Raw genomic sequence first — 55621 nt, 5'->3', positions numbered from 1 at the left:
TTCGGACTGGCCGCGTTCCTCGGCGTCGATGCCGGGGTAGGCGCCGGGCGTATCCACAAAGGTGAACACGGGCAGCTTGAACTTCTCGGCCGTCTTCATCAGGCGCAGGGCTTTGCGGTAGCCCTCGGGCTTGCTCATGCCAAAGTTGCGCATGGCGCGCTCCTTCGTGTCACGGCCCTTCTGGTGGCCGATGACCATGCAGGCGTGCCCGTTGAAGCGGGCCAGGCCGCCCACGATGGACAGGTCATCCGCATAGTGGCGGTCGCCGTGCAGCTCGACGAAGTCGGTGAAGATGTCGTGCACGTAGTCGAGCGTGTAGGGGCGCTCGGGGTGGCGGGCGATCTTGGTGATCTGCCAGGGCGACAGTTCGCTGTAGATGTCTTTGGTGAGCTGCTGGCTCTTCTTGCTCAGCTGGTCGATCTCTTCCGAGATATCGACGGCACTCTCGGTCTGCACGTAGCGCAGTTCTTCAATTTTGGACTCCAGCTCGGCGATGGGCTGCTCGAAATCCAGAAAGGTCTTTTTCGCCAACGTTTTTCTCCTTGGGGATCGCACCCGGCGGGGTTGCCACGAATGGCACGCACTGTAACCGGCGTGCCTGCAGTGGTGTCAATAGGTTACAGGCAGGGGGTCCAGAGACCGCCAAATATACCAAGTCGCGACGCTGCACCAGGGCTTCCAGGCCTCGGCCACCTCGCGGGCGTCGCTGCGGCTCACCGGGTCGCCAGAGAAGTAATTCTGGCTGATCCCGCTGATCAACCCCGGGTCGTCCAGGGGCAAAACATTGGGCCGCATCAAATAGAAGATCAAAAACATCTCGGCCGTCCAGCGGCCAATGCCCCGGATGGCCACCAGCTCGGCAATGATGGCCTCGTCGTCCATGGCGGCCCAGTCCCTGACGTGCAGCTTGCCACCCTCAAAGTGCATGGCCAGGTCCACCAGGTAGTCCACCTTGCGGGCAGACAGGCCTGCGGCCCGCATGTCATCGATCTTGAGCTTGAGCACGCTGGCGGGCTTCAGGCCGCGCGGCAGCAGCGCCACAAAACGCTCCCACACGGCCTGCGCTGAAGCCACGGACACCTGCTGGCCCACGATGGAACGCGCCAGGGTGATGAAGGGGTCGCCCTTGGTTTGCAGCGCGGCGTCGCCAAACTGCGGGATCAGGCGCTTCATCACCCGGTCTTTTTTCACCAGGTGCTTACAGGCCTCGGCCCAGTAGTCGGGCGTGGCCAGCACCAGTGGCGGCGCCGCGGCGTCGCTTGCTATCTTTTTAGAAGCTGCCACCGCTCATTCCACCTGCACCACTGGCATATTTGGCTTCAAAACCATGCTCATTGGGCGGCTTCCCAGGTGGTACCGACGGCAGAGTCCTTGAGCACGATGCCCTGGGCCAGCAAGTGGTTGCGGATGCGGTCGGCCTCGGCAAAGTTCTTGGCCGCCTTGGCTGCGGCCCGGGCGGCAATCTGCGCCTGAATCTCGGCCTCATCCACTCCCGCCGCACCGGACTGAAGAAACGCTTGCGGGTCGCCCTGCAAAATACCCAGGCAACCACCCAACGCCTTCAGCAGCCCGGCCAGCTCGGCAGAACGGGTCTTGTTGACTTCGCTCGCCAGGTCAAACAGCACGGCCACCGCCTCGGGCGTGCCAAAGTCCTCGTCCATCGCGGCCTTGAAGCGGGTGGCGTAGGGGCTGGTCCAGTCGATGGACGCCACCTGCGCCGGGGTCACCAGGCTGAGGGCCGTGTACAGACGCTTGAGCGCCTGGCGTGCGTCGTCCAGGTGGGCATCGCTGTAGTTCAGCGCGCTGCGGTAGTGGGCCCGCACGATGAAAAAGCGCACCGTCTCGGCGTCATAGTTCTTGAGCACGTCGCGGATGGTGAAGAAGTTGCCCAGGCTCTTGGACATCTTCTCGTTGTCCACCCGCACAAAGCCGTTGTGCACCCAGAATTTGGCCAGCGGCTTGCCCGTGGCGCCTTCGCTCTGGGCGATTTCGTTCTCGTGGTGGGGGAATTGCAGATCCGCGCCGCCACCGTGGATGTCGAAGGTTTCGCCCAGCGTGGCGCAGCTCATGGCCGAGCATTCGATGTGCCAGCCGGGGCGGCCCGCACCAAAAGCGCTGTCCCACTTGGCCTCGGGCGGCTCCTCGGGCTTGGCGGACTTCCACAGCACAAAGTCGAGCGGGTCTTCCTTGCCGTCCAGCACGGCCACCCGCTCGCCAGCGCGCAGCTCGTCCAGCGACTTGCCCGAGAGCTTGCCGTAGCCATCGAACTTGCGTACCGAGTAGTTCACATCCCCGTTGCTCGCGCGGTAGGCCAGGCCTTTGCCTTCGAGCTGACCGATCAGCGAGAGCATCTGCGGCACGTATTCAGTGGCACGCGGCTCCACCGAGGGTGGCTCGATGCCCAAAAGGCCGATGTCCTGGTGCATCGCAGCAATCATCTCGTCGGTGAGCTGGCGGATGGTGATGCCCCGCTCCAGCGCGCGCTTGATGATCTTGTCGTCGATGTCGGTGATATTGCGCACGTAGGTCACGCGCAGGCCGCTGGCCTTGAGCCAGCGCTGCACCACGTCAAACGCCATCATCATGCGGGCGTGGCCGATGTGGCACAGGTCGTAAATGGTCATGCCGCACACATACATGCGCACATGGCCAGGTTCGAGCGGGGAAAAGTCCTCCAATGCACGCGACAGCGTGTTGTAGATGCGCAAACTCATGGGATTTCAGTAACGGGAGACTTGATGGGGGTGGGTGAGCGCCTGAGACTCACCCGGCAGCAGCGGAACTCAGCCCTGGGAAGGGGGTGGCCCGGCAAGGGGCGTCCAGCAAAATCACCAGCGGCAACAGCGTACCGTCATGACAACCCCCTCAGCTACAATCCGCCGCAGTATAAGCCCCCGCCCGGGCTGGCTGCCGCCCAACTCCTTTGTACCCCCATGAAGCAAGTCCGACGCACACTCCCACGCCTCCTGCGCCTTCTGGCACTGACCGCCCTGATGGGCACGGGTGTGGTCCACGCGGACGACTATGCCGACATCACCCAGCTGCTCAAGGCGGGCAAGGCGTCCGAGGCGCTGGCCAAGGCCGACCAGCGCCTGGCGGCCAACCCGCGTGACCCCCAGCTGCGCTTCTTGCGCGGCGTGGCCCAGACGGACTCGGGCAAGCAGGCCGACGCCATTGCCACCTTCACCAAGCTCACCGAAGAGTACCCAGAGCTGCCCGAGCCCTACAACAACCTGGCTGTGCTGTACGCCAACCAGAACCAGCTGGACAAGGCCCGCACGGCGCTGGAAATGGCGATCCGCACCAACCCCAGCTATGCCACCGCACAGGAAAACCTGGGCGACATCTACGCCAAGCTCGCCAGCCAGGCCTACAACAAGGCGCTGCAGCTGGATGCCAACAACGCCAACTCCGTCAAACCCAAGCTGGCGCTGATCCGCGAGCTGTTCTCCAACGAGCCCGGTAGCAAGGCCGGCCGCCCTGCCGCTGCCGCACCGGCTCCCGCCGTGGTAGTGACCCAGCGTCCCGCAGCCGCTCCTGCGCCCACGCCAGCCCCTGCAGCGGCTGCACCAGCGCCGGCCACCCCGGCTCCTGCACCTGCCCCGACTCCAGCGCCTGCGGCCGCCCCCGCACCAGCGGCCAGCCCTGCTGCGGCACCCGCGCCGGCACCTGCCGCAGCAGCGGCGGCTGACGCGTCCACCCAGGCGGTGACCGCCGCCGTTCAGGCTTGGGCTGCAGCCTGGGCCGCCAAGGACATGAAGGCTTATCTGGGCGCCTACGACAAGTCGTTCGACCCACCAGGCCGCCAGGGCCGCGCCGCATGGGAGAAGGAGCGCGAAGCGCGCATCGTCGGCAAGTCCAAGATCAGCGTGAAGCTGTCCGATATCAACGTGTCGGTGCAAGGCGACAAAGCCACCGCCCGTTTCCGCCAGGCCTACAGCGCTGATTCGCTCAACGTCAGCAGCCGCAAGACCCTGGACCTGGTGCACAACAACGGTCGCTGGACCATCGTCCGCGAATCCACGGGCGGTTGACCATGCTCCCCGAGGCGGCGCCTGCGCCTTCCGCGCGGGCTTTTTTTTTGCCCCAGCGCACAGCTGATTGATGTTTCGCATGTTCGTGCCCCTGACCTCCCCGGGCCGCCGGGCCGCATCGGCGATGCTGTTGCTGCTGGGCACCTCGCTGGCCACGCCCGCCCTGCCGCAGGGCGCCAAGGCACGGCGTGCGGCCGCTGCGCACGCAGCATCCACCACGCCCCCTGTCGCCCCCGCGCCGGCAGAGTTGCGTGACGGCCAGGCAGAGGCCCGCCTCATGGCGGTCTACAAGCTGGTGGCCGAAGGGCGCGGGCGGGAAGCCCTGGCACAGGCAGAAAGCCTAGCGCGCGACTACCCCAACTTCCAGCTGGCCCAGCTGGCGGTGGGCGACCTGCTGATGTCGCGCACGCGCCCTCTGCGGCACCTGGGCGATGTAGCCCCCGAGCCAGACTCGGCCCGCAGCATCCAGGCAGCAGCGGCGCTGGCCGAGCTGCGCACCGAATCGCGCCAGCGCGTGGATGCGCAACGCGGTCGCCCCCCCGCCAACGCCATCCCCGCGCAGTTCCTGGAGCTGTCGCCCCGCTCGCGTCACGCGATTGCGGTAGACACCTCGCGCTCGCGGCTGTACCTCTTTGAAAACACCGCGCAGGGCCTGCGGCTGGTGGCCGACTATTACGCCTCCGTGGGCAAGCTCGGTATCGAAAAAGAGGTGGAAGGCGACCAGCGCACGCCGCTGGGGGTTTACTTCATCACCAGCCGCCTGGACCCGGCTAAGCTCAAGGACTTCTACGGCGCGGGCGCCCTGCCCATCAACTACCCCAACCCCCTGGACCAGAGCCGGGGCAAGACCGGCAGCGGCATCTGGCTGCATGGCACGCCGCCCGACCAGTTCTCGCGCGCGCCCTTGGCCACCGACGGCTGCCTGGTGCTGGCCAACCCCGACCTCGAACGCATCCTGCGCACGGTGGAGCCCCGCTCCACCCCCGTGGTCATTGCGCGGCAGCTGCAATGGGTACAACCCCACAGCGTGGCCGCCGACCGCAAATCGTTCGACGCGGTGCTCAATGCCTGGCGCACCGCCAAGACGGAAGGGGACATGAAGCGCCTGCTGGGCTTTTATGCGCCCGACTTCCAGAGCTACCGCAAGAAGCCGCTGGAAGAATGGACCCAGGTGCTGCAGGCCGAGGCCCGCGCCCTCAAGGGACGGGAACTCCAGCTCAAGGACAAGTCTTACCTGCGGTGGACAGACTCGGCCGACACCATGGTGGTAACGTTCGGCGAAGTCGCCGAAGGCGCACGCACGGGGCCGGTCAAGCGCCAGTACTGGACGCGCCGCGGCCAACAATGGCAGATCTTTTTCGAAGGAGTGATTGGATGATTTCCAGAAGAAATTCGACGGTAGCGCTGGCAAGTATCGCCCTGGCTGCTATGTTTACAGTAGCACCCGCCCAGGCGCAAGACGCTCCCAAGGTCAAGCTGGCCACGTCGATGGGTGACATCGTGGTGCAGCTCGATGCCGCCAAGGCTCCCAAGACGGTCGAGAACTTCCTGGCCTATGTGAACAGCAAGCACTACGACGGCACGATCTTCCACCGTGTGATCGACGGCTTCATGATCCAGGGCGGCGGCTTCACCCCCGACATGCAGCAAAAGCCCACCAAGGCTCCCATTCCGCTCGAAGCCAAGAACGGCCTCAAGAACGACACCTACACCATCGCCATGGCGCGCACCGGTGATCCCAACTCGGCCACTTCGCAGTTCTTCATCAATGTGAAGGACAACGCCATGCTCAACGCCCCCAGCCCCGACGGACACGGCTATGCCGTGTTCGGCAAGGTGGTCGAAGGCACCGCCGTGGTGGACAAGATCAAGGCTGTGGCCACCGGCAACAAGGGCCCGCACCAGAACGTGCCCAACACCCCCATCACCATCAACTCCGCCACCGTGGTGAAGTAATTTTTTTGAAGAAAGCACTGCAATGAGCAATCCACAAGTTGAACTCCACGTGACCATCAACGTGGCCGAGACCGCCACCCAGGGCGTGATCACCCTGGAACTGGACGCCGAGAAAGCCCCCAAGTCCACCGCCAACTTCCTGAGCTATGTGAACAGCGGTTTCTACAACGGCACCGTGTTCCACCGCGTGATCAAGAACTTCATGATCCAGGGCGGCGGCATGACGGCCGACATGAAGCAAAAGGAAACCCAGGCCCCCATCGAGAACGAAGCCAAGAACGGCCTGAAGAACGACAAGTACACCGTGGCCATGGCCCGCACTGGCGACCCCCACAGCGCCACCGCGCAGTTCTTCATCAACACGGTGGACAACGCCTTCCTGAACCACAGCTCGCCCACCGCACAAGGCTGGGGCTACGCCGTGTTCGGCAAGGTCGTGAAGGGCCAGGACGTGGTGGACGCCATCAAGGCCGTGCGCACCACCCGCAAGGGCTTCCATGACGACGTGCCTTTTGACGCCGTCGTGATCGACAAGGCCGTGGCCCTGTAAATCCGCCGCCTGATCCGGGCCTTGACTGCCGACCCGTTGACGACCGTGCCCCCGTTCGAGGAGCTTGCCGCTCCACCGCACTGGCGCACGGTCGATTTCATTTCAGACCTGCACCTGCAGGCCAGCGAGCCCGCCACCGTGGCCGCATTCCAGCACTATCTGGAAAGCACCCCGGCAGACGCCCTCTTCATCCTGGGCGACCTGTTCGAGGTGTGGGTGGGCGACGATGCCCTGCGCGAGCCCGGCAGCTTCGAGGCCCAGGGTTGCGGGCTCCTGCGGGCTACGATGCAGCGCCTGCCGGTGTACTTCATGCACGGCAATCGCGATTTTCTGGCGGGCCCTGACTTCCTGGCTGCGTGCGGCATCACCGGCCTGGCAGATCCCACGGTCTTGACCTTTGGCGGCCAGCGGTATGTGCTGAGCCACGGCGACCTGCTGTGCCTGGACGATGTGGACTACCAGCGCTTTCGCCTGCAGGCGCGCAGCGCCGCTTGGCAGCAGCAGTTTCTGGCCCAGCCCCTGGCCACGCGCCGCGCACAGGCGCGCGGCATCCGCCAGGAGAGCGAGGCCAAAAAACAATCCGGCGCCAGCTATGCCGATGTGGACGGCCCCGCCGCCATCGCCTGGCTGCAGGCCGCTGGCGCACACACCCTCATCCACGGCCACACCCACCGGCCTGCCCAGCATGTGCTGGCCCCGGGGCTGCAGCGCGTGGTGCTGAGCGACTGGGATGCTGCGGCATTGCCCCCCCGTCTGGAAACACTGCGTTTGTCCAGCGCGGGCTTGGAACGGCTGTCCCTGGCCCCCAAGTAACAGCGGTCATGAACTGAGCGGGCCCACCTCCCGCAGCCCGATCGCCATGCCCCCCTTGCTCAACCGCCTCTGGCGCCGCGTGCGCGCCACCGTGGCCCCGGTGCCGGACATCTCGGCCACGCTGTGGCTGCAGACCGTGCAGCGCTACCCGTTTCTGGCCGCGCTGTCGCTGCACGACCAGGCCAAGCTGCGCGTACTGAGCGCCCTCTTCTTGCACCACAAGGAATTCCACGGTGCCCATGGCCTCGTGGTGACCGACGCCATGGCCATCGACATTGCCGCGCAGGCCTGCTTGCCCCTGCTGCACTGGGGCGACCCTGCGAAGGCACTCGACTGGTACGACGATTTTGTGGGCATCGTGCTGCACCCCGGCGAAGCCGTGGCCCGCCGCCAGACGATGGACGAAGCGGGCGTGGTGCACGAGCACACCCAGGTGCTGCTGGGCGAGGCCATGGAGCGCGGCCCCATCATGCTCAGCTGGCAGCATGTGAGCAACGCCACCGAGAACACCGCGCGCGGCCATAACGTGGTGGTGCACGAGTTCGTGCACAAGCTCGACATGAAGAACGGCCAACCCAACGGCTGCCCGCCCTTGCCCGCAGGATTCATGGGCGCACGCACCGGCCGTGCGGCGTATGAAGCGTGGTGGGCAGCCTGGGAGCCCGCCTACGAACAGTTTCGCGAGCGCGTGATCATGGCCGAGCGCTTTGGCGCAGAACGGCCCTGGCTGGACGCGTACGGCGCCACCTCGCAGTCCGAATTCTTTGCCGTGGCCTGCGAGGCGTACTTTGTAAACCGCGAACGGTTTTCCCAGGAGTTTCCGGGATTGATGCCAGTGCTGGATGCGTTCTTCCAGCGCCCTGCGGGCTGAGCTTGGCCGCATGCGTAGGGGCCCACGCCGGTCATAGACTGATTGGAGTCGCAGCGCCTGCCGCCGCCGGTACATGCAAGCGCAGTCACTCAGACTGCAGCCGTGCTCCAGGGCGCCGCCTCAAGCGCCCAGAGCGCTTTCCACCGCCTGCTTGGCTTCTTCCAGACTGCTGAAAAACTGGGTGGGCTGCGGCATGGCCTTGGGCAGATGGGCGGGCGGCGGCCACAGGCGGTCGTCTGTCCAGGCGGCGGTCCACCCGCCAATGTCTTTGCGCTTGATGGAGCAAAGTGCTTGCCCGTCCACGTTGGCTATCCAGGTGGTCGGCGGGTTATGGTCCCAGATGACATGTGCCATGGCGCCCTCTCACGGTTGCTGAACCATTGTAGGAAGCCTGAGCAAAATTGGGCAATGGCGTTCACCCCACCCCCGCAGCCATCCGGCCACAGAGCGGGAGGCAAGGCAAAACGACGGCAGGCGCTCGTGCAGCACCCGGCCCGTCATCAGCCAGCAGCCAGCGCGCGCCGCGCGGCCTGGGCCACGCTCGCAGCATCCACCCCAAAAAACTGCCTCAGCGCCGCTCGCGTATCACTGCGGCCAAAGCCGTCGGTGCCCAAGGTGATGTACTTGCGGCCTTCGGGGATGAACGCGCGCACCGTCTCGGGCACGGCACGTACGTAGTCGGTGGCGGCGATCACCGGTCCACGGGTTGCGGCCAGTTGCTGGGTCAGCCATGCGGGGGCAGGCTGGGCATCGCCCGCCAGCCAGCGCTGCTCGCAGGCCACGCCGTCGCGGGCCAGTTCGCTCCAGCTGGTGACGCTGAGTACGGTCACATCCACCCCTTCGCTGGCGATTTGCTCGGCGGCCTTGACCACCTCGGTCAGGATGGCGCCAGAGCCAATCAGGGTGACGCTTTGGGACGAAATCGCGCTGTCGCGCTGGTGCATATTTCCTGAGTAGCTCCTGAAAAAATAGCAACCACGCAGCACACCCTCTGCCGCATCGGCAGGCAAGTCGGGCTGGGCGTAGTTCTCGTTCATCAGCGTGACGTAGTAGAAAACGTCGCGCTGCTCGGTCACCATCTCGCGCATGCCGGCGTCGATGATGACGGCCATCTCGCCCGCATAGGCCGGGTCGTAGGCCTTGCAGTTGGGGATGGTGGCCGCTACCAGGTGGCTGGTGCCGTCCTGGTGCTGCAGGCCCTCGCCGCCCAGCGTGGTGCGGCCCGAGGTGGCGCCCAGCAAAAAGCCGCGCGCACGCTGGTCCGCAGCGGCCCAGATGGCGTCGCCCACGCGCTGGAAGCCGAACATGGAGTAGTAGATGTAGAAAGGCAGCATGGCCAAGCCATGCACGCTGTAACTGGTGGCGGCCGCCGTCCAGCTGGCGATGGCGCCCGCCTCGCTGATGCCTTCTTCTAAAATCTGGCCGTCCAGCGCCTCGCGGTAGCTGAGCACCGAGCCGATGTCCTCGGGCGCGTAGCGCTGACCCACGCTGCTGTAGATGCCCACCTGTTTGAACAGGTTGGCCATGCCGAAGGTGCGCGCCTCGTCGGCCACGATGGGCACGATGCGCGGGCCCAGCGTGGCGTCTTTGAGCAGGCTACCCAGCATGCGCACAAAGGCCATGGTGGTGCTCATTTCCTTGCCATCGGCCTGCAGCGCGAACTGCGCGTAGCTTTCGATGGCGGGCACAGGCAGCGCCTCGCAGGTCGTGTCGCGGCGGGGCAGATAGCCGCCCAGGGCCTGGCGGTGGCTGCGCAGGTAGCGCATCTCGGCGCTGTCCTCGGCGGGCTTGTAGAACGCCAGACTGGTCGCCTGCTCGTCACTCAAGGGCAGGTTGAAGCGGTTGCGGAATTCGATGAGGTCGGTCTCGTCCAGCTTCTTCTGGCTGTGCGTGGTCATCTTGCCTTGCCCTGCTGTGCCCATGCCATAGCCCTTCTTGGTGTGCGCCAGGATCACGGTGGGCTGGCCCTTGTGGGCGCTAGCTGCAGCATAGGCGGCGTGGATCTTGACGAGGTCGTGCCCGCCGCGTTTCAGGCGGTCGATCTGCTCGTCCGTCATGCCCTGGGCCAGGGCGGCCAGCTCGGGGTTTTGGCCGAAGAAGTTGTCGCGGTTGAAGCGGCCGTCCTTGGCGGCGAAGGTCTGCATCTGACCATCGACCGTGCCTTCGAGCGTGCGCACCAGCGCGCCGGTCAGGTCGCGGGCGAACAGGCCGTCCCAGTCGCTGCCCCAGACCAGCTTGACCACGTTCCAGCCCGCGCCCGCAAACAGGCGCTCCAGCTCGTCGATGATGCGGCCGTTGCCGCGCACCGGGCCGTCCAGGCGCTGCAGGTTGCAGTTGACCACCCAGACCAGGTTGTCCAGGCCCTCGCGCGCGGCAAGGGTCAGGGCGCTCATGCTCTCGGGCTCGTCCATCTCGCCATCACCGAACACGCCCCACACCTTGCGGCCCTCGCAGTTGAGCAGGTTCCGGTGCGTGAGGTAGCGCATGAAGCGCGCGTGGTAAATGCTGCTGATGGGGCCGATGCCCATGGAGCCGGTGGGGAACTGCCAGAAATCCGGCATCAGCAAGGGGTGCGGATAGCTCGACAGCCCCTGCGCGCCTGCGCCCGGCGCTGTCAGCTCCTGGCGATAGTGCTGCAGGTCCAGCTCGGACAGGCGCCCTTCCAGAAAAGCCCGCGCATACACACCCGGCGCGCTGTGCGGCTGGAAGAACACCAGATCCCCACGGTGCTGTCCATCGCCCAGCCCCTCGCGGGCGCGGAAGAAGTGATTGAACCCGCTTTCGAAAAGATCCGCCGCACTGGCGTAGCTCGCGATGTGACCGCCCAGCTCGCCATACGCCTGGTTGGCCCGCACCACCATGGCCAGCGCGTTCCAGCGCACGATGGAGGCCACGCGCTCCTCGATGGCCAGGTCGCCGGGGAACACGGGCTGGTCCTGCACCGCCACGGTGTTCACGTACGGCGTGTTCAGGTCGGGCTGCCAGCCAATGCGCTGCGCGCGTGCCACCCGCACCAGCTCTTGCAGCATGTGCCGCGCGCGCTCGGGGCCTTCGGTGGCGACCAGCGCCAGGAAGGCATCGCGCCACTCGGCGGTTTCTTCGGGGTCGGCGTCCAGCGGGGCGCCGGGGGCTTGTTGCAGCAGGGCGTGGGATGTGAGGGCGTTCATGGCAGCCACTGTAGCGAGGCTGGCTCCAAATGAGTTGCCGTTTTGCCTTTTGCGCCATGCCGCCATAGCACTTTATGCCGCCAAAGCCATAAACTGCAGCACATGAAACTGGACACCCTCGATTTGCGCATCCTGGCCGAGCTGCAGGCTGACGGCTCTCTGTCCAACGTGGAGCTGGCGCGGCGCGTGCACCTGTCGCCCTCGCCCTGCCTGGCGCGGGTAAAGGCGCTGGAGGCGGCAGGCGTCATCAGCCGCTATGTGGCGCTGGCCAATGCGGCGGCGCTGGGGCTGGGCCTGAATGTATTCATCAGCATCAGCCTCAAGACGCAAAGCAAAGAAGCCCTGGCCGACTTTGAACGCCGCATTGCCGAGCACGACGAGGTGATGGAGTGCTACCTGATGAGCGGCGACAGCGACTACCTGATTCGCGTAGCGCTGGCCGACATCGGGGCGCTGGAGCGGTTCATTCTGGAGCAGCTGTCGCCCATTCCGGGCGTGGAGAAGATCCGGTCCAGCTTTGCACTCAAGCAGGTGCGCTACAAGACCGCCCTGCCCTTACCCAGCGCCTGAGCACGCTCCTTGCGGCGATCATCGCGGCGACCCCTATTTACGCGCCACGTCGCTCGTCGCCACCCGCTTGCGCAGCTCGCGGACCAGCGCCTTGGCACGCGCCTCGTTGGCAGGGCCCATGCGCAGCAGGATCTTCTGGCCGCTGGGCAGCGCCTCCAGCGCGGGGTCCAAAAACTCGTAGCGCACCCAGGGGCGCAGGTTGGGCACGTCGGTATTCACGGGCGTGAGCTTGACCTGCAGCGGGCCTGCGGGCTCGGGCGCCTGCAGCAGCTGGTCCAGCACCGCCACCAGGCGGTCGTTAAAGTAGCGCCGGGGGTAGCCCAGCTCTTCATACGCTTGTTGAAACAGCGGGTACAGCCGCGCGTACAGCGCCACGGCGGGCTCCATCGGTACCGCTTCGGCAAACGCCAAGAAGGCGCTGTAGCGTGCGGCATTGGCCGCCGCGACGGTGGTGGGCGCGTCACCAGTGCCATCCACCACAAACCGCTGCGCCGTGGGCTGCACCGGCCACATGCGCGATGGCGCGTGGGCACGCCCCAGGTTGTCCACCGTGGCCACCACGCGGCGCACAAAACCGTCGGTCTGCAGAAACATCGCCAGCTTGTCACGGCCCAGCAGCCCGGCCAACAGCTCTGCCACCCGGGGGTCGGACTCGGCCAGCGCGGGCAAGGCTGCGTCGGGCGGCGCCAGCGCATCCACCGGGTTCTGCGGCCCCGACGCCTCGGGGGCGGGCGGGGGCGCTGCCGGTGCGGCTGGAGCGGCGACCACAGGGGGTGGAGCTGCCGCTGGCTCCACCGGGCGCAGCCAGAACCACCAGGCAGCACCAGCCGCCACGGCGCACACCAGCGTGGCCAGCACGGCCGAGAGGGCGCGGGAGGTGCGCTCTGGCGCGGGGCGAAATTCTGCGGTGTCTTGATCGGGCATGGGCTCTCCTTCAACACGGGAACAACCCTTGTCCGAGCCTACGCAGCGTCAGGCGTTCCCTCTCGGTCCCACATGGGGCGTGCACGATTGGACAGCCGCACACCCAGGCCCCAGTAACGCGATGTAGCCCGCCCCGGGCCGGCCCGCGAATAGGCCCTGCTTAAAACGCCGTCGGTGTGGTGGACAGCGACTCCAGCCAGGCCACCGTGGCTGCCAGCTCGGACGGGCGAATTTCGTGCGCGCTGGGGAACTCGCGGTACGTCACCGTCACCGGCAGCGGCGCCATGTGGTGGGCAATGGCCTGGGCGTTGGCCAGCGGGATCACGTTGTCGTGGGTGCCGTGGCTCAGCCACAGCTGCTTGCCGCGCAGCGCATCGGCAGGTGCGGTGAGCGGCACCACCTGCGGCAGCAGGCGGCTGTGCCACACCAGGCCTGCATGCATCAACGCGGGCCGGGTGAGCAACAGCGACAGCGCCATGATGCCGCCCTGGCTGAAGCCGCCCACCACCACCCGCTCGGGCGGAATGCCCAGCTGCTCGGCGGCAGACTCGACCGCCTGGGCCACCACGGCGCGGCTTTGCGCCTCCTGCTCTTCGTTGATGGTGCGCTCGCCGCTGGGCTCGATGGAGAAATCAAACCACGCGTGCGAGCCCGGCCCCATACGAAACGGCGCCCGCAGGCTCAACACATGGAACCGGTCCGGGATCTGCGGGGCCAGGCTGAACAGGTCCTGCTCGTTGCTGCCCACGCCATGCATCAGCACCAGCAGCCAGGGCCGGGGTGTCGTGGCGGCAGCGGGGCGCTGCAAAAAGGAGAGCGGCAAGGTAAGCATAAATGTGCGCCTCGAACGGTTTAGGGCCAAAAACGGGTGGAGTGCGAGGATTTCCGTGTCAGTGCACCGGCTCCAGCGCAAACGCGTCCATCGACAGCATGCTGTACATCACCTCGCGGCTCAAGTAGTTTGCGTGCAGGTCTTCGCCTGCAGCGCCCAGGGCAAAGAAGATGGGCAGGAAGTGGTCTTCGGTCGGATGCGCGCGGTGGGCATGGGGGGCCTGGCTGCGGTAGTTGAGCAACGCGGCCATATCCCCACGGGCCAGAGCATCCTCGATCCAGCGGCTGAACTCCAGCACATAGGGCGCAGGTTCGCGCTCTCCGCCAAAAAACTCGGCCAGGTTGTGCGTCATGCTGCCCGACCCCACCACCAGCACGCCCTGGCTGCGCAGGCTGCGCAAAGCGGCGCCCAGTGCATACACCTCGGCCGGGCCAGCGCCCACGGGCAGGGCCACCTGCACGACGGGTACGTCGGCCTGCGGGAACAGATGCATCAGCGGCACCCAGGCGCCATGGTCAAAGGGGCGTGCGGCGTCACCTTGGGCGGCCACGCCAGCGGCCTGCAGCAGGCCCAGCACCTCCTGCGCCAGCGCGGGTGAGCCGGGGGCCGGGTATTGCAGCTGATACAGCGCAGGGGGAAACCCTCCAAAGTCGTGCCAGGTGGCGGGCTGCGGCCCGGTCATCACCTGCGCAGACCGCGCCATCCAGTGCGGCGACATGACCACCACGCCCCGCAAGCCCGGGTACTGCGACTTCAGGCTCTGGCCCCATTGCGTCAGCGCCGGGCCGGTGGTGCCCGCATCCAGCGCAAACAAGGGCGCGCCGTGCGACACAAACAGGGCGGGAATTGCAGCAGAAACTGGAACGGGGGCTTGGACAGAGGCAGACATGACAACTCCAACAAGGGATGCCATGAATGTAGGACTGATAGCCTGCGATACCAAGCCCTGCAGGGCAGACAGATTGTTCTACGGGTGATGCCAATCAACCATTGACAGGCCGATGGCGCACGGTGGGCAACACCTGCACATCCCTCCTGACGCGCAAGCCTCAGGACCCGTCGCGCACCCTGCCCCGCAGCGCCTTGGTCTCGCCCCGCTGCGTTTTGCTTTGCAAGCGCCGCTGTTGCGAGCCATAGGTGGGTTTGGTGGCCCTGCGCACGCGGGGCGGCACGGCCACGCTGTTGACCAGCGCGTTCAGGCGCTCCAGGGCGTCGGCGCGGTTCAACTCTTGGCTGCGGTATTGCTGGGCCTTGATGACCACCACACCGTCTTGGGTGATGCGGGTGTCGCGCAGGGCCAGCAGGCGCTCCTTCACGCCTTCGGGCAGCGACGATGCCGCCACGTCAAACCGCAGGTGGACCGCGCTGGATACCTTGTTGACGTTCTGCCCGCCCGCGCCCTGGGCGCGCATGGCGGTAATGTCAACCTCGCCTTCTGAGACCTGCAGGGGCAGCGGGGCCACGGTCGTGAAACTCCCCGAGCCCAGCCATCAGGCCGCTGGCTGCTGGGCCAGCAACTGCGCCAGCCCGTCAATCGCCAGGCCATAGCCCAGCACCCCAAATCCGCACATCACTGCCTTGGCAGCGGCAGCCATGTACGAATGGTGGCGGTAGGCCTCGCGCGCGTGCACGTTGCTGATGTGCAGCTCGATCAGGGTGATGCCCGTGCCCTTGATGGCGTCGTGCAGGGCAATGCTGGTGTGGGTGTAGGCCCCGGCGTTCATCACCACGCCTGCCAGCTCGCCCGCCGCATGCAGTCGGCCAGCCTCATGAATCCAGTCCACCAAGGCCCCTTCGTGGTTGCTTTGGTGAAAACGCAGCGCGAAACCGTGGCGGCTGCAGGCGTCGGTGCAGAGCTTTTCCACATCGGCCAGGGTGGCGGCGCCGTACACGGCGGGCTCGCGCGTACCCAGCAAGTTCAGATTGGGGCCATTGAGGACAAAAACGGTTTTATTGGCAGTCACAGACAGGGTCTCCGGGGCGATGCGCCTGCCACGCTGGCAGGCCAGAGTGCGGGATTATGAAGCGCCAAGAAAAAAGCGGCCCCGAAGGACCGCTGTAAAAGGCAGCCTGTGCAACGCTGCCTGTGAGCGACTCGCGCCCAAGAGGTTGGTGACAGACCAGCCGCTGGGGGCTGATCAACGGTCCCAGTGGCGACCGTGGCCGTGCCCGTGGTGGCGGTGGCCGTAGCCATAACCGCCGTAAACCACCGCTGGGGGTGGTGTGTAGTACACCGGGGGAGCGCTGTAGTACACGGGGCGTGGAGGGGGAGCGTAATACACGGGTGGGGGCGGTGCCACGTAAACCGGGGCGGGGGCGTAGTAGCCATTGCTGGCCCCCACCACCACGCCGGGCACGCCAATGCCCACGGACCAATTGACATCGCGGGCCTGGGCGGAGCCAGCACCAGCCAACAGGGCCAATGCCACACCCGCCACAGCGGCCGCAGTAGAAACAGAACGGGTTTTCGTCATGGAAATCTCCTAGTGAATGAGGGCGGCCCACCAAAAGGACACACCTCACCGGTACACAACGCACCAAGTGCCTAAAAGGATGGCACAAAACCGTCTTTACGTTGTGTCTGAACGTACACGCGCTTGTTTTAATGCGTAAACCGTCACGAAACCGCCGCCTAAAATGGCTGGATGAGCACCCCCTCCCCCGCCAATACCGCCGCCACAGCTACTTCTGCGGCCGCTGAAACCGTCAAGCCCAGCAACTTTTTGCGCCAGATCATCGAACACGACCTGGAAAAAGGCACCTACGCCACCCGCCGCTGGGCCGGCACCCCCGGCGACGCCGCCCACCACGCCCAGGGCGAGCCCGACCCCGCCAAGATCCGCACCCGCTTCCCGCCCGAACCCAACGGCTACCTGCACGTGGGCCACGCCAAGAGCATCTGCATCAACTTCGGCCTGGCGCGCGACTACGGCGGCGTGTGCCACCTGCGCTTTGATGACACCAACCCCGAAAAAGAAGACACCGAATACGTGAACAGCATCATCGACGCCGTGAAATGGCTCGGTTTTGACTGGACACAGATCGGCCAGGCCCCCGGCAGCGCCGCCCCCTACCAGGCCAGCGACTACTTCGACTTCATGTACCGCGCGGCCGAATACCTGATCGAAGCCGGTCACGCCTACGTGGACGAACAGACCGCCGAACAAATGCGCGTGAACCGGGGCGACTTCAGCAAGCCCGGCGTGGACAGCCCCTTCCGCAGCCGCACCCCGGCAGAAAACCTGCGCATCTTCCGCGAGATGAAGGACGGCCAGCACGAAGACGGCTCCATGGTGCTGCGCGCCAAGATCGACATGGCCAGCCCCAACATCAACATGCGCGACCCGGCCATCTACCGCATCCGCCGCGCCACGCACCACAACACGGGCGACACCTGGTGCATCTACCCCATGTACACCTACGCGCACCCTATTGAGGACGCGCTGGAGCAGATCACCCACAGCCTGTGCACGCTGGAGTTTGAAGACCAGCGCCCCTTCTACGACTGGCTGCTGGAGCGCCTGACCGAGGGCGGCTTGCTGTCCAGCCCGCCCCCCCGCCAGTACGAATTTGCGCGCCTGAACCTCACCTACGTCATCACCAGCAAACGCAAGCTTGCCCAGCTGGTGTACGACCACAAGGTCAGCGGCTGGGACGACCCCCGCATGCCCACCATCGTCGGCCTGCGCCGCCGTGGCTACACGCCCGCCGCTATCCAGACCTTTGCCGAGCGCATCGGCGTCACCAAATCCGACAGCTGGATCGACTACAGCACCCTGGAAGGCTGCCTGCGCGAAGACCTGGAGCTGAAGGCCCACCGCGGCATGGCCGTGCTCAACCCCGTCAAGCTGGTGCTGACCAACTGGGACGACGTGATGGGCGCAGGCCACCTGGAGCCCTGCAGCCTGCCCGCCCTGCCCCACCCACCCGAGGGTGTGGAAAGCCCCGTGCGCCACTTCACCATCGGCAAGGAAGTCTGGATCGAGCGCGAAGACTTTGAAGAAGTGCCCCCCAAGGGCTACAAGCGCCTCTTCCCCGGCAACAAGGTGCGCCTGAAGGGCGGCTACGTCATTGAATGCACTGGCTGCACCAAAGACGCGGACGGCAACATCACCGAAGTGCTGGCCACCGTGGTGCCCGACACCAAGAGCGGCACCCCCGGCGCCGACAGCGTCAAGGTCAAGGCCGCCATCACCTGGGTGGGCGTGGCCGACGGCGTGAACGCCGAAGTGCGCATGTACGACCGCCTGTTCCTGGACGCCCACCCCGACGCGGGCGGCAAGGACTTCATCGAAAGCCTGAACCCGAACAGCCTGAAGGTGGTGACGGCCATCGTGGAGCCGTCATTGGCCAACGCCAAGCCGGACGACAAGTTCCAGTTTGAGCGGCACGGGTACTTTGTGGCGGACCGGATTGATCACAAAGCGGATAAGCCGGTGTTTAACTTGGCGGTGGGGTTGAAGGATTCATGGGGAAAGTAATTCCCCGTGAATCGAAGAGGCCGGCAGACTTTCAGGTTTGCTGGCCTTTTTTATCGACTGGAGTCAGCTTGGCCCTAAGCTGTCAGTGAATCACTCGCCTAAACCAAGCTCACGGACGTTACCCATATTTGCTCATATGCCTCCACTTTGAGTGCAGCAATAGAGTCCGCCCGAATAATCTCGGCGGGAGCACGCTTCGCAAGATCTTTCAAGGACTGAGTAATCGTCCAGGCTTCTCGTTGATCTATGAAGATTGCCCGATCATGTATAGATTTGGCAGGTGCTAGGCGAACACTTAAGGGTCTTCTGTCTCCGTACTGGGAAATCCACTTTTCAGCGGCAGGTTTCAAGGTTGCTTTGTGATCAGCGGTGTCGGCCAAAAGTCTGAGGTGTACGCCCTCCGGAACAGCGAGACCAAAATCGACGAGAGCAGTTTGATCCAAATACGGATCAACGATCAGGACGTCTAGCTTTGCATCATCAAAAATTTTTGTAACCGCTGTAAATGCGTCAAAGCTATTCCCAACAGCGATAAAAGAACCGCCAGATCCTGCCGGCAATTGAAGTTCGCAGTGACCAATCGCGCGATACAGAATCTGAAAAATCTGTGCAATGGCTGACGACCAACCCGCGGTTCGCAAACCATCCATTGCGCTTGTAAACGCGATGGCGTCGTAGCCAGCACCGACATTGACAGCCTTGACCAGTGCGTGACCTCGCCCCAACCATTGAAGAACTGCTGGTTGACTACAAGCTTGATACGTAGACACATCCGGTGCCGTCTCAAGAAGTCGACCGAGTTGCTGGTAGAGCCGGAGGTAATCTGCTTACATCTGGAATGCTCACTGTTAGTGATTCGAGGTGGAGATTGTCTCCATCAAAACCTAATTCTCTTGGCTTAATTCGCTGCAAACCGCCGATCTTGGTTGTAAGCAGGCAAGAACACTACCCACACTGATCCCACGCTATGGCGCCGCTATCACTGACCCATATCCTCTACTTCTGGTTCACCGAACTCAGTCCCCAGCAGCACTTCGTCAAAGACATCGCCCTCGACGAATCCATCCGCACCCGATTCGGCCCCACGCTGGAGGCCGCTAGCCGCTGCGAACTGTTCACTTGGCGCGCCACCCCAGAAGGCCGGTTGGCAGAAATCCTGGTGCTGGACCAGTTCTCGCGCAATGTGTACCGCGATACCGCCCGCGCCTTTGCGCAAGACGCGCTGGCCCTTGCCCTGGCGCAAGAGCTGGTGGCCAGCGGGCAGGACCGCAGCCTGCCCACGGCGCAGCGCGTGTTCGCCTACATGCCGTACATGCACAGCGAATCTGCCGTGATTCATGAACAAGCCCTCACGCTGTTTGCGCAGCCGGGCCTGGAAAACAACCTGGACTTTGAGCGGCGGCACAAGGCCATCATCGACCGGTTTGGGCGCTACCCGCACCGGAACGCGTTGCTGGGCCGCATCTCCACGCCCGAAGAACTGGCGTTTTTGAGCGAACCGGGGTCATCGTTTTAGGCATCGCACCATTTCGCTATATTCTTCATAGCACTTACCGCTTATCAAACAAGCGCTACAGGCCAATATGGCGGTCAATGAGGTGCTCGATTGAACTGCGCCCATGCATCCCGCCATCGCTCAATACCGCACCGGCATTGCTGCTATCTGCCAGCGCTACGGCATTCGGCGGCTGGAGGTGTTTGGCTCGGCGGCACGGGCCAGTGACTTTGACCCCGCCCACAGCGACGCCGACTTTCTGGTGGAGTTTGCTCCGGGTGTTGAACCCGGGCTCCACTCCATTTTTGGCGCCAAGGCCGATCTGGAAGCCCTGCTGGGCCGGGGCGTGGATTTGGTGGAGCCGGGCGCGGTGCGCAACCCCTATGTGCTGGCCAGTATCAACCGGCAACGCGCGATCATCTTTTCCGCAGAAGATTAGCTATCTTTTTAGTAGCTGCTAGCGTAATCCCTGTAGGCACCAGATGCCAATTTGGCTCGTAAACACGCAGCGCCGCTAAACTTCAAACCATGCGCCCCTCCGAAGCCCTTTCACTGCACCGCTCGCAAATCCGCGAGATTGCCCTTCGCCACCGCGTGAGCAGCGTGCGGGTGTTTGGGTCGGCGCTGCATGGGGACGACACGGCCGACAGTGACCTGGACCTGTTGGTAGAGCCCACCGCGCAAACCACGCTGATGGACATTGGCGCGATCCGGTTTGAACTGAAGCAGTTGCTGGGCATCGAGGTGGATGTGCTCACCCCCAACAGCCTGCCCGCCAGCTTCCGGGACCAGGTGCTGCGCGAGGCGATGGCCGTATAAGCCCAGTGCACCAGGCGCGCTCTGGCAGGTGTCTTCGCCTAGTTATAGTGACGCTTTGTACCGACGCCCCTGGAGCCGCCATGACCACCACAGCCGAAGCCCTCAGCGCCCAAGCCGCTCAGCTGCCCCCCGCAGAGCGCATGGAAGTGGTGGAGCGCATCCTGGACAGCCTGGACCAGCCCGACGCCGCTCTGGACACGCTCTGGGCCAATGAAGCCAGCGACCGCCTTGCTGCCTACCGGCGCGGTGAAATCAAGGCAGTGGCCCTGTCCGATGTGATTGCCAAGTACCAAACGGCTTCCCCGCGCACATGAGCATCCGCTTGCTGGAGCCAGCACAAATGGAGCTGGACGACGCTATCGCTTGGTACGCAGAACAAGCGCCGGGGCTGGGCGATGCCTTCTTGATCGAAGTCCTCAAAACATTGCGGCTTGTTGAGCAGTTTCCCCAGGCGTGGCACCCACTGAGGCCAGAGATTCGACGCTGCCGATTGCGGCGGTTTCCCTATAGCGTGGTCTACACGCAGGATGGCCCAGGCATTCTGGTGCTGGCCGTAGCGCACCAGCACCGCAAGCCAGACTATTGGAAGAATCGGCTTGGTTGAGCGTGAGGCGCCACCGCAACCGCTACAACTTCAATATTGATAGCTGCTTGCGCTTATCTATCAAGCGCCAAAGGCCAATTTCATCCAAGCAACTGCGGCACCGATAAAACCCCTCAATGACGCCTCCGTTCACCCCCACCTTCGCCCACATACCGCCCGGCCCACTGGCAGGCCCCTTGCAGCTACTGCCCATCAACGCCGCTGTGGTGTCCGTGCACACGGCCGATGGAGCGCATGTGGGCTCGCTCAAGCTGGTTGGCGGGGTGTGGAAGTTCAAGGCCATGGGCTATGACGCCGCAGGCCGCATGGAGCCGGGCCATGGGCCGCTGACGGAGCAGCACAACATGGCGTTCGCGGCGCTGGATGCGGCCGAGGTGAGTGCCCGGCTGCTGGGCGCTTTGGGAAGCGCTCCGTAACGAGCGCCAAGAAAGCACCAAAAATACGAAGCCGCGCCGCACAGGGCCGCAACCCTCAGAGTTGCGCGTCGGCCAGCACAAACTCCACCGCCGCACAGACCGCCGCCACCTGCGCCTCAATGCACTGCTCGGGCGTGGCGCGGGGGCTGTCGGGGTAGACCTCCGTTGTGGTGGTGTAGCGCGCGCCGCTGATGCCCGCGCACAGGCCCCACTGCTTCATCGGGTAGTGGATGACGCCCGGCGCCACCACGGGCGTGCCGATGATTTCGTTCTTCTCGTCCGCAGGCGCGATGTGGGTCACACGGCTGACGGCCTCGATGATGGCTTGCTGGAAGGCGGGCTGCGGGTTGTCGGTGTCGTCCACCAGGTAAAAGCCGTCGGGGATGCTGCCGGGCTCGAACACCTTGCCGTCGCGCGCGGCCACGGCGGGGCGGTATTCGGATTCGTCGGTATCGGTGGTTTCGTGCAGGTCGATGTGGGCGGCAAACTGGCCGTGCAGTGGCGCCACCAGGCGCATGAGGGCCGCGGACTCCTGCGCGGGCGAGCCTTCGCGGAACGAACGGTTGGGGTCGATGGCGTCAAAGTTCCAGCGCTGAACGCGCTCATACGCCCAGGGGCTGACGCAGGGCACGACCAGCAGGTTGGAGCGGCCTGCAAAGCGTTCGGCATGAGTGTCCACAAACCGCAGCGCGCCGTGCACGCCACTGGTCTCGTAGCCGTGCACCCCGCCGGTGACCAGCACGCTGGGCAGGCCGGGCTGCCAGTTGCGGCTGCGCAGGGCCCGCAAGGGAAAGCGCTCTGCCGGGTGCTGGGCATCGGCATAAATCACGTCGCCGTACATCTCCACGTCAAACCGGCCCCGCAGTGCCTCGATGGCCGTGAGCACGTCGTCGGCGTAGCTGCGCTGGCGCATCTGGCGTGCGCGCCACTGCTCGCGTTCTGCCGCGCCCCAGGGCTGGCCGGGTGTGCCGATGGGATAGGTGGAGGTGGGTTGCATGGGTGCGTGGGATGGAGTGGCAGGTGAATGGCAGGCCCGGCGGCAAGCTGGGCCAAGGGAATGGACAACGCCAATAAGAGCGGCTAACAAAACTCAGCGAAGCGGTTCTGGCTAGGCGCTGTGTCGCAGGCAGTACGAGCAGTACGACAAGACACAGCAACGACGCCAGAAGAGTTTTGTTAGCCGCTCTAAGGCTTGTCGCAGGGCGTTCATAGAATACCGCGATGCCCTTCCCTTTGATTCGGCCCTTGCGGCTGGTGACATCGTTGCTGCTCTTGCTGCTGTGTGCGCTCGCGCACGCACAGCCCGCCCCCCAACCCGCAGCTGCCAGCACCCCGGCTACGCGCCCGGCGGGCAGTGCCCCTGTGGATGGCACAGCACCCACACCAGGGAGCGCTGCAGCCGCCTCGCCCACAGCGGCCGATGCAGCCCTGCTGTCGCGCGATGCGCGGCGCATTTACGAGCTGTCGCGCGATGCGCGGCGCATTTACGAGCTGTCGCGCGACAAGCTGGTGCAGATCCGCACGCTGCTGCGCAACGCCAACACGCAGGCGTCGATTGGCTCGGGCTTTTTTGTGTCGGCCGATGGGCTGATCGTCACCAACTTTCACGTGGCCAGCCAGCTGGCGCTGGAGCCCGAGCGCTACCGGGGCGTGTACGTGACGATGGAGGGGCAGGAGGGCGAGGTGGAGCTGCTGGCGTTTGACGTGCAGCGCGACCTGGCCGTGCTGCGCGCCAAGGGGCGCACGGCAGCGGCGCCGGTGCTGGGCTTTCGGCCCACCACCGACGCGCTGGCGCAGGGCGAGCGCATTTACTCGCTGGGCAACCCGCTGGATATTGGCTTTGCGGTGACCGAGGGCACCTACAACGGGCTGGTCAAGCGCAGCTTTTACCCACGCATCTTTTTTGGCGGCGCACTCAACCCCGGCATGAGCGGTGGCCCCGCCGTGGACGACGCAGGCCGGGTGTTGGGTGTGAACGTTGCCAAGCGGCTCGATGGCGAGCAGGTGAGCTTCTTGATACCGGCTGAGTTTGCGCAGGCGCTGGTGCAGCGCGCAGCCAACGCCCAGCCCATCACGCAGGCCGCGCACGCCGAGATGACGCGGCAGCTGATGGAGCACCAGCAACTGCTGACGGACCGGTTCTTGAAAGCGCCGTTTCGCGAGCAGCGCCATGGCAATTACCGCCTGCCCGTGCCCGACGATGCGCTGGCGCGGTGCTGGGGATCGGGGCGTGACCCGGCCTTCCCCGGGCTGAACCTGGAGCGCACGCAGTGCCAGGCCGACAGCGATGTGGTGGCGGGCGACTTCAGCACCGGCGCGGTGCGCCTGTCTTATGAGGCCTACAACGCCCCCACGCTGGGCGCAGCCCGGTTTGCCCGCATGTACTCGCAAAGTTTTGCCAACGAGCGCCTGCCTACACGCGGCAACCGCCACCAGACGGCGGCCGAGTGCACCGAGCGGTTTGTGGACCCCGGCACCGTGCCGCTGCGTGCGGTGGTGTGCCTGTCGGCCTACCGCAAGCTGACCGGCCTGTACAACATGACGGTGCTGGCCACCTCGGTCAACCAGCCCACACGGGGCGTGCTGGGCCGCCTGGATGTGCAGGGCATTGCGTTTGACAACGGCATGAAGCTGGCAAGCCACTACCTCAAGGCCTTTCGCTGGGAGGCCGCACCATGAGCGCGATGCCAACCACCACCACCCTGGGGCTGATCGAGGCGTTTGACCGCCACGGCGCGCTGCTGGCGCGTGCGCCCATCACCCGCTGGCCCGTGACGGTGGGCCGCGCGCTGGACTGCGACCTGGTGCTGGACGACCCGTTTGTGGCGCCCCGGCACCTGCGCATTGACCGCGCGGTGGACGAGCCCCGCACCGTGCAGGTCGAGGTGCTGGAGACACGCAACGGCGCACGCCTGCAGCGCAAGCAGCATACCCAGGGCGAACGCTTTGACTGGCCCGATGGCATGCCCGTCGACCTGGGCCACACCCACATCCACCTGCGCCTGGCCGATGCGCCCATTGCCGAGGAGCAGGCGCTGCCGCAGTTTCCGTGGCGCACGGTGGGCACCACGGCCGCGCTGGCGGTGCTGGTGCTGCTGGCCGGGCTGGGAGAGTCGTGGCTGGAGGCCCGCGACGCCGCGCAGTACCTGAAGTCGCTGCCCCTGTTGCTGTTGACCACGCTGGCGGTGGTGGGGGCCTGGGCGGGTCTGTGGTCCGTGGCCAACAAGCTGTTTGGCAGCCAGCTGCGGTTCTGGCGCCACGTGCGCATCGCGTGCGCCGCAGTGCTGGTGGCCGACGCGGTGCAGCTGCTGAGCTATCTGACGGCGTTCACGTTCTCGCTGGAGTCGCTGTCTCGGTTTGCCCCGGTGCTGATGGTGCTGGTGCTGGCCGGTGCGCTGCACGCCCACCTGGCCACCGTGCTGCCCCGCCGCCGCGTGGGCCTGGCCTGGGCCATGGCGGCTGTGGTGCTGCTGGGTGTGCCGTCGTGGTTGGGCGCGCAGTGGCTCAACCGCATGCGGCTGGGCAACGAGCTGTACATGAGCAGCCTGTTCCCTCCCGCCCTGCGCGTGGCCCCTGCGGTGCCGGTGGACCAGTTCCTGCAGGACGCCGATGCGCTGCGCGGCAAGCTGGACCGGCGCCTGCGGGACGACGGGCTGGCGGATGAGGACGACGAGTAGGCCACAAGACGGACTGCGTAAAGCTGCCCAAACCCACGCCGCCCCACCCCACCAGCCCCCCATGCGCCGCCGCAAGCCCCACCACCACGTCTATGTGGTCGAACTCTCCAAAGACGTGCTGCTGGAGCCGCGCTTTCGCAAGTGCAACCCTGGCTACATCGACGGCAAGCCCTGCGTGTACGTGGGCATGACGGGGCTGGACCCGGATGTGCGGTTTGACAAGCACAAGGCGGGCATCCAGGCCAACCGGTTTGTGACGCAGTACGGCCTGCGGCTGCTGCCGGACCTGTACGAGGGCTTCAACCCCATGACCTACGAGGAGGCGGTGGACCGGGAGATCGAGATTGGCATCGACCTGCGCTCGGCCGGGTTTGGTGTGTGGCAGGCGTGAGCGCCTGCTCAAGGGGAGGCGCCTGTTCAAAGTCTGGGCCCCACTCGCATCCTTTAAGATTCCGCCCCGCTGATTCACCCACTCACTTTTTTATAGCTGCTCGCGCATGATCTTCTAGCGCTTGCGGCCCATTTCACTTGAATTTGACCGCCATGAACTTCGCAGACCGCCTGAAGCAACTCCCTTCCGCCAGCCACCTCGCCGCCCTGCAACTGCTGGGCGCGGACGGCCAAGTGCAGGCCACCATCGAGAACAAGCCCGGCCAGACCGGGTCGCTGGTGGTGTATGCCGCGCTGGCGGCGCTGTATGGCGGGCAGATCACGCCTGCAGCCGCCAGCCTGGGGCTGGAGTGGTATGCGGAGCATGTGGCGGATGCGCGCGCCTTTCCGGGCAAGCACCCCAACATCGACCGGCTGCTGGCCTGGGCGCAGGGCAGCGAGAGCTTTGCGGTGCGCACCATCGCAGCCTGAGACAAAAAGTTGCCGTGGCAGCGGCAGGTTGTCGAAAACGCGCAGGCCCGTTCGTCGTAGGGGTATGAACACGTTGAATGAGCGATATCGTTCGGCGGTTCACGCTTTCATCCCCCCTGATGTCCACCCTCAAGGAGACCCCGCATGACCACCACTACCGGCACCGTCACTCTGCACCGCGTGCTGCGCGCACCGGCCGAACGCATCTACCGCGCGTTTCTGGATGCCGACGCCCTATGCAAATGGCTACCGCCCCATGGCTTCACGGGCCGGGTGCTGAGCCTGGATGCGCGCGTGGGCGGCAGCTACCGCATGCAGTTCACCAACCTGAGCAGCGGCGGCACGCACGCATTTGGCGGCGAGTATGTGGAGCTGGTGCCGGGCGAGCGCATCGTGCACACCGACCGGTTTGACGACCCCAATCTGCCGGGCGAGATGCGCACCACCATCCAGCTCAAAAAGGTGATGACGGGCACCGAGGTGTCCATCGTGCAGGCGGGCATCCCGGCGGTGATCCCGACCGAGATGTGCTACCTGGGCTGGCAGGAGTCGCTGCAGCTGCTGGCGCTGCTGGTGGAGCCGGAGATTCCGGGCGAGTGACACACACGCGCAGAACTCCCGGCTCAAGTCACTGCAGCTGAATTACTTCAACCACTTGTCAGCGGCCTGCTTGATGGTGCCCCGGCTGTCCACCAGGCCCCACACAAAGCCCATCACCCGCACGTAGTCGGCGTCGTCGGTGGGCAGCATGAAGCCCAGGTAGTTCTTGGGCGTGAGCGGTGCGTCCACAAACGCTGCAGCCAGGCGCGGGTCGGCCTTGGCGTAGTGCAGGGCTTCATACGTTTCGGTGATCATCACGTCGCCCTTGCCCTCAGCAATCAGCGCGGGGATCTCGGCGTTCTTGTCGTGCGTGCTGACCTGGGCGGCCTTGAGGTTGGCGAGCACATAGGTCTCGTTGGTGCCGCCGGGGTTCTTGATGACGCGCACGGTGGGCTGGTTCATCGCGTCCACGCTGGTGTACTTGGCCTTGTCGGCCGCGCGCACCAGGGCCACTTTGCCAAACGGCGCGTAGCCGGGCAGCATGTCAAAAATGCGCATGCGGTTGACGTTGCGGGTGATGCCGCCCACGGCCACGTCGAACTTGTCGCCCTGCAGGTCCTTCACCAGGTTGGGCCACGAGGTCTGCACGTACTCGATCTTCACCCCCAGCTCCTTGGCCATGGTTTCGATCACGTCGATGTCGTGGCCGCTGTAGCCCGCGTCGGTCTTGATGGCAAAGGGGCGGTAGTCACCCGGCGTGCCTACGCGGATGACCTTGGTCTCCATGATCTTGTCGAGCCGGGGGCCGGCATGCGCGGCCTGGGAGACGAGAGACATGGCGGCAAACAGCGCGGCCGCAGCCACGGCGAGTGATTTCTTGGGGATCATGGGAAAGGGCTCCAGAAGGCAAAGGGTGCAGAAGGGATGAATCAAGCCCGCCCGGCCAATGCTGCGCGCACCAGCCCAGGCGGGGCCACCAGAGAATACGCCAGCACCAAGCATTCAACGTGCCATGTGCGTGTCACTGTGCGTGCCCCATGATGGCACCGCGCAGGCATTGCCACCCTGCTGGGTTACCCTGCATGCCCTGAAGGCGCTGCCAACGGCTGGCGCCAACCACCCACCGCACCTACCCAACAAGGAACCTCATGAAAAAACTCAACGTCACCATCCAGCTCGAAATGACCGTGCCCGACGACTGGCAACTGGTCGAAACCTCCGAAGGCACGCCCGTCATCCAGATGGCCGACAACAAGTTTCTGGATCTGGCCATCGAGCCCCTGTTTGCCAACGACCCCGAAGACATGTGGAGCAGCAGCGAAAACGAAGACGAGCTCAACGAGGTGCTGGAGATGGTGGAGAGTGAAGAAGTGGCGTACGAGTTTGTGACGCACTGACCCTTCAAACACCGGGCGCTGCAGTCACCTCACAACTGCGAGCGCAGCAGCCCGGTCATCTTTTCGTGCAGCTTTTCGCTCCACGGCCGCTCCAGCCAGGCCTCGTAGGTCACGCGGCGTGACCGCTGAATGTCGTCTTCAAACACCTGTGTCTGGCGCTGCGCAAACGCGGCGTCATACACGTTCAGGTTGGCCTCGTCGTTCAGGCGGAACGAGCGGTTGTCAAAATTGGTGGAGCCCACCGACACCAGCAGCTGGTCCACGATCATGACCTTGCAGTGATACATGGTGGGCCCGTATTCATAAATCTCGGCCCCGGCCTGCAGCAGCTCGCCCCAGGTGGCGCGGGATGCGGCCTTCACGGTCTCGGTATCGGTGTGCTCGCCGGGGGTGACGAGGCGCACGCGCACGCCGCGTGCCAGCGCATCCATCAGCAGCTTGCGGGTCAGGTCGTCGGGCACAAAGTAGGCCACCGACAGGTCGATGCTGCGCTCGGCCGCCGTGATGGCCAGGTGGTACATGAGCTGCATGCTCTCGCTGCCGCTCGACGGCGAGCTGGAGAACATCTGCGCCTTTTGCCCACCCGCCGAAGCAATGGCTGGGAAGTACGCCTCGCCATGCAACACCTTGCCAGTGACCTTGAGCCAGTTGTCCAGAAACGTGGCCTGCATCTGCGCCACGGCGGGGCCGCGCACCAGGTAGTGCGAGTCGCGCCAGTGCTCGGGGTCTTGCGCGTTGCCCGTCCACGCCGGCGCAATGCCCACGCCGCCGGTAAAGCCCACCTGCCCGTCTACCACCAGCAGCTTGCGGTGGGTGCGGTTGTTCAGGCGGGCCAGGTTGTACCAGTGGGGTTTGTGGAACTTTTCAATCTGCACCCCGGCCTCTTTCATCTCGGCCAGGTAGCTCTCTTCCATCTTGGCGCTGCCCACCCAGTCCAGCAGCACATGCACGGGCACACCGGCGCGGGCGCGCTCGCTCAGGGCGTCGGCAAACTGCTTGCCGATGTCGCCCGACCAGTAGATGTAGGTTTCGAAGGTGACGCTTTTCTGAGCGGATTTGATCGCAGCCAGCATGGGCGGAAAGATCTGGTCGCCGTTGATCAGCTCCGTCACCGCATTGCCGCCCACAATGCCTGGGCCGAGCAGGCTGCCCAGGGCACGCTCGAACTGCGGGTGGGCGGTGCTGTACAGGCGCGGCAGCTGCTGCTGCACCTTTTTCTCGCCCGCCGTGAAGTTGAGTGCCAACAGGACAAGGGCCCCCGTGGCCAGGGCCGTGAGCAAGACAGTGAGCATGGTGGAGCGGCGGCGGCGAGGGGCGGCGGGTGGCATGGCGCGATGGTAGGTGGCACCATGCACGCGCGATGTAGGCGGACGCCGCCAACACCGGGGGCACAATCGCCCTTGTCGGCCGCGACAGCGGTGCGCTCCGTCCATCGCCCCCCCCTCGTGCTGCCTCTTTGTCTTTTGCTCTCGCCCTTCTCTGCCGTGCCTGAATCTGCCCGCCCTGCTCCCCTCCGTCCCACCCTCCCCATCACCCGCCGCAGCGCCTTGATCGGCACGGCGGGCCTGCTCGTGCAGCCTGCCCTGGTTGCGCCTCTGCATGCCAAGCCCTTGCCACCCGCACCCGCGGTGTGGCCCCAGGCGCTGCAGGTGCCCGGGGGTGTGGCACGGCTGTCGCTGGGCCCGGCGGCCACGCGGCCGGTGGCGCAGGTGCGCCAGGGCGAGGTGGATGTGCCGCTGCGCGTGGTGGGCGATGCCATCGAGTGGACGGCCATCGTGGGCATACCGCTGGCTGCGGCGCCGGGCGATGCCTTCATCAGCGTGCTGCCCGAAGGCGGCGGCAGTCCGCGCCTGGTGCACTACAGCGTGGCCCCCAAGCAGTACAAGGAGCAGCACCTGAAGGTGTCGCCCCGCACGGTGGACCTGTCGCCCGAGGACCAGGCCCGCTACGAGCGCGAACGTGACCACCAGGCCCAGGTGATGGCCACCTTCACCGAGCAGCCCGCCGGCGTGGCGCTGGCATCGCTGCGCATGCGCGTGCCCGTGCCGGGGCGGCGATCCAGCTCGTTCGGGCTGCGCCGCGTGTTCAACGGCCAGCCGCGCAATCCGCACAGCGGCATGGACATTGCCGCCGCCACCGGCACGCCCATCGTGGCGCCGCTGCCGGGCCGGGTGATTGACGTGGGCGACTACTTCTTCAATGGCGGCACGGTGTGGCTGGACCACGGCCAGGGCCTGCTCACCATGTACTGCCACCTGAGCAGCATGGAGGTGCGCGTGGGCGATGTGCTGCAGGCGGGCGACGCGTTCTGCAAGGTGGGCGCCACCGGCCGCGTGACCGGCCCGCACCTGCACTGGGGCGTGATGCTGAACCGCACCATGGTGGACCCGGCGCTGTTCGTGCCGGCCTGATGGCGCAGGGCTTCATTACTATGCATTTGATAGCACTCAGCGCATATTGCACTAGCGCATCCGGCCCTTTTTGCTTGAAACCGACCCCATGACCTCGCGCCTGATCCGTTTCAACAAACCCTACGGCGTGCTGAGCCAGTTCACGCCCGAGGGCAAGTGGCAGGGTCTGAAGGACTACATCGACCTGCCCGGCGTGCACGTGGCCGGGCGGCTGGACGCCGACAGCGAAGGGCTGCTGCTGCTGACCAACGATGGCAAGCAACAGGCCCGCATTGCCGACCCGCGCTTCAAGATGGAGAAGACCTACTGGGTGCAGGTGGAGGGCATCCCCAATGAGGCCGCGCTGGCCGCGCTGCGCAGTGGCGTAGTGCTGAACGACGGCCCCACCCTGCCCGCCCGCGCACGGTTGCTGGAGCCCGCCCCTGCGGTGTGGGACCGCACCCCGCCCATCCGCGAGCGCAAGGCCATCCCCACCACCTGGATCGAGCTCATCATCCGCGAAGGCCGCAACCGCCAGGTGCGCCGCATGACGGCCGCCGTGGGCCACCCCACGCTGCGGCTCATCCGCGCGGCCATCGGGCCGTACACGCTGGACGGGCTGGCGCCGGGCACCTGGGCGGATTGAGCTGGCAGGCGTACGGGGTCTACGCGGCCACCGCCTGCATGCGCCGCGACAGCGCTGAACCACGCGCGCGCAAAAAGGCCCGCAAGCCCTCGGCATAGTCCGCACCCACGGCCTGCTGCACCGAAGGGCGTGCCGCCAGCACAGCCCGCCACTGCTGCACCAGCGGCAAGCCTTGCCAGAGCCCCAGGTCATCCACGCCCGGCAAGGTATCGATGACGTCGAAGTACCGGAACACGGGGCCGAACACCACATCCACCATGCCAAAGTCCGGCCCGGCAAAGTACGGCCCCGGCACGCTGCGCTGGCCCAGGGCCTCTTCGATCTGCACAAAACGGCTGCGCAGGTCATGCGCGCGGGCCTGCAGCGTGGCCTCATCCGCTGCGGCGTAGAAGGCGCCGATGGTGTTCAGCACCGCAGAGCCAAACTCCATCCACGCCCGGTGGCGTGCGCGCTGCAGCGGGTCTGGCGGGTGCAGCACGGGCATGGCCACCTCATCCAGGTATTCGCAGATCACGGCCGACTCGAACAGGCTCTGGCCGCGCACCTGCAGGACCGGGGTCTTGCCCAGCGGCGAGAGGGCCAGGAACCAGTCGGGCTTGCGGGCCAGGTCGATGGTGCGGCGCTCGAACGCCAGGCCCTTTTCGTGCAGCACGATGGCCACGCGCTGCACATAGGGGCACAGCGCGTGCGAGACCAGAGTGAGCGCAGCGGGCGCTGTGGTCTGGGCCATCACGACAGCAACCCCTCAGCCCGCAGCGCAGCCTGCACCTGCGGGCGGGCCGCCACGCGTGCCATCCAGGCCTGCAGGTGGGGGTAGGCAGTGAGCGGGATGCCCAGCAGGTGCGACCAGTTGACGATGGTGAAGCCATACGCGTCGGCCACGCTGTAGCCGCCTGCCAGAAAGTCGCTGCGCGACAGCACGGCGTCCATCTCGGCAAAGCGCACGGCCAGCTTGGCCTTGACGGCCTGGCGCGTGGAGTCGGCCGTCTCCTTGTGCCACAGCCAGGGGCTGAAGCCCTTGTGCAGTTCGGTGCTGACGAAGGTGAGCCATTCCAGCACGGCCAGCCGCTCGCTGGAGCCGGGCTGGCCGATGAGTGCGCGCGCCGGGTCCAGGTCGGCCACGTACTGCAGCAGCGCCGCTGCTTCGGTGTGGCGCGACTGGTCGGCCAGCTCTAGCAGGGGCACATAGCCGCGCGGGGAGATGTCGAGGTAGTTGGCGCCGGTCTCGGTGGTGTGGCGCACCAGGTCCACCTTGACCAGATCGAACGCAACGCCGACCTCGCGTAGGGCAATGTGGACGGCGAGCGAGCAGGCACCGGGGGCGTAGTAGAGCTTCATGGGAACGGGGCTTTCTGTAAAAACGGTTGGAATATGTCGCCGTTGCTACCCACTAGCAGCCATAGACACCCATCGGTACACGGCAAGGCCCGGCGACAGGCAGAATCTATGCTTGCAACAACGCAAACAAAATAAGCACCCATGAAATCAACCGTTGCATCAGCGCAATACCAACTGGGCGCGGCCGAGCTGGAAGTGCTGCTGGCCATGGTGCGCACCGGCACCCTGGCGGCCGCCGGTGAGCGGCTGGGTGTGGATGCGTCCACGGTGTTCCGCGCCATCCAGCGCATCGAACGGGGGCTGGGCCAGTCGCTGTTCGACCGGTCGCGCGCCGGCTACCGCCCCTCGGAACTGGCCCAGGCATTGGCCGAACAGGCCGAGCGGGTGGAAGCCGCCCTGGAGGCCGCGCGCTCTGCCGCACAGGCGCAGCCCGAACAGGTGTCGGGCACGGTGCGCATCTCCACCACCGACACCATCCTGCACGGCCTCATCGCCCCGGCCCTGCAAATGCTGCAGCCCCGGCACCCGGCCCTGGTGTACGAGCTGCACGCCGGCAACGAGCTGGTGAGCCTGACGCGGCGCGACACCGACATCGCCGTGCGCGCGACCAAGCGCCCGCCGCAGCACCTGGTGGGGCGGCAGCTGGGCATGATCCGCTCGGCCCTCTACGCAGGCACCGCCAGCACCCTGGCCCTGTCGGATGTGGAGGCGGGCCGCGCCGCCTGGATTGCGCCTGACGACGCCCTGCCCGACCACCCTTCGGTGCGCTGGCGCAAGAAGCAATTCCCCAGGGCACAGCCCACCTACCGCGTCAACAGCCTGCTCACCGTGATGGAACTGGTGGCCCTGGGCATGGGCGTGGGGGTGCTGCCCCTCTTTCTGGCCCAGGGCCACAGCGACCTGCGCCCGCTCACGGGCGCGCTGGCCGATGGCGAAACCGAGCTGTGGCTGCTGACCCACCCGGAGTCGCGCCACCTGCGGCGCATTGCGACGGTATACGGGCACCTGGCGGAGACGGTGCAGCTGCCTTGAGTCACCTGGGGCCTCTGGCCGATGAATGCACCGGGCAGACCCCACCCGCGCCTGCTGCCAGCACGTTGTCAGCAGCCGGTCCCTACAGTGCGCGGGCATGACCACTACACAGTTCTACGGCGCGTCCAGCCTCGACGGCTTCATCGCCACGCCCAACCATGACCTGGACTGGTTGCTGCAATTTGGCGAGATCGAAGGCTCCAGCTACCCCGACTTCATCCGCAGCGTGGGCGCGCTGGCCATGGGATCACACACCTACGAATGGATGCTGAAACATGCCATCGATGCGGGCCAGCCCTGGCCGTACACACCGCCCACCTGGGTGTTCAGCACACGCACGCTGCGCAGCATTGCCGGTGCCGATGTGCGCTTTGTGCGTGGCGATGTGCGGCCCGTGCACCAAGCCATGGTGCAGGCCGCAGCAGGCCGCAATGTGTGGGTGGTGGGCGGGGGTGACCTGGTGGGGCAGTTTCACGATGCGGGCCTGCTGGACGAGCTGATCGTGCAGGTGGCGCCGGTCACGCTGGGCGTGGGCACCCCTTTGTTTCCGCGCCGTGTGGTGCAGCCGCCGCTGCAGCTGCAATCCGTAACCACGCTGGGCGGCGTGTTTGCCGAGCTGCGCTACCGGGTACCGCCACGCTCCGACCGCTGAGTGCCTGAGTACCTGAGTACGGGCGTCTGTCCCGCCAGGGCGGCTCAGTCCGCCAGCGCCTGGTCGATGACCAGGTAGCGTTTGACCAAGTCAAAAAAGCTGTCGTAGAAGGTGTCTTTGGCAATGGTCTCGCTGCCCACCTTGACCAGCGATTCGCTGCTGGACGAGAACGGCAGCGACACCGATCCGATGGCGCCCACGCCCACGCTGGCGGAGTTGTTGGTCTTGCGCAATGCGTAGGTGTCCTGCGTGGCGGTGACAAAGCCCAGGCTGACCTTGCCGTCGTTGGCCTCGGGCACACACACCACGCGCACCACCATCTGCAGGTGCGACTCGGGCTCAGGCTGGAAGCTCTTTTTGCCCTCTACCAGATCGGCCGAACTGGACGAGATGACGTAGCCCTGGCTGAGCAGCGCGCGGCGCGAGGCCTCGCAGGTCTGGGCCGGGGTGGCATCAAACAGGCGCGAATAGGTGGCAACCGAGCCAAAGTTCTCCTGCACGCCAAACGTCTTGACACCCGTGCTGGTGCAGCCTGCCATGACCAAGGTCGCGCCACAGGCCAGGGCCACGGCGGCGGCGCGCACAAGCGCGGGTGGGGAGGCATGGAATTCTGTGGACCAGGGGAAACGCAAAACCGGGACTCCTTGGGTGGTGGGTGGCTAGTGTGCTGTCCCGCAAATAACTGCACATGAAATCGCGTCCTCACCCCCAGGGCTGCGTTGCAAATCCTCGCGATAGCTACGGCTATCACTGCGGTTTGCGCCTCGCCCTGGGCGCGATGCCATCGATTTCATTTCGTGCAGCTATTTGCGGGACAGCACACTAGTGCCGACGATAACAAGCTCAAACCAAACGCGAAACGAACGCGCTGGGCAATGCACCCCATTGTCACAGCGCCTGGGGTGTCTGACGGCAGTAACTGCTCCCGGTTCCCCATATTCTTCGTGCTGTGTACACATCGGTGTGGTAACACCTTGAAGCAAAAAAAACCGGCGCTGCGCGAAGTGCCAGGAAGGACTTCGGAGCATCGAATAGGCGCGTCGCGCCAGCGCCCGCTGTCTGCCTGCAACCACATTCCGGCCGACCGTAAACGCTATACTATTCATAGCTATCAAGGCACGCTGCCGTAGCGCATCCGGCCACAATCAGCCCGCTGCAGCCCCCACACCGCCGCCGGCGCCCACCCACCCACATTCAAGCCCCCAGTGCCCCTCGCCGCCTCCCTGCTTTGCCTGGTCGTCGCCATCAGCGACGGCGACACCCTCACCGCCCGCTGCGGCGCCCCCGGTGCCTACCAGCAGGTCAAGGTGCGCATCGCCGCCATCGACGCGCCCGAATCCCGTCAGGCGTTTGGGCAGAAGTCGCGACAGCACCTGGCACAACTGTGCTTTCGGCAACGGGCCACGCTGCAACCGGTGGACGAAGACAGCTATGGCCGCATGGTGGCGCAGGTGCGCTGCGGCGGGACGGACGTAGCAACGGCCCAGGTGCGCGCGGGCATGGCCTGGGTCTACACGCCGTACGCCAGCGGCTATCCCCACCTGGCGCCCCTGCAGCGTTCTGCGCAGGCGCAGCACGCGGGCCTGTGGTCCCAAAAGCGCCCGTTGGCGCCGTGGGACTACCGGCACCGGCATCGTCGTTGACGCCATCGCATACCCAACCATCGGCGCACCCGCTGCGAGGCTTTACCAGCGCTTGACTGCAGCCCGACGCGACAACCGCTAGCATCTGGCCTCCCGCCGTTTGGGCGCATCGCCGCACTGGGCGAATGCCCCCCCGCTGCCCCCCCCCCCCCCGCTGCCCCCCCCCATGCCCACGCCCGAGCCCATCACCCCGAGCGCCGCTGTTGCCGCGCCCGCCGAACCTGCCAACGTCTACCGCCATGCCGGTTTTGTTTCCTTCCTGATCGCCCGCGTGGTAGCCGTGGTCGCCACCCAGGTGCAGGCTGTCGTGGTGGCCTGGCAGGTGTACGACCTGACCCGGCAGCCGCTGGCGCTGGCCTATGTGGGCCTGGCGCAGTTTCTGCCCATGCTGGCCCTGCTGCTGCCAGCGGGCGACCTGATCGACCGCTTTGACCGCAAGCGCATCCTGGCGCTGGCCTGGTCGGTGGGCGGCGTGTGCAGCGCCTTGTTGTGGTGGCTGTCGGGCCATGGCAGCAGCGGCGTGGCGGGTATTTATGCCGTGCTGGTGCTGTATGGCTGCGCCCGCGCGTTCTCGGGCCCGGCCATGCAGAGCCTGTTGCCACAGATCGTGCCGCGCGCGCAACTGGCCCAGGCCATTGCTGCCAACAGCATGCTGATGCGCGTGGCCAGCATTGGCGGGCCGCTGCTGGGCGGGCTGCTGTACGCGCTGGGCGGCGGCGAGCTGACCTATGCCATCTGCTGCGCCTGCTTTGTGCTGGGCGTGGCGCTGCTGCTGCGCGTGGTGGTGGCCCATGCCACGGCGCCCGGCCCTGCACAGGGCACGATGCTGGAGCGCTTTGGCGCGGGCATCACCTTCATCCGCACACGGCCCATCATTCTGGGCACCATCTCGCTGGACCTGTTTGCCGTGCTGCTGGGCGGCGTGGTGGCGCTGCTGCCCATCTACGCACAAGAGGTGCTGCATGTGGGCCCGGCAGGCCTGGGCGCGCTGCGCAGTGCCATGGCGGTCGGCGAGGTCAGCGCCGGGCTGTACCTGAGCATGCGGCCCTTCAACCGCCATGTGGGCCGCACCATGTTCATCGCCGTGGCGGTATTTGGCGTGGCCAACCTGGTGTTTGCGCTGTCCACGCTGTTCTGGCTGTCGTTTGCGGCGCTGCTGGTGGCTGGCGCCGCCGACATGGTCAGCGTGTACATCCGCGGCGCGCTGGTGCAGTTCTCCACGCCCGACTCCATGCGTGGCCGGGTGAACGCGGTGAACATGCTGTTCATCGGCTCGTCCAACGAACTGGGCGAATTCCGCGCAGGCACGAGCGCCGCCTGGCTGGGCGTGGTGCCTGCCGCCATCGTGGGCGGACTGTGCACCCTGGGGGTAGTGGGTGGCTGGATGCTGGCGTTCCAGACCCTGCGCAAGGTAGACCGTTTTGAAGAGGCCGCGCAGGCCACGGGCGCGGCACCTTTGCCGTAACGCGCCTCCTGCGGGGCGATTCACGAAACCCCTAGGAGCCTGTCGGACTTGGAGCGTCGAAAGCGAGAATCGGCCCCAGCGAGGACAGTTTTTGCCGGATTTGCCGCCCCATAGCCCGGCTATGGGGCAAAAAGACGGTAAAAAATGGACCGCTGCGGCCGATTCGCAGCCGACGATTTCCAGGTCCGACAGACTCCTAGATACATCCTCGCTGGCGTTTGTATCGCGCAGGTAAAACCCGCTGCGCCGCCTTGCACCCTGTGGATCGCAGCGGCACCATGGGGGTCACCATTGGTTGGCAGCCAGCGAGGCACCATGACCCCCCACTCCCCTCCGCCCCTCCACCGCCGCACGCTGCTGCTGGGCATGGCGGCTTTTGCAGCCTTTGGCGCCGCGCCCTTGGCCCAGGCTGCGCCCCCTGCATCGCCCAACGCCGTCAGCACTGGCGGCGGGGCGTCCGCCGACGAACCCACGCAGGTCCACCTGCTCGACCGCGTGACCTGGGGCTGCACCGGCCAGGGCGCGCAAGCGCTGGGTGGCTTGGGCATCAGCGCCTACCTGGCAAGTCAGCTGCGCCCCGGTGGCAACGCACCGTTGCCGCGCGAGGCCCAAGCGCAGATCGACGCCATGGCCATATCGCGCACCCCCATCGAGGCGCTGGCGGCCGACATGGAATCCCGCCACCGCGCCGCCAAAGCCCTGCCTACCGAAGACGAGCGCAAGGCTGCGCTCAAAACCTGGCAGCAGGACATGCGCGCCCTGCAACATGAGGCCGCCGCCCGGTTTGTGCTGCGCGCGCTGTATTCGCCCACCCAGCTGCGCGAGAAGATGACTTGGTTCTGGATGAACCACTTCAACGTGTTTGCCGGCAAGGGCAACCTGCGCGCCTTGGTGGGTGACTACGAGGAACGTGCGATTCGCCCCCATGCACTGGGCCGCTTTCGCGACCTGCTGGGCGCCACCGCGCGCCACCCGGCCATGCTGCGCTACCTGGACAACGCACAAAACGCCGCAGGCCGCATCAACGAGAACTACGCGCGCGAGCTGATGGAGCTGCACACGCTGGGCGTGGACGGCGGCTACAGCCAGCAGGACGTGCAGGAGCTGGCCCGCGTGCTGACCGGCGTGGGCGTGTCGCAGCGGCCGCAGGGCGACGAGCCACCGCGCATGAAGCCCGCGCTGCGCCGCCACTACCTGCGCGACGGCCTGTTCGAGTTCAACCCCCAGCGGCATGACTGGGAGCCCAAGACGTTGCTCGGCCAGCCGCTGCGCGCCGAAGGCCTGGCCGAAGTGGACGAAGCGCTGGACCGCCTGGCCCGCGCGCCTGCCACCGCGCGCTTCATCACGCGCAAGATCGCGCTTTTTTTGGTGGGAGACAACCCGCCCCCCGCGCTGCTGCAGACCCTGGCCCGCAGCTTTGAGCGCACCGACGGCGACATCGCAGCGGTGCTGGAAACGCTGTTCAACACGCCAGAATTCCGCGCATCTCTCGGCCAGCGGTTTCGGGACCCGGTGCACTATGCGCTGGCGGGCCTGCGCCTGGCCCATGGCGACGCTGTGCTGCCCAGCACCGACCCGGCACTGGCGTGGCTGCAACGGCTGGCCGAGCCTTTGTATGGCCGCGTCACGCCCGATGGCTACCCGCTGGACTCCGCGTCGTGGTCGGGCTCGGGGCAGATGAGCACGCGCTTTGAGATGGCGCGGGCCCTGGGTGCAGGCGCTCTGGCAACCCCGCCAGCAAGCGTTGACGCAGCCCCCCGAGCCGCGCCGCGCATGCCGCCCACCCTGGCGCAGACGGCTTACGTGCGCGCCATGGAGCCCACCTGGTCCCCTGCCACAAGCAACGCACTGGCGCAGGCCACCTCACCGCGCGAATGGAACCTGCTGTTCCTCGCATCCCCCGAGTTCATGCACGGATGAAAGAAAACTTCATGCTGCACAGACGACATCTTCTCCAGGCCCTGGGCGCCAGCGCACTCGGTGCGGGCCTGGGCGTGCACAGCGCCAGCGTGCTCGCCGCACCCCGCGCGCAGGACACGCACTTTCTGCTCGTGTTCTTGCGCGGTGGCTACGACTGCGCCAGCCTGCTCGTGCCTACGGCCAGCAGCTACTACTACGAGACGCGGCCCAACATCGCCATCGCCCGGCCGGGGCAGGAGGGCGGCGCCCTGCCGCTCACAGCCGACTGGGGCCTGCACCCGGCACTGGCGGAATCGATGCTGCCGCTGTACCAGCAGCGTCAGCTCGCGTTTGTGCCGTTTGCGGGCACGGACGACCTCTCGCGCAGCCACTTCGACACGCAGGACAGCATCGAGCTGGGCCAGCCCCTGGGCGGGCGGCGTGACTACCGATCGGGCTTTCTGAACCGGCTGGTGACCGAGCTGAACCCGCGCGGCGATAGCACTGCAGCGGCGCTGCAACCCATGGCATTTACCAGCACCCTGCCCCTGGTGCTGCGCGGGGCGGTGGATGTACCTAACACCGCGCTGAGCGCAGGCGCCGGGCGGGGCGGTGTGGATGCGCGGCAGGCCGAACTCATCGCCTCCATGTACCGGGGCACAGCGCTGGCCACGCCGGTGAACGAAGGTTTTGCCACCCGCGACGAAGTGGCCCGCACCATGCAGGGCGAGATGGAGGCCGCCAGCCGCAATGCGCTGAGCACCAAGGGCTTTGAGGGCACGGCCCGGCGCATGGCGCGGCTGATGCAGTCGCGCTACCAGATCGGCTTTGTGGACGTGGGCGGCTGGGACACGCATGTGGGCCAGGGTGCCGCCACCGGCGCGCTGGCCAACCGCCTGGAGGAACTGGGCCGGGGCCTCGCAGGCTTTGCCGACGAGATGGGCCCCGCGTGGAAGTCCACCGTGGTGGTGGTCATCAGCGAGTTTGGCCGCACCTTCCGCGAGAACGGCAACCGGGGCACAGACCACGGCCACGGCACGGTGTTCTGGGTGCTGGGTGGCGGGGTGAATGGCGGCCGCATCGTGGGCGAGCAGCAGGCGCTGACCGCCACCACGCTGTTCCAGAACCGCGACTACCCCGTGCTCAACGACTACCGCAGTGTGCTGGGCGGGTTGTTCGCGCGGATGTACGGGCTGAACGCGGCGGCCCTGGGGCGGGTGTTTCCAGGAACCCAAGGCGCGGACCTGCGACTGGTCTAGCCGCGCTCGCGCTCCACGCCGTTCACTATATTTTGATAGCTTCTGAGGCATGCAGTTGTAGCGCTTCAGGCGACTTTCTCTCCAAATCACCCCAGCACTACGCGTTGAAGGTGCCTGTCAACAGTTCGGGCAGGCGCTCCACCTTCATCTTGAAGCCACAGGCCTGCGCGTGGCCGCCGCCGCCCATGCTTTCGGCCAACGCGATGCAGTCAAAGTTGCGCTGCGAGCGCAGCCCCACCTTCACGCCCTTTTCGCCCGCGCTCCACATCAGCGCAAAGGTGCCGGTCTTGGCCGAGAGGATGTCGCCCACCAGGCTGTGGAACATGCCCGGGGCATTGACCATCAGGCCCGTGATGCCGTTGAATACCAGCGGCTGCGCGCCTTCGGCAATGTCGGCGCAGAGCTTGCGGTACTTCTGGTCCATGGCCTCGCCGCGCACCGTGAACTGCTGGAGCTGCTCGGGCGTGAAGTCTGCAATCTCCCGCCAGCGCGCAAAGCCTTGCTCCTCCATGTCCAGGGCCGACAGGAAGGCCGCGCTCTCGGCAAACTCCCACTTCCAGATGTCGCGGTCTTCCACGTATTGCAGCAGCGCGGGGATGGGTGCATGGGGGTGAAAGAACTCCCACGCCAGCCGCGCGCCCGACTTGTTCATGTCAAAGTGCACCACGCCGCAGCGGCAGGCAAAGCCGGTCAGCTTTTCGGCGGCGCTCTTGTGGTGGTCCAGCATGACCAGCTTGGCGGCGCGCTCGTCGATGGCCGCCATCACCTCGTTGGCAAACGAGAAGTCGAGGATGTACACCGCGCGGCCTTGCAGGGGCGGCAGGTCGTCCACGGTCTTGACATCGCCGTGGTCCAGCCCCACGTATTCAGCCTGGTCGCCGTAGTACAGCCATGCGGCCAGCGCCGCGCCAAAGCCATCGGGGCAATTGCGCCCGTGGTAGAGGATCAGCGGCGCGGGGTCGTTCTTGTCGGGGGCAACCAGCAGTTGCAGGGGGAGTATGGTTTTCTTCGTCATGGCCCCCGATTGTCGCCGGGGCATGGCAAGGCACCGAGCGCAACCTGCGCAGCCAGGGAGTCCTCCTCCCGTTAACGCAGCGGAACCAACGCCGCCCCCGACGCATCCATCCTATTTACGCAGCCTCGCAAGCCAACGATGTTCCAAGCCCTCAAAGACCTTCTGGAAAGCATTGCTCCCCTGCACCCCACGCCATCGCCCGCCGAGCGTGCACGGGCACTGCAACTGGCAGCCGCCGTGTTGCTGGTGGAGGTGGTGCGCACCAAGGCGACCCTGGGCGAAGCGGAGCGCAGCGTGATGGAGAGCGCACTGCGCCAGCAGTTTGCGCTGTCGGACGAGGAACTGCAGGCACTGCTGGACCAGGCCACCACCACCTCCCGAACGGCCTACGACTACCAGCACTTCACCAGCCAGTTGAACGAACACTTCACGCAGGCCGAGAAGATCCGGCTGGTCGAAGCCATGTGGCAGGTGGCCTATGCGGACGCACGGCCGGATGAGAACGAGATGCACACCATCAGCAAGGTGGCGGGCCTGCTGCATGTGACGCACGGCGAGTACATCGGCGCCAAGATGCGTGCGAAGGAAACAAGCCCCCATTGATTCGCTTCGCGGTTTTCCTCCAAGGGATACGCCGCTGGTGCGGCAGAGGCCTTACACGGCGGCCGCTAGTCCGGGCTGCGCGGGCTGTACCGATGTGCCCACACTTCGCCTTCACACCGGCAACCAGCGCCACCAGAACGGCTTGCGCTCCTCCTTCGCACCCTGCGCCTGCAGCATGCCAATGAACTCGGTGCGCCGATAACGGCGCGCAGCCTCCAGCGGGGTCATGTCGTCAAAGTCGGACCGCAGCATCGGGTCCGCCCCATGGGCCAACAGGTAATGCGCAATGGCATCGTGGCCGTGGATGAGGCTGGCCACAAGCGGTGTGCAAAGGATCTCGGGATGCTGGTAGTTGGGGTTCACGCCCGCGCTGATGTGGTGGCGCACCAGCGCCAGGTCGCCGGCCACGGCGGCGGCGTACATGTCTTTCCAGTCTCCTGCGGACATAGACGGGCATCCTTTGTAAGCGTTGAACGGGACCAGTGTAGGCAGCGGCGCGTGCGGCACAATCCGCGCCTTCCCCTAGGGATCCTCTGCACGAATCAGCGCGCCGTGCGCATCAGCGGCCTCGGGCGGTCTGCTGCGTTGCAAATACTCGCAATAGCTACGGCTATTGCTGCGTTTTGCGCCTTGCAACCCCTCCCGATCCGCTGCGCTCACTTGCCGCTTGATTCGTGCAGAGGATCCCTAGCCCGCGATGGCACACACACATTCCTCCATGCCCCCTCCCCTGCACATCCTTTGGCGCGACGAGCACCTGGTGGCCGTGTACAAGCCCGCAGGCTGGCTGGTGCACCGCACGGGGCTGGACGCGGGCGAGACGCGGTTTGTGATGCAGACCTTGCGCGACCAGCTGGGCCAGCATGTGTTTCCGGTGCATCGGCTGGACAAGGGCACCTGCGGCGTGCTGGTGATGGCGCTGCACAGCGATGCGGCGCGGGCACTGTCGCAAGCGTTTGAGCAGGGCGCCACGCACAAGCGCTACCTGGCGATGGTGCGTGGCTGGGCGCCTGAGGCCATCGAGGTGGACCATGCGCTCAAGCCCGATGACGCCCCGACCGATGCCGCCGTGCAGGACGCCCACACACGCTTTCGGCGGCTGGCGCAGCTCACGCTGCCCGAGGCCAGCGATGCGCGTTTTGCCACCACGCGCGCGTCGCTGGTCGAGGCACTTCCCACCACCGGGCGGCGCCACCAGATCCGCCGCCACCTCAAGCACGTGGCCCACCCCATCATTGGCGATGCCACGCATGGCAAGGGCCCGCTCAACCGCTGGTGGGCCGAGCGACTGGGCCAGCAGCGGCTGTGGCTACATGCCTGGCAGCTCAGGGTGCCCCACCCCGTAACGGGGGCGGCGATGACTTTTGACAGCGGGCTGCGCTGGCCGGGACCTGCAGGCTGGGGCTGCGGATACCTCCCCGCCGACGATTCCGCTGTGCCGCCCTGCGTTGACTGGCAGCGGCTGTTTGCGCAGCTGCCCTGGCAAGAGACACCCGCCCCGCCCCCGTAACGCGGGCGACACGGCGACGGCACACCCGTCGAAATAATGGGCGCTCCCAAAAAACAGGAGACACCACCCATGACCGCACCCGCCACCAACCGCGTCCTTGCCCACACGGGTGCGCGCTACCCCATCATCCAGGCGCCCATGGGCTGGATTGCGCGCACGCAGCTGGCCTCGGCGGTGTCGCGCGCGGGTGGGCTGGGCATCATCGAAACATCGTCCGGCGAAACCGCCAACTGCCAGGCAGAGATCACCAAGATGAGCGCGCTGGGCCTGCCGTTTGGCGTGAACCTGCCCATCCGCTTTTTGAAGGACGACGCCATGCTGCGCTTTGTGTGCGCGTCGGGCGTGAGGTTTGTGACCACCTCGGCGGGTAGCCCGGCCAAGTTCATTGCGCCGCTGAAGGACGCGGGGATCACCGTGTATCACGCGGTACCCACGGTGGACGCAGCGCTGAAATGTGTGGATGCAGGCATTGACGGCTTGGTGGTCGAAGGCGGTGAAGGCGGCGGCTTCAAGAACCCCGAAGAGGTCTCCACCCTGGTGCTGCTGCAGGCCATTCGCGCGCAGGTGGACGTGCCGCTGGTCGCAGCCGGTGGCATCTGCGACGGGCGCGGCATGGCCGCAGCCTTTGCGCTGGGTGCCGAGGCCGTGCAGATGGGCACGCGTTTTGTGAGCTGCGCCGAAAGCCCCGTGCATGCCAACTACAAGAACGCCATCGTCGATGCGGGCGTCACCGGCACCTGGATGCTCAACACCAAGGCCAGCCCCTGCATCCGCGCGCTCAAGTCGCAGCGCACGCAAGCCATCCACGAGGCGGGCCTGATGCCCGCCGACAGCTTTGCAGGCATCCAGCGCGTGTACTTTGACGGTGACATGGAGGCGGCCCCTGCATTGGCTGGGCAGACCGTGGGATTGATTGACTCCGTCAAGACCGCGCAGCAGATCATTGACGACACCGTGGCGGAGTTTTTTGCCATCAGCCGGCGCATGGGCGCCCTGGCTGCGGCGCGGTCGTTTGGCTAAAAGGGGCGTCCCCGGCCCGACAAGTGCTGCGGCGGCAACGCATGGATGCGATGTGCTACCCGACCACCGCACCACGGAAAGCTTGTCAGCTTCTGTAAGGGCAGTAACATGCACTTACACCAGAGCAAATTCTCTGCGTGGTAGCCCGAAAGCACCCCGACCATGTTTTTGCCGACCGATGACAAAGCCGTGCTCAGAACGGTTCTGGTCGTCGACGACACCCGCGAAAACCTGACCGTCATCGGCCAGCTGCTGCGCCCGTACTACCACGTGCGCGTGGCCAACTCGGGACAGCGGGCCTTGCAGGTCGCCCACACCCAGCCGGTGCCCGACATCATCCTGCTCGACGTGATGATGCCGGAGATGGACGGCTACGAGGTGCTGGCCGCCCTGCGTGCCGCGCCGGAGACCCGTGAGATCCCGGTGATCTTCGTGACCGCCCTCGACGCCATCGCGGACGAAGAACGCGGCCTGCAAGCGGGCGCGGTGGACTATGTGGCCAAGCCCATCAAGCCCGCCGTGCTGCTGGCGCGGGTGCGCACCCATCTGGAGCTGAAGGCCGCGCGCGACTGGCTGGCCGACCAGAACAGCTACCTGGACGCCGAGGTGCAGCGGCGCATGGCCGAAAACGAGCTCATCAAGGACTTCAGCCTGCACGCGATGGCCACGCTGGCCGAGAAGCGCGACAACGAAACCGGCAACCACCTGCACCGCACGCAGGCCTACATCGAGGCACTGATGCTGCACCTGCAGGACCACCCGCGCTTTCAGCACCTGCTGGGCAGTCCCCACCAGCGCCAGCAAATCGCCAAGGCCGCGCCCCTGCACGACATCGGCAAGGTGGGCATCCCCGACGCGATCCTGCTCAAGCCGGGGAAGCTCACCCCTGATGAGTTCGAGATCATGAAGACCCATGCCCGCATTGGTGCCGACGCCATCGACGAGGCCATCCGCAGCGTGCTGCAGATGGGGCGCCAGCAGCCGGCCCATCCGGCCAGCGCCCCCAGAAACTCGGCGCTGGAGTTCCTGGAGACCGCACGCCAGATCGCGGCAGGCCACCATGAAAAGTGGGATGGCTCGGGCTACCCCGACGGACTGGAGGGCGACGCCATCCCGTTGCCCGCACGGCTGATGGCCATCGCCGATGTGTTTGATGCGCTGATCTCGCGCCGCCACTACAAACGCGCGTTCACGCTCGACGACGCGGTGGACATCATCCGCAACGGCCGTGGCCAGCATTTCGACCCCGACATCTGTGATGCGTTCGTACAGCTGGTGCCGCAGTTTGCAGCCATCGCCGAGCAGTTTGCAGACCACCCGGTGCCCGCGCTGGAGCCGTGAAGCATGCTTGCCTTGTCCCCGGCCATCGCACTGCGCGGCAGCCCGCCCGTCTGCCGGGCCACGGTGGGTGCTTGTGTGCTGGCCGTTGCGGCGGCGGCAGGGTGGCCTGGGGGATGCAGCGCACAGGACCAGGACTTTCAGGAAACTCTCGTCAGCCCCGCCCTGCTGGCGCAAATGCGCCGGGGCGGTTTTGTGCTGTACCTGCGCCATGGCGCCACCGACAGCAGCCGGGTAGACCAGGCCCCGCAGGTGGACCTGAACGACTGCAATACCCAGCGGGTCCTCAGTGATGCCGGGCGGCAGCAGGCGCGCGAACTGGGTGTGACGCTGCAGCGTGCCCGCATTCCCGTGGGCGAGGTCATCCACAGCCCGCTGTGCAGGGCGCGCGAAAGCGCACAGCTCACCTTTGCCACGCAGCCCCAGTTGCTGCGCGCAGAGCCCCTTCTGGCCTACACCGCCAACCTGACGAGCGAGCAGAAAAAGCCGGTGATCGCCGCCACGCGGGCACTGGTATCCACCCCGGTTCCTGCCGGCACCAACCGCGTCATCGTGGCCCACGCGCCCAACATGGCGGACCTGATGGGTTATTTCGTCAAGCCCGAGGGAACGATGATGGTGCTGCGTCCGCTGGGGCAGTCGCGGTTTGAATACCTGGGCAGCATTCCGCCGTCTCACTGGGCCGCCCTGCTGCCCGCCTCCTCCAAGCGCTGACCCATCTCGCGCCACCCCTCGCCCATGCTCCTCCTGCTCAAACGCCAACGGTTTTTTCTGCGTTTCTTTCTGCCAGTGGTGCTGGCCGTTCTGGTGGGCATGGGGTTTGACTACGCAGTGCAGCAGCACACCCAAACCGTGCAGCGCAAAGCACTGCAAAGCCAGGAGGAAGACATCCAGGTGGCCGCCAAGGCGGAGGCCATCAGCCGAAAACTGCTGGAGATCAAGCTGCGACTGACACAGACCCTGACTGTCTCCAAATACCGCGAGGTGGACGAAGCCAAGGCCTACCAGCTCCACGGGCTCATCGTGGACGAAATGGCCGCGCTCGAAAAGGACCTGACGGGGCTGACCACAGCCCACGACTTCTCGCATGTCAGCACCCACTACCCCGCTGCGCTCAGAGCCTTTCAAGAGTTTCGCCAGTTTGCGCTGATGAGTTCGGACCAGATGGCCATCGACCAGTCAGCGGCAGGCGAGCACCTGATCAGCGCCACGGCGTACTACGGTGTGTTCGCACTGCGCATGGGCGACATTGCCAAAACCTTCATGGACCACGCCATAGAGAACGCTGCCAGCACGCGCAACCAGCTGCAGGATTTCGATCGCCGCATGCGCCTCTACAGCACGCTGGCCGCGCTGGTGTTTCTGGCCCTGTGGTTTGTGCTGTCGCGGTCCACATCCCGCCAGCTGGACCGGCTCAACACCATCCTGCAAAAGCTGTCGCGCGGCGAAAGCGGCTTGAGCGACTACAAGACCTTTTCCCGCATCAAGGCCATGGCCGCACGCGAAGGCACGCTCATTGGGGACATGGCCAATGCGGTGCTGGCCTTTCAGAAAACACAGGACGAACGCCGTCTGGCCCTGGCAGAGCTGCACGACCGGGAGGAACTGCACGCCAACATCATCAGCCAGGCGCCCATCGGCATCGTGGTGCTGGACATGCAGACCCTGCAGTTCGTGAGCTTCAACGATGCCACCTACGAATCGCTGGGCTACACGCGCGAAGAGTTTTCGTTGATGAACCTCTACGACCTGCAACTGGACCCGGACAGAAGCAAGGTCGATGAAAAGCTCCAGCGCATTCAGGCCCAGGGCGGCCTGGACTTCGAGACCCAGCGGCGTGACAAGGCCGGCAGCGTCCGCGACTTCTGGGTTTCGATGCGCCCCCTTCACCTGCATGACCGCGACTGTATGACCGGCATCTGGGTGGACATCACCAGCCGCAAGCAGTCCGAGCGGGAACTGGCCCGCTACCGCGACGAGCTGGAACAACTGGTGGCCGAGCGCACGCTCGATCTCGAAAAGACCAGCCAAGCCCTCGCACAGCAGACGCTGGAACTGCAGCACACCAATGCCCAGCTGCGCAGTGCCAAGGCCATGGCCGACGAGGCCAACCAGGCCAAGAGCGCCTTCCTGGCCAACATGAGCCACGAGATCCGCACGCCCATGAACGCGATCATCGGGCTGACCCACCTGATCCGCCGCGACACCACCAACCCGCACCAGCGCCAGCAACTCGACAAGGTGTCGGGCGCTGCCATGCACCTGCTGGCCGTCATCAACGACATCCTGGATTTCTCCAAGATCGAGGCGGGCAAGATGGCCCTGGACCCGACCGATTTCGAGCTGGAGAAGGTGGTGAGCAACGTGTTCACCATTACCGGCGACAAGGCCGAGGCCAAGGGCCTGGAGGTGATGGCCGAACTTGCAGGTGTGCCCCCCATCCTGCATGGGGACGGCATGCGGCTGGGTCAGATCCTGACCAACTTCATGGGTAACGCAGTCAAGTTCACCGAACGCGGCAGCGTGTCTTTGCACGCGTTTGTCACCCACCGCGAAGCCAACCAGGTGCGCCTGCGCTTTGAGGTGCGCGACACCGGCATCGGGCTGAGCCCCGAGCAACAGGGCAAGCTGTTCCTGGCGTTTCAGCAGGCCGATGTTTCCACCACTCGCACCCACGGCGGTACCGGCCTGGGGCTGGCCATCTCGCGCCGCCTGGCCGACCTGATGGACGGGCAAGTGGGTGTGCGCAGCGAGCCCGGTAAGGGCAGCACCTTCTGGTTTGAGGCGCCCTTTGGCATCAGCTCCCAGGCTGCCGCACCGCAGCATGTGCAGGCCCTGCCCCCCAGCACCCGCGTCCTGGTGGTGGACGACATGGAAGAAGCCCGTGAGCTGCTGGCCGACATGCTCACCCACCTGGGAGCGCGGGCCGACGCGGTGTCGTCCGGCGCGCAGGCCGTGCAAGCGGTGGCACAGGCTGACGAACTCTGCGACCCCTACGAGCTGGTGCTCACCGACTGGCTGATGCCGGGCCTGAATGGCACCCAGACCTGGCAACAGATCTGCGCCTTGCCGCTCCAACACCGCCCCGCCTGCATTCTGGTCAGCGGCAGCCTGAGCTGCCCTGCCGACGAGGTGGATGCCGGTCCGTTTGCGGCCTTCCTGCCCAAACCCGTACTGCCCACCGCACTCGAAGACGTGCTGGTGCGCGTGTGGAACCATGCGCAACTGCCAGAGGCCGCTGCACCCGCGTTGGCCGCCGATGCGCCCGTCCGTTTCACCCCGGGGCTGCAATTGCTGCTGGCCGAAGACAACACGCTGAACCAGGAGGTGGCGGGTGAGCTGTTGCGCCAACTGGGCTTTGCCGTGGATATGGCGGGCGACGGGGCGATTGCGGTGGAGCGCGCGCGCGAACGTCACTACGACCTGATCCTGATGGACATCCAGATGCCCCACCTGGACGGCCTGCAGGCCACGCGCCAGATCCGCGCGCTGCCAGGCCATGCGCAGACGCCTATCGTGGCCATGACGGCCAACGCCTTCGCCGAAGACCGCGCCGCCGCGCTGGCCGCTGGCATGAACGACCACCTGCCCAAGCCTGTGGACCCGGCACAACTGGCGCGCGTGCTGGCGCGCCTGCTGCCCCATGCCGTGGACGCCACGGGCGCAACCCCAACGCCCAGCGTTGCAACATCGACCCCCACGCTGCAGAACGAAGCACAGATGCGGGCCCAACTCCAGGGCGTGGCAGGCTTTCAGCTGGAGCAGGGACTGCGGTCGCTGGGCAACAACTTTGCGGCGCTGGTGCGTCTGCTGCAACGCATGGTGGTGGAACACCCCCACGACGCGCAAAAGGCGTTGCAGGCCTGGCAAAGCGGTGACCTGGCTGAAACGCAGCGCATCCTGCACACGCTCAAGGGCCTGGCGGGCACTGCCGGCCTTACCGGCTTGCAGGTGGCCGCGCAGCAAGCCGAGGCCAGGGTGCAAGCCACACCGCAAGGGGGGGTGGATGCCGACACCCAACACGCGCTGCAAGACCTGGATGTGCGACTACAACAACTGGTGCAATCCCTGCACTTCGTATTGGATGCTGCCGCAGAGCCGACCAGCGTGGCCCCTGCAGCCGATGCCGAGCATCTGCGAGCAGGCTTGCGGGCACTGCGGCCCTTGCTGGCCAGCGACGACCTCGATGCCAGCGCAGCCTACGCCGGGCTGCACCCCGCCATGCTGCAGCACTACCCGGACCACGCCCAGGCGCTGGCCCAGGCCATCGATGGGTTCGACTTTGTGCAGGCGCTGGCACTGCTCGACGCCATCCTCGCCACAGCGGACGGTGGAGCCAGTAGCGATGCCGCCCCGGCCAACACGCCCGCGCCCACCCCATCATTAGGGTAAGCGCGGCTGACAAAACTCAGCGAGGCGGCGCGGCGTGCCTGCGCTACACTTTTTGGCCTCGCTGCACACGCCCTGCCATGTGCTGGCCTCTCAACGCGCCAGTCCTGCGGAGCCCACCTTCCCATGCCTTTGCCCAGCCCGCCATTGCCGCGCTTTTTCCCGCGCCTTTTCTTCTCTGCGCAGGCTCCTGCCCCCCATGACCGCCAGCGAGGCCTCGCTGGCGCGCACGCAGCCACAGGGCCACACAATGTCTGAGGCGCGGCCGAGCGCCTCTGCAGGCTTGGCGATGCCCGCGGGCAATCTGCGCGGCATCCTCGCCATGGTGGCGGCCGTGGGCTTCTTCTCGCTGATGGATGCGCTGCTCAAGACGCTCAGCGCCCACTACCCCGCCATGCAGGTTGCGGCGCTGCGGGGCTGGGCGGCGCTGCCGCTGGTGGCGCTGTACGCGCTGTGGCGCGGCGAAGTGCCCCGGCTGCTGAAGGTGCGTTGGCCGCTGCACCTGCTGCGCGGCGGGCTCAACGTGGCCATGCTGGCGCTGTTTGCGTTTGCCATCCGCGAACTGGCGCTGGCCGAGGCCTATACGCTGTTCTTCATTGCCCCTTTGCTCATCACCGCGCTGTCCACCGTGGTGCTGCGCGAAAAGGTGCGCCCCGCTCACTGGGTGGCCATTGTGCTGGGCATGGTGGGGGTGCTGGTGGCCCTGCGGCCCAACCAGGAGGCGTTCTTTACCCTGGGCGCACTGGCGGTGCTGGCAGCAGCCACCTGCTATGCGGTATCGGCCATCACGGGGCGCATGCTCACCCGTACCGATTCCAGCGCCAGCCTGGTGTTCTGGACCACTACGCTGCTGGCGCTGGGCGCCGGCGCGCTGGCGTGGCCCCAGTGGGTGAGCGTGGCGCAGGCCCACTGGCCGCTGGTGGCAGGGCTGGCCGTGACCGGGTTTGCGGGGCAGCTGGCGATCACCGAGGCGTTTCGCCACGGGCAGGCCTCGGTGGTGGCCCCGTTTGAATACACGGCCCTGGCCTGGGGCATGGGGCTGGACTGGGTGCTGTGGCAGACGGTGCCTGGCTACAGCACGCTGCTGGGCGGCGCCATCATCATCGGCAGCGGGCTGTACCTCGTGCGCCAGGAGCGCACACAGGCGGTGGTTCCGCCCTGAACAACGTCAGGCGGTTGCAGCCAGACCGTCGGGCGACGCGCCCGCATGTCTGGCGTCGTACCAGCCGGGTCAGATCGGCCGCGTGAGGTACACCGCCTCGCGGCCCACGATGGGCTCGCGGGTGGGCATGAGGATGGTGCAGTCGTCGCACAGCGCGCGGATCTCGTGCGGGCCGTCGGTGGCGATGAGGTCCCCCTTGGCAAACACTTCAAACCCTTGCACGGGCCGCGTGAAGCGGAAGTCGGTAGTGCGCACCATGCAGGTCTCCAGCAGCTCGTAGCGGCGCTGCTCGGCGGGTGCGGGCCGATCAGCCACCGGCGCGATGAGGCCGAAGTGCACCAGGAAGTCCAGCGCCACGGCCGTGGCCAAGTCAGCCGCCGACTGGCGGAAGTGCTGGCCGCATTCCACCACCACCGCCACACCGCCCCCTTCGGCCTGCCCGTGACGGCCGTGCTGGATGAGCGGCGTGCCCGAGCCCAGGCCGCTGGGCATCACCAGATGCACCGGCGGGCGGCCGATGGCCAGCGCCGCCTCCGCGTTGCGCGGGTAGGCCGGGTACACCCAGAAAGGTTGCACGTCCTGGCTGGTGGAGTGGATGTCGAGGATGTGATCAGCCGCAGCCACCACCGGGCGCAGGACGCGGGCGCGCTGCAGCTCGGGGCTGTCCGCCGTGCCATCCAACTCGGCCGCCGACCAGATGCGGTTGAGGTTGTGCACCAGCTGGCGGCTCTCGAACGGGCGGCTCTGATCAAACGACTCGTAAGCCGCGACGTTGGCAAAGCTGATGGTCAGCGTGCCGATGAGGGGGCGCACGCCCGTGTCCAGCAGATGCGTGGCGGCCACCATGCCGCAGATCTCGTTGCCGTGCGTGAGGGCGTTGATGAGCACATGCGGGCCAGGCTTGCCCGACTCGAAGCGGTGCACATAGTCAATGCCCACATTGCCCTGGCGGTAAGCCGAGAGGTCGCGGGGGAGGACTTCAAAAACGGGGGGGTTCTGCGTCATGGCGGTGAATTAATAAGATGACACATCATTGTCGGCGCAAAGCCGGATCGTTGCAGGGCGCGGTGTACGATGCCCGCCGGTTGAGCCCCTCACGTGCCCTTCTCCGGCCCCTTCCGCGCCCCGCCCCATGACCACTGTCCGACTTTGCCCGCTGGCCGACGTGGCCCACCGCCTTCCTGCCGACTGCTGGATCGCCCAGCGCCTGGCGGAAGAACCCGACGCTCTGGCGGACGAAGCCACCTTGTGGATCACGGGCGGTGCGCACTGGCCGGCGCTGCACCTCGACGCCCCCCTGGCCCCAGGTAGCCCGCTGCGCCAGTGGCTGCATGACGTTCCAGACGGCCCTGGTGATGCCTCGGTGCCCCGTGCACCGTTTTTGATCCTGGTGGACGGAGACCTGCGCATCGACGGCGCTTTGACCAGCGCGGACACCGACGGCACCACCCACCTCATCGTCACCGGCAACGCGCATCTGCACAACGCCGTTGTGGGCGGGCAGCTGGTGTACGTGCAGGGCGCGCTGCAGGTGAACGAGCTGCTGTGGGGCCACTACAACCATGGCGAGCTGCGTGTGCGCGGGGGGCTGCAGGCCCGGGTGGCGCTGTTCACCGACGGGTACCACGTGGACATCGCAGGCCCCGAACAGGTGGAGTTTTTGCTGGACGAAGTGCGCGGTGTGCCCAACCGTGCAGAGTTCTCGGCAGAGATCGTGGGCGCCGTGTTCGCCCCCGAGTTCCACGAGGGCGTGGATGCTGGCGAAGACGGCCTGGCCGCCATGATCAACCGCCGCCAGGTGCTTGCCGCTGTGCGGGCAGGCCACAGCGCGGTGCGCAGTAGCGCCGACATCCACGCCGACCAGCCCGTGGCCCACGACCTGTGCGCCAGCGATGCCATCAGCATCAACAACATCCTGGCCGTGGTGCGCACGCCGGTGATTGCGCACAAGGAGCACAAGGCCTACGGCTGGTTTCAGCAGACCGATTTTTCGCTCTGCCAGCGGCATGTGGACGACGAGGGCGACGCGCGCGACGACAACGTGTTCATCACCGTCTGGAAGACCTGGGACTTCTACCTGTCGGTGGAGCAGGTGCCCGCGCCCCGCAACTGGCTGGAGCGCGTGGCCACCAAGCTGTGGCGCCACGCGGCCCCCACGGTCGCCCAGCGCACGCTGCTGTACCGCCGCTACACGCAGGGCGAGCCTGGCGACTGGCAGGTGCTGGCGCCCCCCACCGAGCCCGGCCACGCCCCCGACGCCTGGCAGGCCTGCGAACACGCGTGGCGCGGGGTGCTGGACTATGTGCGCAAGGCCGTGGGCCAGCACCGCGCGCGGTACCCCCTCTACCAGCGCCTGCAAGCCACGATGACGGCTGAGCACATCGAGGCCTTCACCAGCCTGCCCGTGTTCACCGAGCAGTACAACGACTGGTGGGACAGCGACCGCAACGGCTACTGGGAGGACGAGGTCTGGGTGGGCGCGCGCCAGCCCTGCATGCACGATGGCGAACCCTGGGGCCGCGCGCTCAAGTACAGCTGGCGCAATGGAGACGATGCACCGGGCGACGACGAAGACAACGCCCACAGCGCCTACCAGATTGATGTGGACGAGGCGCGCGAAGGGCCTGCCGCGGTCGAGTTCAGCTACACCCAGCGCCAAAGCGACAGCCGCGCCCCCCTGCCCCGTTGCGCCGCCGACCACCTTGCCCGCCTGCTGCGCTTTCACGGCCGGGTGCAGGCCCGTATCCGCGCACGGCACGAAGAGGCGCAGGCCCAGCAGGCCGAGGCCCGCCGCATCGAAGCTGCCGTGCAACTGCTGGCCACCCCACCCTTGCCGCCCGACCTGCCCGATGCAGCCGTGTTTCCCGTCGAACTCATGACCCTGTCGGAGCAGTGGCAGGCCGATGGGCAAGCCTACGTGGCGGCCATCCGCGCGAGCCAGCTAGCCCGCGATGCCAATACTGCTGACCCTGCCGATCCTGCCGACGCCTCCGCAGCCCTTGGTGGAGACGAAGAACAAGCAGAGGACGAAGATGCTCTGCCCGAAGACCCGCGCAAGGCCGACGCGCCCACCGTGCTGCAACTCGCACGCGTGGTGAGCCGCTGGGCGGACGAAGAGCTTGCCACGCGCTTTCGCCAGCGCTTTGCCTTTGCTCCGGACGCGTATGTGAAACGCGCTGCCAAAGCCGGGCAATTCATCGGCCCCGTATGGGTGCTGGAGGATGACCGCGTGATCGCACGCATCGGCGCTGCCCATGACGACGACGCTCACTGGGTGGTACTGCAAGGCACCGAGCACGCACTGCTGCCCGGCATCCGTGGCGTGGGCCGCTCGCCCGATCGCCAGTGTTTTGCCCAAAGCGACGGCCGGCACATCACCACCCACCGGGGATGGAGTGGCCCGGTGATTGCGCGGTTCACACTGCCGCGCGGCAACGAAGGCCTGCCGCCGCAGGTGCAGGTGTCGGCCGGCCCGCTGGGTCAGCGCTGCGATGACATCATCCCGTTCAACGACGGCCTGCGCGTGCTACTGCGCAACCCCACGGGGGTCTATGTGCTGACCTGCACAGCGCCAGGCGCGGAGAGCACGATTCAACGCCTGCACCCACAGACATTTGACGCAGATGGCCCCTACACCTGGCCCAAGAACCAGATGGACGAAGAGGTCGGAGGAAAGACTGTCACGGTGCTGGCGCTGGACATGCTGCACATGGCCCTATCAACCGACGAACGCCATATCGCGGTCGGAGACCAGGACAGCCAGCACATCGTGCTGGATGCGCACGGCGCTTTGGTGGCTGAACATGAGCCCCTGTCGTCCTATCCCCACCACGCCGTGTTCTCGCACGACGGCACACACCTGTTTGCCAATTCGTGCCACCTGTACTGGGGCAGTACGCGCTCGATCCCGCTCAGCACTGCATCGCAAGAGGCGGCAGATGCGGATGCGGACGTCCCGCCACTGGACGAACATTGCCGTGTGTACGCCTCCGCCACCTTGCCCGGCCTGGTGATCCTGGGTGACGCCGACGGCTACCTCCACGCCTGCAGCGACGAAGGTCAAGCACTGTGGCGCCACCACATCGGCAGCACGATCAGCGCCATCGACGTATCGCCCGATGGCGCAACGCTGTGGGCGGCCAGCTACGGCGGCTACCTGGTGCGGCTGGAGCACCGCGAGACGGGCATGGACCCCTATTCCATTGGCACGTCGCCGTACGTGGAGACGCGGCGTTGGATATTCTGGCGGGACG

57 protein-coding genes (2 of these 57 only partly in view) are annotated in these 55621 nt (G+C 66.2%); 36 read left to right on the top strand and 21 right to left on the bottom strand.

The genetic code is table 11. The features are described from left to right. The 3 genes from ACODSM_RS09215 to cysS form a co-directional block, all read right to left on the bottom strand. On the bottom strand, positions 1 to 531 hold the 5' portion of the coding sequence (locus tag ACODSM_RS09215) for an acetyl-CoA carboxylase carboxyltransferase subunit alpha (RefSeq protein ID WP_060987106.1). It extends 447 nt beyond the left edge of the window; the window shows 531 of its 978 coding nt (coding positions 1–531); its start codon is at positions 529 to 531; its stop codon lies off the left edge, out of view. A gap of 78 nt (positions 532 to 609) precedes the next feature. Continuing rightward, positions 610 to 1284: a DNA-3-methyladenine glycosylase family protein gene (locus tag ACODSM_RS09210; protein ID WP_488805043.1), complete on the bottom strand. Its 675-nt coding sequence runs from the start codon at positions 1282 to 1284 to the stop codon at positions 610 to 612. 47 nt (positions 1285 to 1331) lie between these two features. Next, the gene (gene cysS / locus ACODSM_RS09205; RefSeq protein ID WP_488805042.1) at positions 1332 to 2714 is read right to left on the bottom strand and encodes a cysteine--tRNA ligase; all 1383 of its coding nucleotides are present in this window, start codon (positions 2712 to 2714) and stop codon (positions 1332 to 1334) included. Positions 2715 to 2933: 219 nt separating this feature from the next. On the opposite strand from cysS, the gene ACODSM_RS09200 reads away from it, so the two are divergent. From ACODSM_RS09200 to ACODSM_RS09175, 6 genes are all read left to right on the top strand, one after another. After that, positions 2934 to 4034, top strand: coding sequence for a L,D-transpeptidase Cds6 family protein (locus ACODSM_RS09200; RefSeq protein WP_488805041.1), 1101 nt, complete (start codon positions 2934 to 2936; stop codon positions 4032 to 4034). A 70-nt stretch (positions 4035 to 4104) separates the two neighbouring features. Beyond that, positions 4105 to 5412: a L,D-transpeptidase family protein gene (locus tag ACODSM_RS09195; RefSeq protein WP_488805040.1), complete on the top strand. Its 1308-nt coding sequence runs from the start codon at positions 4105 to 4107 to the stop codon at positions 5410 to 5412. Then, entirely contained in the window at positions 5409 to 5990 is a 582-nt protein-coding gene (locus ACODSM_RS09190) for a peptidylprolyl isomerase (RefSeq protein WP_060987110.1), read from the top strand. Before ACODSM_RS09195 ends, ACODSM_RS09190 begins: the two co-directional genes overlap by 4 nt. 22 nt (positions 5991 to 6012) lie before the next feature. Beyond that, complete coding sequence (locus ACODSM_RS09185) at positions 6013 to 6540, top strand: peptidylprolyl isomerase (RefSeq protein ID WP_015014968.1); 528 nt, start codon at positions 6013 to 6015, stop codon at positions 6538 to 6540. Between the two features lie 36 nt (positions 6541 to 6576). Next, on the top strand, positions 6577 to 7353 hold the full coding sequence (locus ACODSM_RS09180; protein WP_488805039.1) for a UDP-2,3-diacylglucosamine diphosphatase: 777 nt from the start codon (positions 6577 to 6579) through the stop codon (positions 7351 to 7353). A gap of 46 nt (positions 7354 to 7399) precedes the next feature. Beyond that, a complete protein-coding gene (locus tag ACODSM_RS09175) occupies positions 7400 to 8224 on the top strand; it encodes a M90 family metallopeptidase (protein ID WP_015014970.1) in 825 nt (274 codons plus the stop codon). Between the two features lie 120 nt (positions 8225 to 8344). Here ACODSM_RS09175 and ACODSM_RS09170 read toward each other — a convergent pair whose 3' ends face one another. After that, positions 8345 to 8578: a hypothetical protein gene (locus tag ACODSM_RS09170; RefSeq protein ID WP_015014971.1), complete on the bottom strand. Its 234-nt coding sequence runs from the start codon at positions 8576 to 8578 to the stop codon at positions 8345 to 8347. A 146-nt stretch (positions 8579 to 8724) separates the two neighbouring features. Then, positions 8725 to 11391: an alpha-ketoglutarate dehydrogenase gene (gene mdeB, locus ACODSM_RS09165; RefSeq protein WP_488805038.1), complete on the bottom strand. Its 2667-nt coding sequence runs from the start codon at positions 11389 to 11391 to the stop codon at positions 8725 to 8727. A 102-nt stretch (positions 11392 to 11493) separates the two neighbouring features. Here mdeB and ACODSM_RS09160 point away from each other — a divergent pair, with 102 nt between their 5' ends. Continuing rightward, the gene (locus ACODSM_RS09160) at positions 11494 to 11961 is read left to right on the top strand and encodes an Lrp/AsnC family transcriptional regulator (protein WP_056640266.1); all 468 of its coding nucleotides are present in this window, start codon (positions 11494 to 11496) and stop codon (positions 11959 to 11961) included. A 33-nt stretch (positions 11962 to 11994) separates the two neighbouring features. On the opposite strand, the gene ACODSM_RS09155 is transcribed toward ACODSM_RS09160, so the two are convergent. The 6 genes from ACODSM_RS09155 to ACODSM_RS09130 all read right to left on the bottom strand — a co-directional run bounded on the left by ACODSM_RS09155 (position 11995) and on the right by ACODSM_RS09130 (position 16191). Then, positions 11995 to 12885, bottom strand: coding sequence for a DUF3014 domain-containing protein (locus ACODSM_RS09155; protein WP_488805037.1), 891 nt, complete (start codon positions 12883 to 12885; stop codon positions 11995 to 11997). A 160-nt stretch (positions 12886 to 13045) separates the two neighbouring features. Next, positions 13046 to 13717, bottom strand: a complete 672-nt coding sequence (locus ACODSM_RS09150; RefSeq protein ID WP_488805036.1) for an alpha/beta hydrolase — start codon at positions 13715 to 13717, stop codon at positions 13046 to 13048. Positions 13718 to 13775: 58 nt separating this feature from the next. Further along, the gene (locus ACODSM_RS09145; RefSeq protein WP_488805035.1) at positions 13776 to 14606 is read right to left on the bottom strand and encodes a DODA-type extradiol aromatic ring-opening family dioxygenase; all 831 of its coding nucleotides are present in this window, start codon (positions 14604 to 14606) and stop codon (positions 13776 to 13778) included. Positions 14607 to 14766: 160 nt separating this feature from the next. Then, the gene (gene arfB / locus ACODSM_RS09140) at positions 14767 to 15180 is read right to left on the bottom strand and encodes an alternative ribosome rescue aminoacyl-tRNA hydrolase ArfB (protein ID WP_488805034.1); all 414 of its coding nucleotides are present in this window, start codon (positions 15178 to 15180) and stop codon (positions 14767 to 14769) included. 27 nt (positions 15181 to 15207) lie between these two features. After that, positions 15208 to 15681 carry a type II 3-dehydroquinate dehydratase gene (gene aroQ, locus ACODSM_RS09135; protein WP_488805033.1) on the bottom strand — a complete coding sequence of 158 codons (474 nt, stop codon included), beginning with the start codon at positions 15679 to 15681 and terminating at the stop codon, positions 15208 to 15210. A gap of 174 nt (positions 15682 to 15855) precedes the next feature. Beyond that, positions 15856 to 16191, bottom strand: coding sequence for a hypothetical protein (locus tag ACODSM_RS09130; RefSeq protein WP_056640282.1), 336 nt, complete (start codon positions 16189 to 16191; stop codon positions 15856 to 15858). A 171-nt stretch (positions 16192 to 16362) separates the two neighbouring features. Between ACODSM_RS09130 and ACODSM_RS09125 the strand changes: the two genes are divergently transcribed. After that, positions 16363 to 18198 (top strand): glutamine--tRNA ligase/YqeY domain fusion protein, encoded by a 1836-nt coding sequence (locus ACODSM_RS09125; protein ID WP_488805032.1) that lies wholly within the window; start codon positions 16363 to 16365, stop codon positions 18196 to 18198. Positions 18199 to 18296: 98 nt separating this feature from the next. On the opposite strand, the gene ACODSM_RS09120 is transcribed toward ACODSM_RS09125, so the two are convergent. Continuing rightward, complete coding sequence (locus ACODSM_RS09120) at positions 18297 to 18968, bottom strand: hypothetical protein (protein ID WP_488805031.1); 672 nt, start codon at positions 18966 to 18968, stop codon at positions 18297 to 18299. 197 nt (positions 18969 to 19165) lie between these two features. On the opposite strand from ACODSM_RS09120, the gene ACODSM_RS09115 reads away from it, so the two are divergent. The 6 genes from ACODSM_RS09115 to ACODSM_RS09090 all read left to right on the top strand — a co-directional run bounded on the left by ACODSM_RS09115 (position 19166) and on the right by ACODSM_RS09090 (position 21532). After that, a complete protein-coding gene (locus ACODSM_RS09115) occupies positions 19166 to 19714 on the top strand; it encodes a DUF924 family protein (protein WP_488805030.1) in 549 nt (182 codons plus the stop codon). 103 nt (positions 19715 to 19817) lie between these two features. Then, on the top strand, positions 19818 to 20132 hold the full coding sequence (locus ACODSM_RS09110; RefSeq protein WP_488805029.1) for a nucleotidyltransferase family protein: 315 nt from the start codon (positions 19818 to 19820) through the stop codon (positions 20130 to 20132). An 89-nt stretch (positions 20133 to 20221) separates the two neighbouring features. Then, entirely contained in the window at positions 20222 to 20512 is a 291-nt protein-coding gene (locus ACODSM_RS09105) for a nucleotidyltransferase family protein (RefSeq protein WP_488805028.1), read from the top strand. 80 nt (positions 20513 to 20592) lie between these two features. Beyond that, complete coding sequence (locus ACODSM_RS09100; protein ID WP_209819930.1) at positions 20593 to 20826, top strand: addiction module protein; 234 nt, start codon at positions 20593 to 20595, stop codon at positions 20824 to 20826. Then, positions 20823 to 21116, top strand: coding sequence for a type II toxin-antitoxin system RelE/ParE family toxin (locus tag ACODSM_RS09095; protein ID WP_060987399.1), 294 nt, complete (start codon positions 20823 to 20825; stop codon positions 21114 to 21116). The genes ACODSM_RS09100 and ACODSM_RS09095 overlap by 4 nt, the downstream gene beginning before the upstream one ends. 116 nt (positions 21117 to 21232) lie before the next feature. Next, on the top strand, positions 21233 to 21532 hold the full coding sequence (locus tag ACODSM_RS09090) for a hypothetical protein (protein WP_488805027.1): 300 nt from the start codon (positions 21233 to 21235) through the stop codon (positions 21530 to 21532). A 55-nt stretch (positions 21533 to 21587) separates the two neighbouring features. Here ACODSM_RS09090 and ACODSM_RS09085 read toward each other — a convergent pair whose 3' ends face one another. Continuing rightward, positions 21588 to 22529: a M14 family metallopeptidase gene (locus ACODSM_RS09085; RefSeq protein ID WP_488805026.1), complete on the bottom strand. Its 942-nt coding sequence runs from the start codon at positions 22527 to 22529 to the stop codon at positions 21588 to 21590. A gap of 224 nt (positions 22530 to 22753) precedes the next feature. Between ACODSM_RS09085 and ACODSM_RS09080 the strand changes: the two genes are divergently transcribed. From ACODSM_RS09080 to ACODSM_RS09060, 5 genes are all read left to right on the top strand, one after another. Beyond that, a complete protein-coding gene (locus ACODSM_RS09080; RefSeq protein ID WP_488805025.1) occupies positions 22754 to 24211 on the top strand; it encodes a S1 family peptidase in 1458 nt (485 codons plus the stop codon). Then, positions 24208 to 25209 (top strand): FHA domain-containing protein, encoded by a 1002-nt coding sequence (locus ACODSM_RS09075; RefSeq protein ID WP_436079158.1) that lies wholly within the window; start codon positions 24208 to 24210, stop codon positions 25207 to 25209. Before ACODSM_RS09080 ends, ACODSM_RS09075 begins: the two co-directional genes overlap by 4 nt. 61 nt (positions 25210 to 25270) lie before the next feature. Then, complete coding sequence (locus ACODSM_RS09070; RefSeq protein WP_015014990.1) at positions 25271 to 25600, top strand: hypothetical protein; 330 nt, start codon at positions 25271 to 25273, stop codon at positions 25598 to 25600. A gap of 152 nt (positions 25601 to 25752) precedes the next feature. Beyond that, positions 25753 to 26070, top strand: coding sequence for a DUF2322 family protein (locus tag ACODSM_RS09065; protein WP_488805024.1), 318 nt, complete (start codon positions 25753 to 25755; stop codon positions 26068 to 26070). Positions 26071 to 26214: 144 nt separating this feature from the next. Continuing rightward, complete coding sequence (locus ACODSM_RS09060; RefSeq protein ID WP_488805023.1) at positions 26215 to 26670, top strand: SRPBCC family protein; 456 nt, start codon at positions 26215 to 26217, stop codon at positions 26668 to 26670. 42 nt (positions 26671 to 26712) lie between these two features. On the opposite strand, the gene ACODSM_RS09055 is transcribed toward ACODSM_RS09060, so the two are convergent. Further along, positions 26713 to 27498 (bottom strand): transporter substrate-binding domain-containing protein, encoded by a 786-nt coding sequence (locus tag ACODSM_RS09055; RefSeq protein ID WP_488805022.1) that lies wholly within the window; start codon positions 27496 to 27498, stop codon positions 26713 to 26715. 260 nt (positions 27499 to 27758) lie between these two features. Here ACODSM_RS09055 and ACODSM_RS09050 point away from each other — a divergent pair, with 260 nt between their 5' ends. Then, complete coding sequence (locus ACODSM_RS09050; protein WP_015014994.1) at positions 27759 to 28007, top strand: hypothetical protein; 249 nt, start codon at positions 27759 to 27761, stop codon at positions 28005 to 28007. A gap of 29 nt (positions 28008 to 28036) precedes the next feature. Here ACODSM_RS09050 and ACODSM_RS09045 read toward each other — a convergent pair whose 3' ends face one another. Then, on the bottom strand, positions 28037 to 29299 hold the full coding sequence (locus tag ACODSM_RS09045) for a phospholipase D-like domain-containing protein (RefSeq protein WP_488805049.1): 1263 nt from the start codon (positions 29297 to 29299) through the stop codon (positions 28037 to 28039). A gap of 192 nt (positions 29300 to 29491) precedes the next feature. On the opposite strand from ACODSM_RS09045, the gene ACODSM_RS09040 reads away from it, so the two are divergent. Both ACODSM_RS09040 and ACODSM_RS09035 read left to right on the top strand, forming a co-directional pair. Next, positions 29492 to 30418: a peptidoglycan DD-metalloendopeptidase family protein gene (locus tag ACODSM_RS09040; RefSeq protein ID WP_488805021.1), complete on the top strand. Its 927-nt coding sequence runs from the start codon at positions 29492 to 29494 to the stop codon at positions 30416 to 30418. An 88-nt stretch (positions 30419 to 30506) separates the two neighbouring features. Beyond that, a complete protein-coding gene (locus tag ACODSM_RS09035) occupies positions 30507 to 31043 on the top strand; it encodes a pseudouridine synthase (RefSeq protein WP_488805020.1) in 537 nt (178 codons plus the stop codon). Between the two features lie 19 nt (positions 31044 to 31062). Here ACODSM_RS09035 and ACODSM_RS09030 read toward each other — a convergent pair whose 3' ends face one another. Together ACODSM_RS09030 and gstA are read right to left on the bottom strand one after the other, a co-directional pair. Further along, the gene (locus ACODSM_RS09030; RefSeq protein WP_488805019.1) at positions 31063 to 31773 is read right to left on the bottom strand and encodes a glutathione S-transferase family protein; all 711 of its coding nucleotides are present in this window, start codon (positions 31771 to 31773) and stop codon (positions 31063 to 31065) included. Further along, the gene (gene gstA / locus ACODSM_RS09025) at positions 31773 to 32381 is read right to left on the bottom strand and encodes a glutathione transferase GstA (protein ID WP_488805018.1); all 609 of its coding nucleotides are present in this window, start codon (positions 32379 to 32381) and stop codon (positions 31773 to 31775) included. Before gstA ends, ACODSM_RS09030 begins: the two co-directional genes overlap by 1 nt. Before the next feature lie 141 nt (positions 32382 to 32522). On the opposite strand from gstA, the gene ACODSM_RS09020 reads away from it, so the two are divergent. Both ACODSM_RS09020 and ACODSM_RS09015 read left to right on the top strand, forming a co-directional pair. Next, a complete protein-coding gene (locus tag ACODSM_RS09020) occupies positions 32523 to 33413 on the top strand; it encodes a LysR family transcriptional regulator (RefSeq protein WP_488805017.1) in 891 nt (296 codons plus the stop codon). 97 nt (positions 33414 to 33510) lie between these two features. Beyond that, positions 33511 to 34065: a dihydrofolate reductase family protein gene (locus ACODSM_RS09015; RefSeq protein WP_488805016.1), complete on the top strand. Its 555-nt coding sequence runs from the start codon at positions 33511 to 33513 to the stop codon at positions 34063 to 34065. A gap of 44 nt (positions 34066 to 34109) precedes the next feature. Here the strand turns inward: ACODSM_RS09015 and ACODSM_RS09010 are convergent, their stop codons facing one another. Next, a complete protein-coding gene (locus tag ACODSM_RS09010; RefSeq protein ID WP_051022730.1) occupies positions 34110 to 34604 on the bottom strand; it encodes a DUF2242 domain-containing protein in 495 nt (164 codons plus the stop codon). 666 nt (positions 34605 to 35270) lie between these two features. Here ACODSM_RS09010 and ACODSM_RS09005 point away from each other — a divergent pair. The 4 genes from ACODSM_RS09005 to ACODSM_RS08990 all read left to right on the top strand — a co-directional run bounded on the left by ACODSM_RS09005 (position 35271) and on the right by ACODSM_RS08990 (position 40331). Beyond that, positions 35271 to 35708: a thermonuclease family protein gene (locus tag ACODSM_RS09005; protein ID WP_110961022.1), complete on the top strand. Its 438-nt coding sequence runs from the start codon at positions 35271 to 35273 to the stop codon at positions 35706 to 35708. Positions 35709 to 35874: 166 nt separating this feature from the next. After that, a complete protein-coding gene (locus tag ACODSM_RS09000; protein ID WP_488805015.1) occupies positions 35875 to 37173 on the top strand; it encodes an MFS transporter in 1299 nt (432 codons plus the stop codon). 315 nt (positions 37174 to 37488) lie between these two features. Continuing rightward, positions 37489 to 39093 carry a DUF1800 domain-containing protein gene (locus ACODSM_RS08995; protein WP_488805014.1) on the top strand — a complete coding sequence of 535 codons (1605 nt, stop codon included), beginning with the start codon at positions 37489 to 37491 and terminating at the stop codon, positions 39091 to 39093. 11 nt (positions 39094 to 39104) lie between these two features. Next, a complete protein-coding gene (locus ACODSM_RS08990; protein ID WP_488805013.1) occupies positions 39105 to 40331 on the top strand; it encodes a DUF1501 domain-containing protein in 1227 nt (408 codons plus the stop codon). Positions 40332 to 40428: 97 nt separating this feature from the next. Here the strand turns inward: ACODSM_RS08990 and ACODSM_RS08985 are convergent, their stop codons facing one another. Beyond that, positions 40429 to 41346, bottom strand: coding sequence for a DHH family phosphoesterase (locus ACODSM_RS08985; protein ID WP_488805012.1), 918 nt, complete (start codon positions 41344 to 41346; stop codon positions 40429 to 40431). 138 nt (positions 41347 to 41484) lie between these two features. Between ACODSM_RS08985 and ACODSM_RS08980 the strand changes: the two genes are divergently transcribed. After that, positions 41485 to 41949: a tellurite resistance TerB family protein gene (locus ACODSM_RS08980; protein ID WP_060986117.1), complete on the top strand. Its 465-nt coding sequence runs from the start codon at positions 41485 to 41487 to the stop codon at positions 41947 to 41949. A 111-nt stretch (positions 41950 to 42060) separates the two neighbouring features. On the opposite strand, the gene ACODSM_RS08975 is transcribed toward ACODSM_RS08980, so the two are convergent. Continuing rightward, positions 42061 to 42396 (bottom strand): ankyrin repeat domain-containing protein, encoded by a 336-nt coding sequence (locus ACODSM_RS08975; protein ID WP_015015009.1) that lies wholly within the window; start codon positions 42394 to 42396, stop codon positions 42061 to 42063. A gap of 271 nt (positions 42397 to 42667) precedes the next feature. Here ACODSM_RS08975 and ACODSM_RS08970 point away from each other — a divergent pair, with 271 nt between their 5' ends. From ACODSM_RS08970 to ACODSM_RS08945, 6 genes are all read left to right on the top strand, one after another. Further along, on the top strand, positions 42668 to 43459 hold the full coding sequence (locus tag ACODSM_RS08970; RefSeq protein WP_110961017.1) for a pseudouridine synthase: 792 nt from the start codon (positions 42668 to 42670) through the stop codon (positions 43457 to 43459). A 69-nt stretch (positions 43460 to 43528) separates the two neighbouring features. Then, on the top strand, positions 43529 to 44479 hold the full coding sequence (locus ACODSM_RS08965) for an NAD(P)H-dependent flavin oxidoreductase (RefSeq protein WP_060986119.1): 951 nt from the start codon (positions 43529 to 43531) through the stop codon (positions 44477 to 44479). 162 nt (positions 44480 to 44641) lie between these two features. After that, positions 44642 to 45820, top strand: a complete 1179-nt coding sequence (locus ACODSM_RS08960) for a response regulator (RefSeq protein WP_488805011.1) — start codon at positions 44642 to 44644, stop codon at positions 45818 to 45820. Positions 45821 to 45823: 3 nt separating this feature from the next. Then, the gene (locus tag ACODSM_RS08955; protein WP_476017698.1) at positions 45824 to 46531 is read left to right on the top strand and encodes a histidine phosphatase family protein; all 708 of its coding nucleotides are present in this window, start codon (positions 45824 to 45826) and stop codon (positions 46529 to 46531) included. 24 nt (positions 46532 to 46555) lie between these two features. Continuing rightward, a complete protein-coding gene (locus tag ACODSM_RS08950; protein ID WP_488805010.1) occupies positions 46556 to 50209 on the top strand; it encodes a response regulator in 3654 nt (1217 codons plus the stop codon). Positions 50210 to 50495: 286 nt separating this feature from the next. Continuing rightward, positions 50496 to 51368, top strand: coding sequence for a DMT family transporter (locus ACODSM_RS08945; protein ID WP_422849678.1), 873 nt, complete (start codon positions 50496 to 50498; stop codon positions 51366 to 51368). A gap of 69 nt (positions 51369 to 51437) precedes the next feature. On the opposite strand, the gene ACODSM_RS08940 is transcribed toward ACODSM_RS08945, so the two are convergent. After that, on the bottom strand, positions 51438 to 52373 hold the full coding sequence (locus tag ACODSM_RS08940) for a M14 family metallopeptidase (RefSeq protein WP_488805009.1): 936 nt from the start codon (positions 52371 to 52373) through the stop codon (positions 51438 to 51440). A gap of 127 nt (positions 52374 to 52500) precedes the next feature. Between ACODSM_RS08940 and ACODSM_RS08935 the strand changes: the two genes are divergently transcribed. After that, positions 52501 to 55621, top strand: partial view of a WD40 repeat domain-containing protein gene (locus ACODSM_RS08935; RefSeq protein WP_488805008.1) — the 5' portion only. Its footprint extends 23 nt past the window's final position; 3121 of the gene's 3144 nt are visible here — the first part of the coding sequence; the start codon lies at positions 52501 to 52503; the stop codon falls past the right edge of the window.

Source organism: Acidovorax sp. FG42 (assembly GCF_057809195.1).
Note: the sequence above shows the minus strand (reverse complement) of the source record. Positions and strands in the feature narration are given on the sequence as shown.

Coding starts and splice junctions, on each gene's coding strand:
- cysS (WP_488805042.1), bottom strand. CDS start 2,714: ATGAGTTTGCGCATCTACAACACGCTGTCGCGTGCATTGGAGGACTTT.
- ACODSM_RS09200 (WP_488805041.1), top strand. CDS start 2,934: ATGAAGCAAGTCCGACGCACACTCCCACGCCTCCTGCGCCTTCTGGCA.
- ACODSM_RS09195 (WP_488805040.1), top strand. CDS start 4,105: ATGTTTCGCATGTTCGTGCCCCTGACCTCCCCGGGCCGCCGGGCCGCA.
- ACODSM_RS09190 (WP_060987110.1), top strand. CDS start 5,409: ATGATTTCCAGAAGAAATTCGACGGTAGCGCTGGCAAGTATCGCCCTG.
- ACODSM_RS09185 (WP_015014968.1), top strand. CDS start 6,013: ATGAGCAATCCACAAGTTGAACTCCACGTGACCATCAACGTGGCCGAG.
- ACODSM_RS09175 (WP_015014970.1), top strand. CDS start 7,400: ATGCCCCCCTTGCTCAACCGCCTCTGGCGCCGCGTGCGCGCCACCGTG.
- ACODSM_RS09170 (WP_015014971.1), bottom strand. CDS start 8,578: ATGGCACATGTCATCTGGGACCATAACCCGCCGACCACCTGGATAGCC.
- mdeB (WP_488805038.1), bottom strand. CDS start 11,391: ATGAACGCCCTCACATCCCACGCCCTGCTGCAACAAGCCCCCGGCGCC.
- ACODSM_RS09160 (WP_056640266.1), top strand. CDS start 11,494: ATGAAACTGGACACCCTCGATTTGCGCATCCTGGCCGAGCTGCAGGCT.
- ACODSM_RS09155 (WP_488805037.1), bottom strand. CDS start 12,885: ATGCCCGATCAAGACACCGCAGAATTTCGCCCCGCGCCAGAGCGCACC.
- ACODSM_RS09150 (WP_488805036.1), bottom strand. CDS start 13,717: ATGCTTACCTTGCCGCTCTCCTTTTTGCAGCGCCCCGCTGCCGCCACG.
- ACODSM_RS09145 (WP_488805035.1), bottom strand. CDS start 14,606: ATGTCTGCCTCTGTCCAAGCCCCCGTTCCAGTTTCTGCTGCAATTCCC.
- ACODSM_RS09130 (WP_056640282.1), bottom strand. CDS start 16,191: ATGACGAAAACCCGTTCTGTTTCTACTGCGGCCGCTGTGGCGGGTGTG.
- ACODSM_RS09125 (WP_488805032.1), top strand. CDS start 16,363: ATGAGCACCCCCTCCCCCGCCAATACCGCCGCCACAGCTACTTCTGCG.
- ACODSM_RS09115 (WP_488805030.1), top strand. CDS start 19,166: ATGGCGCCGCTATCACTGACCCATATCCTCTACTTCTGGTTCACCGAA.
- ACODSM_RS09110 (WP_488805029.1), top strand. CDS start 19,818: ATGCATCCCGCCATCGCTCAATACCGCACCGGCATTGCTGCTATCTGC.
- ACODSM_RS09105 (WP_488805028.1), top strand. CDS start 20,222: ATGCGCCCCTCCGAAGCCCTTTCACTGCACCGCTCGCAAATCCGCGAG.
- ACODSM_RS09100 (WP_209819930.1), top strand. CDS start 20,593: ATGACCACCACAGCCGAAGCCCTCAGCGCCCAAGCCGCTCAGCTGCCC.
- ACODSM_RS09095 (WP_060987399.1), top strand. CDS start 20,823: ATGAGCATCCGCTTGCTGGAGCCAGCACAAATGGAGCTGGACGACGCT.
- ACODSM_RS09090 (WP_488805027.1), top strand. CDS start 21,233: ATGACGCCTCCGTTCACCCCCACCTTCGCCCACATACCGCCCGGCCCA.
- ACODSM_RS09085 (WP_488805026.1), bottom strand. CDS start 22,529: ATGCAACCCACCTCCACCTATCCCATCGGCACACCCGGCCAGCCCTGG.
- ACODSM_RS09080 (WP_488805025.1), top strand. CDS start 22,754: ATGCCCTTCCCTTTGATTCGGCCCTTGCGGCTGGTGACATCGTTGCTG.
- ACODSM_RS09075 (WP_436079158.1), top strand. CDS start 24,208: ATGAGCGCGATGCCAACCACCACCACCCTGGGGCTGATCGAGGCGTTT.
- ACODSM_RS09070 (WP_015014990.1), top strand. CDS start 25,271: ATGCGCCGCCGCAAGCCCCACCACCACGTCTATGTGGTCGAACTCTCC.
- ACODSM_RS09065 (WP_488805024.1), top strand. CDS start 25,753: ATGAACTTCGCAGACCGCCTGAAGCAACTCCCTTCCGCCAGCCACCTC.
- ACODSM_RS09060 (WP_488805023.1), top strand. CDS start 26,215: ATGACCACCACTACCGGCACCGTCACTCTGCACCGCGTGCTGCGCGCA.
- ACODSM_RS09055 (WP_488805022.1), bottom strand. CDS start 27,498: ATGATCCCCAAGAAATCACTCGCCGTGGCTGCGGCCGCGCTGTTTGCC.
- ACODSM_RS09050 (WP_015014994.1), top strand. CDS start 27,759: ATGAAAAAACTCAACGTCACCATCCAGCTCGAAATGACCGTGCCCGAC.
- ACODSM_RS09045 (WP_488805049.1), bottom strand. CDS start 29,299: ATGCTCACTGTCTTGCTCACGGCCCTGGCCACGGGGGCCCTTGTCCTG.
- ACODSM_RS09035 (WP_488805020.1), top strand. CDS start 30,507: ATGACCTCGCGCCTGATCCGTTTCAACAAACCCTACGGCGTGCTGAGC.
- ACODSM_RS09030 (WP_488805019.1), bottom strand. CDS start 31,773: ATGGCCCAGACCACAGCGCCCGCTGCGCTCACTCTGGTCTCGCACGCG.
- gstA (WP_488805018.1), bottom strand. CDS start 32,381: ATGAAGCTCTACTACGCCCCCGGTGCCTGCTCGCTCGCCGTCCACATT.
- ACODSM_RS09020 (WP_488805017.1), top strand. CDS start 32,523: ATGAAATCAACCGTTGCATCAGCGCAATACCAACTGGGCGCGGCCGAG.
- ACODSM_RS09015 (WP_488805016.1), top strand. CDS start 33,511: ATGACCACTACACAGTTCTACGGCGCGTCCAGCCTCGACGGCTTCATC.
- ACODSM_RS09010 (WP_051022730.1), bottom strand. CDS start 34,604: ATGGCAGGCTGCACCAGCACGGGTGTCAAGACGTTTGGCGTGCAGGAG.
- ACODSM_RS09000 (WP_488805015.1), top strand. CDS start 35,875: ATGCCCACGCCCGAGCCCATCACCCCGAGCGCCGCTGTTGCCGCGCCC.
- ACODSM_RS08995 (WP_488805014.1), top strand. CDS start 37,489: ATGACCCCCCACTCCCCTCCGCCCCTCCACCGCCGCACGCTGCTGCTG.
- ACODSM_RS08990 (WP_488805013.1), top strand. CDS start 39,105: ATGCTGCACAGACGACATCTTCTCCAGGCCCTGGGCGCCAGCGCACTC.
- ACODSM_RS08985 (WP_488805012.1), bottom strand. CDS start 41,346: ATGACGAAGAAAACCATACTCCCCCTGCAACTGCTGGTTGCCCCCGAC.
- ACODSM_RS08980 (WP_060986117.1), top strand. CDS start 41,485: ATGTTCCAAGCCCTCAAAGACCTTCTGGAAAGCATTGCTCCCCTGCAC.
- ACODSM_RS08975 (WP_015015009.1), bottom strand. CDS start 42,396: ATGTCCGCAGGAGACTGGAAAGACATGTACGCCGCCGCCGTGGCCGGC.
- ACODSM_RS08970 (WP_110961017.1), top strand. CDS start 42,668: ATGCCCCCTCCCCTGCACATCCTTTGGCGCGACGAGCACCTGGTGGCC.
- ACODSM_RS08965 (WP_060986119.1), top strand. CDS start 43,529: ATGACCGCACCCGCCACCAACCGCGTCCTTGCCCACACGGGTGCGCGC.
- ACODSM_RS08960 (WP_488805011.1), top strand. CDS start 44,642: ATGTTTTTGCCGACCGATGACAAAGCCGTGCTCAGAACGGTTCTGGTC.
- ACODSM_RS08955 (WP_476017698.1), top strand. CDS start 45,824: ATGCTTGCCTTGTCCCCGGCCATCGCACTGCGCGGCAGCCCGCCCGTC.
- ACODSM_RS08950 (WP_488805010.1), top strand. CDS start 46,556: ATGCTCCTCCTGCTCAAACGCCAACGGTTTTTTCTGCGTTTCTTTCTG.
- ACODSM_RS08945 (WP_422849678.1), top strand. CDS start 50,496: ATGCCCGCGGGCAATCTGCGCGGCATCCTCGCCATGGTGGCGGCCGTG.
- ACODSM_RS08940 (WP_488805009.1), bottom strand. CDS start 52,373: ATGACGCAGAACCCCCCCGTTTTTGAAGTCCTCCCCCGCGACCTCTCG.